Genomic DNA, 57,671 nt, shown 5'->3' with positions numbered 1-57,671 from the left:
GGTGCTCGCTTTGATATTCACGGCCTTCGTGGCCAGGGTCGTCAGCGGACGGTTACCGGAACCGGATAGCCGAGAGGTGCGATTCCACCAGAATAGCAAGTAGGAACAGCGGGCCGATGGGTGGAGCTGCAGGGGGGAGTCGAACCCCCGACCTACTGATTACGAGTCAGTTGCTCTACCGCCTGAGCTACTGCAGCAGCCATTGGCAATCTAGGGGTCGGGGAAGGCGGATTTCAAGGGGCCCGTTGCGGGCCCCCTGGCTATCGGTTTATTCGACAGTAACGCTCTTGGCCAGGTTCCGCGGCTGATCCACGTCGGTGCCCTTGAGTACCGCCACATGGTATGACAGCAACTGCAGCGGTACGGTGAAAACAATCGGTGCCGTAATCGGGTGGACCGACGGGATCTGCATGACGTGGATGCCTTCCTCGGATTTCACGTCGGCCTCGCGGTCGGCAAAAACGAACAACTCGCCGCCCCGGGCCCGGACTTCCTCCAGGTTGGACTTGAGCTTCTCCACCAGGTCATTGTTGGGCGCCACGGTGACCACCGGCATCTCGCTGTCCACCAGGGCCAGGGGGCCGTGCTTGAGCTCGCCGGCCGGATAGGCCTCGGCGTGGATGTAGGAGATTTCCTTCAGCTTCAGCGCCCCTTCCAGGGCCACCGGGAACTGGGAGCCACGGCCCAGGAACAGGCTGTGGTTCTTGTCCACGAAGGCTTCACTGAGTTCCGCGATGGAGTCGTCCAGGGCCAGTACATCGGCGACCTGGCCGGGAACCAGTTTCAGGGCCTGGACGATTTCCGCTTCTTTCTCCTCCGGCAGGCCATTGTGGCGGGCCAGGGCGAGGGTGAAGATCAGCAGCGCGGTGAGCTGGGTGGTGAAGGCCTTGGTGGAGGCGACACCGATTTCCGGTCCGGCCTGGGTCATTACCACCATGTCCGATTCCCGCACCAGCGAGCTGCCCGGTACGTTGCAGATCGCCAGGGCAGCGCGGAAGCCGGCCTTCTTGGCCTGGCGCAGCGCGGCCAGGGTGTCTGCAGTCTCGCCGGACTGGGAGATGCACAGGAACAGGGTGTCCGGCTGGATCACGTGCTTGCGGTAGCGGAACTCCGACGCCACCTCCACGGAACAGGGCACGCCGGCCAGTTCCTCGATCCAGTAACGGGCCACCATGCCGGCGTGGTAGCTGGTGCCACAGGCAATGATCTGCACATGGCGGATGTCCTTCAGGAGTTTACCCGCCTCGATGCCCAGGGCCTGCTCCAGCACCCGTCCGTCACTCAGGCGACCCTCAAGGGTAGCCTTGATCACCGCCGGCTGCTCGTGGATCTCCTTAAGCATGAAGTGACGATAGTCGCCCTTGTCGGCGGCGTCGTGGCCGTGCTCGAAGCGGGTCACTTCCCGCTCCACCGGCTCGCCGCTGCGGTCAATGATCACTACCCGATCCCGGTGTATATCCGCCAGGTCTCCTTCCTCCAGGAACATGAACCGGTCGGTGACAGGCAGCAGGGCAAGCTGGTCGGACGCGATGAAGTTTTCACCGATGCCCACGCCGACAACCAGCGGGCTGCCCTCACGGCAGACCACCAGGTGGTCCGGCTCGTCGGCATGCACCACGGCCAATGCAAAGGCACCGCGCAACTGACTGATAGCGGCCTTGACCGCCTGGAACAGATGACGTTCCTGCTGGTAATGCTTTTCGATCAGGTGGGCAATGACCTCGGTGTCGGTCTGGGAGGTGAAACTGTATCCCTCCTCCCGGAGCTGGTCCCGCAGGGCCTGGTAGTTCTCGATAATACCGTTGTGAACAATGGCCAGCCGTTCGCCGGACATGTGCGGATGGGCATTGATGCGGGAAGGTTCGCCATGGGTGGCCCAGCGGGTATGGGCAATGCCCACATGGCCGGGGGCCGGATGGGCGGCCACCGCCTCCGACAGGGCAGCCACCTTGCCCAGTTCCCGGGCCCGGTTGATCTGGCCACTGCTGTCAAGGGTCGCCAGGCCGGCGGAGTCGTAGCCCCGGTATTCCAGCCGCCTCAAACCTTCCAGCAGGATACCTTCCACGTCCCTCTGGGAAACTGCTCCAACGATGCCACACATATTGATGTCGTCCTGTTACCGGGGGTCAGTCTTTCTTTTCCGGCCGTTTCCAGCCCTTGATGTTGCGCTGGCGACCGCGGGCAACGGCCAGCTCCTTCGCATCCACATGGCTGGTAATGGTGGATCCGGCGCCGATAACGGCGTCTTCGTCCACCGTGACCGGTGCCACCAGGGCGGTATTGGAACCGACAAACACATTGTCGCCCAATACCGTCTGGAACTTGTTTACGCCATCATAATTACAGGTGATGGTCCCTGCACCTACATTCACATTACGACCCAGTATGGCGTCACCCACATAGCTCAGGTGGTTGATCTTGCTACCCTCGCCCACGTCGGCCTTCTTGGTTTCCACAAAGTTGCCCACCTTGGCGGACCGGGCCAGGCGGGTGCCCGGGCGCAGGCGCGCGAAGGGGCCTACCTGGCACTGCTCGGCAACCACGGCACCCTCGATCACCGAGTTGGCGTGCACGGTGACATTATCCGCCAGTTGGGCATCGCGGATCACGCAGTTAGGGCCGATGGAGACGTTATTGCCGAGGGTAACGTCACCTTCGAACACCACGTTCACATCAATCAGCACGTCCTGACCGATGGTCAGCTCGCCGCGCACATCGATCCGCGCCGGATCCGCCAGGGTGGCGCCTTCGGTCATCAGACGGCGGGCCTCGCACTGCTGGTACCAGCGCTCCAGCTCCGCCAGTTGCAGGCGGTTGTTCACCCCCTGCACTTCCTCCTCATGGGACGGCTGGGCTACTTCGATGGTAAGCCCTTCGTCCGCCGCCATGGCGATGATGTCGGTGAGATAGTATTCGCCCTGGGCATTGCGGTTGGAGAGCTGGGGCAACCACCGTTTGAGGTGGTCCGAGGTGACCGCCAGGATACCCGTGTTCACTTCCTGGATCGCCTTCTGCGATTCGCTGGCATCCTTCTGCTCCACGATCGCCGTCACCTGGCCCTGATCGTTTCGCAGGATACGGCCATAGCCGTCGGGATTACCCAGGTCGACGGTGAGCAGGCCCAGGCTTTGGTCATTGACCCGGGATACCAGGGCCACCAGGGTTTCCGGATTGATCAGCGGTACGTCACCGTAGAGCACCAGCACCACGGCACCATCCGGCACGCCGGGCAGGGCCTGGGCCACCGCATGGCCGGTACCCAGCTGCTGTTCCTGCAGCGCCCAGACCACGTCCTCCGCTGGTGTCACCGCCCTGACCTGTTCGGCGCCATGGCCGATCACCCCGTGGATGCCTTCGGCCCCCAGGGTCCTGGCGGTATCCATGACATGGTGCAGCATGGGCCTGCCGGCCACTTTGTGGAGCACCTTGGGCAGGGAGGATTTCATGCGTGAGCCCTGACCGGCGGCCAGGATGATGACATGCAGGGGGGCAGTCATGGCGGGTTCCTGATTCCTCTGGTTGATACGGAGGTCCCTTTGGGGGGTCTCTTCAACAAAAAAGCCGCAGCCATTGCGCTGGCGATTGTCCAGACTGAGCGTCTGTTATCGCCACCACTACGGATGCGGCCCTGGTGAGCACGTTCCACCGGAACGTCTTAGCGTACCTTGTTGCGCAGTTTCTGCAGGGTACGGAGTTGCGCCATGGCTTCTGCCAGTTCGGCAGCGGCCCTGGAGTACTCGAACTCACCGGTCTTATTTGCCAGTGCCTTCTCGGCCTCCCGCTGGGCTTCCAGCGCTGCGGCTTCATCCACGTCCTTGGCCCGGACAGCGGTGTCAGCCAGCAGGGTGACAATGGAGGGCTGAACCTCCAGGTAGCCACCAGAGACATACAGGATCTCCTCCTCACCGCCCTGCTTGAGGATCCGGACAGCACCGGGCTTCAGAGCAGTCAGCAGCGGGGCGTGGCCGGGCTGTATGCCCAGTTCGCCCTCGGACCCGGTGGCAATCAGCATTTCCACCAGACCGGAGTAGATCTTTTCTTCGGCACTTACGACGTCACAATGTACGGTCATAGCCATCTCAGTTGCCTCTCAGGTCGGTCAGCGAAGGGAGGGTGACTTACTTGTCACCCTTGGACTTCAGTTCCTTCGCTTTTTCGACCGCTTCTTCAATGGTGCCACACATATAGAAGGCCTGCTCAGGCAGGTCGTCATAGTCACCATTGAGGATACCCTTGAAGCTGCTAATGGTTTCCTTCAGGGAGACGTACTTACCGGGAGAACCGGTGAATACCTCGGCCACATGGAACGGCTGGGACAGGAAACGCTCGATCTTACGGGCGCGGGCAACGGTCAGCTTGTCATCTTCCGACAGTTCGTCCATACCCAGGATCGCGATGATGTCCTTCAGTTCCTTGTAGCGCTGCAGGTTGGTCTGTACGCCACGGGCCACTTCGTAGTGCTCTTCACCGATCACCAGCGGATCCAGCTGACGGGAGGTGGAGTCCAGCGGGTCGATCGCCGGGTAGATACCCTTTGAGGCGATGTCACGGCTCAGTACCACAGTCGCGTCCAGGTGGGAGAACGTGGTCGCGGGGGACGGGTCCGTCAGGTCGTCCGCCGGCACGTAAACCGCCTGGATGGAGGTGATGGAGCCAGTCTTTGTGGACGTGATCCGCTCCTGCAGCTCACCCATCTCCTGGGCCAGGGTCGGCTGGTAACCTACCGCGGAAGGCATACGGCCCAGCAGTGCCGATACCTCGGTACCCGCCAGGGTGTAACGGTAGATGTTGTCAACGAACAGCAGTACGTCACGGCCTTCGTCACGGAACTTCTCGGCCATGGTCAGGCCGGTCAGTGCAACCCGCAGACGGTTTCCGGGGGGCTCGTTCATCTGGCCGTAAACCATCGCTACCTTATCAAGGACGTTGGAGTCCTTCATTTCGTAGTAGAAGTCGTTACCTTCCCGGGTACGCTCACCAACACCGGCGAATACGGAGAGACCGGAGTGCTCTTTCGCGATGTTGTTGATCAGTTCCATCATGTTAACGGTCTTGCCCACGCCGGCGCCGCCGAACAGGCCAACCTTACCACCCTTGGCGAACGGGCAGATCAGGTCGATAACCTTGATGCCGGTTTCCAGCAGGTCCGCGGACGCGGCCTGGTCGGCATAGCCCGGTGCCTTGCGGTGGATACCCCAGCGCTCTTCCTCGCCGATCTCGCCCTGTTCGTCGATGGGACGACCCAGAACGTCCATGATACGGCCCAGTGTGGCGGTACCAACCGGAACGGAAATCGGTTTGCCGGTATTTTCTGCTTTCAGGCCCCGCTTGAGGCCTTCGGTGCTGCCCATGGCGATGGTTCGAACAATACCGTCACCCAGCTGCTGCTGGACTTCCAGAGTTGTTTCGCCACCTTCAAGCAGCAGTGCGTCATAAACGTTGGGTACGGATTCACGCGGAAATTCCACGTCGATAACCGCGCCAATGATCTGAACGATGTGTCCGCTACTCATGCTCGGTTCCTCGTTATCTCAATAGTCTTCAAAACCAGTTGGATCATGATCCGCATCAGACCGAAGCCGCGCCGCTCACAATCTCCGAAATTTCCTGGGTGATGGCTGCCTGACGGGCCTTGTTGTAGGCCAGCTGAAGCTCATCAATGATGTTGCCAGCGTTATCGGTAGCGCTCTTCATGGCAATCATCCGGGCAGCCTGCTCACAGGCCAGGTTTTCCACCACGCCCTGGTACACCTGGGATTCAATGTAGCGTGGCAGGAGGCCATCCAGGATGGTTGCCGCGGCCGGCTCGTAGAGATAATCCCACTGATTTCTGATCTCTTCGTCTTCGCTCGGCGGCAGGGGCAGCAACTGATCCACCTTCGGCTGCTGGGTCATGGTGTTCACAAACTCGTTGTGCACCACGTACAGCCGGTCGATGCGACCTTCCTCGAACGCGTCCAGCATCACCTTGACATTGCCGATGAGCTGTTCAGCGCTGGGGTTGTCGCCCAGGTGGGTCAGTGCCGCGACAACATTGCCGCCATAGTTGCGGAAAAACGAGGCGCCTTTCTGACCGATTGCACAGATGTCGGCTTCGACACCCTTGTTTTTCCAGTCACGCATGTCACGGACCAGTTGCCGGAACAGGTTGCTGTTCAGGCCACCACACAGTCCACGGTCAGAGGAAATCACGATGTAACCAACCCGGTTTACCTCACGCTCCAGCATGAAGCTGTGGCGGTAATCCTGATTGGCCAGCGCGATGTGCCCAATAACCTGACGCATCTTCTCCGCATACGGGCGGGTCGCCTGCATGCGTTCCTGAGCCTTACGCATCTTGCTCGCCGCCACCATTTCCATGGCGGAGGTGATCTTCTGCGTGCTCTTGATGCTTCCGATCTGGTTACGTATTTCTTTTCCGACGGCCATAAGTCACTGCCTTTTCAAGTTAGACACTCATGTGAACCAACTGGCCCGCAACTAGGGCGGGCCAGAGGAATTACCAGCTTTGAGTGGTCTTGAATTTCTCCAGAGCAGCTTTCAGGCCGGCGATGATATCGTCGTCGTACTTGCCTTCAGCGCCGATCTTGTCGAGGAGCTCCTTCTGTTCGGAGCGCATCCAGTCCAAAAGCTGCGCTTCGAACTTGACGACCTTCTCCACATCGACGTCATCCAGGTAGCCTTCGTTAGCTGCGAACAGTACGGTGCCCATTTCCGCAACGGTCATGGGGCTGTACTGGTTCTGCTTCATCAGCTCGGTGACGCGCTGACCATGCTCCAGCTGCTTACGGGTTGCTTCATCAAGGTCGGAAGCGAACTGGGCGAATGCCGCCAGTTCCCGGTACTGGGCCAGGGCCAGACGGATGTTACCGCCAAGCTTCTTCATGATCTTGGTCTGGGCGGAACCACCGACCCGGGATACCGAGATACCGGCGTTCATTGCCGGACGAATGCCGGAGTTGAACAGGTTGGTTTCCAGGAAGATCTGACCATCGGTGATGGAGATCACGTTGGTCGGTACGAAGGCGGAAACGTCACCGGCCTGGGTTTCGATGATCGGCAGCGCCGTCAGCGAACCAGTCTGGCCTTTCACTTCGCCGTTGGTCAGCTTTTCAACTTCATCGGCGTTGATCCGGGACGCACGCTCCAGCAGACGGGAGTGCAGGTAGAACACGTCACCCGGGTAGGCTTCTCGACCCGGCGGACGACGCAGCAGCAGGGAGATCTGGCGATAGGCCACCGCCTGCTTGGACAGGTCGTCGTAAATGATCAGGGCGTCTTCACCACGATCCCGGAAGTACTCACCCATGGACGTACCGGAGTACGGTGCCAGGAACTGCATGGCGGCCGGATCAGCGGCGCCGGCGGCAACCACGATGGTGTGGTCCATGGCACCGTGCTCTTCCAGCTTGCGGACCACGGCAGCAATGGAGGACTGCTTCTGGCCGACGGCTACGTAGATACACTTGATGCCGGTGTTCTTCTGGTTGATGATCGCGTCGATGGCGACAGCGGTCTTACCGATCTGACGGTCACCGATGATCAGTTCCCGCTGGCCGCGGCCGATGGGAACCATGGTATCGATGGCTTTCAGACCGGTCTGTACCGGCTCGTCAACGGACTGGCGGGCGATAACGCCGGGCGCGACCTTCTCGACCGGGGAGGTCAGGGACGTACCCAGATCGCCCTTGCCGTCGATGGCATTGCCCAGACCGTCAACCACGCGGCCCATCAGTTCCGGACCTACCGGAACTTCCAGGATACGGCCGGTGCAACGGACCTTCTGGCCTTCCGCCAGATCTTCATAGTCACCCAGCACAACCGCACCAACGGAATCACGCTCCAGGTTCAGAGCCATGCCGTAGGTGCCGTTGGCAAATTCGATCATCTCGCCGTACATAACATCGGCGAGACCGTGGATCAGCACGATGCCGTCGGAAACCGACAGGATGGTGCCTTCGTTCTTGGCTTCGGAAGAGATGTCGAGCTTCTCGATCCTCTTCTTGATGATGTCACTGATCTCGGATGGATTCAGTTGCTGCATGCCTTTGTCCTCAAACCTTGTGCTGAAATCAGGCGCCCAGTGTGTCGGCGAGTTTATTCAGCTTTCCGCGTACAGAGGCGTCGATCACCATGTCGCCGGTGCGTACAACCACACCGCCAATCAGGGCCTGATCCGCCTGGGTGGAAAGCGTTACCTGCCGTTCCAGTTTCTTCGACAGGGCCTCGGCCAGCTTCTGCTGTTGTGCGTCCGTCAGCTCGAAGGCTGCGGTCACATCGATCTCGACAGTGCGTTCCAGATCCGCACGGAACTTGCGGAACAGTTCGGAAACTTCCGGAAGCAGTGCCAGACGGCCTCTTTCAGCGAGAATGGCGAAGAAGTTGCGGACCGGTTCGGAAACCTCGGTACCGGCAAACTCCAGAATAATGTCTGCCTTGGTTGACCGGTCGACGCCGGGATGCGCGAGAAGCTGTTTCACGTCGCTGTTGGCAGCCACCTGTCCGGCCACAGTCAGCACTTCGGACCAGTGGGCCAGGGTATCCTGGCTCTGGGCGGTCTCGAAGGCTGCCCGGGCGTAGGGGCGTGCCAGCGTTGTCAATTCTGCCATGATGAACCTCGCTTAGAGTTCGGCAGCGAGCTTGTCCAGCATCTCGCTGTGCGCGTTGGCATCGACAGATTTCTCCAGGATCCTCTCGGCGCCGGCGACGGCCAGGGCAGCCACTTCGGCACGCAGGGCATCACGCGCCTTGACGCGCTCCTGCTCGATTTCGGCGTGGGCCTGGTCGATCAGTTTCTGACCCTCCTGCCGGGCTTCGCCCTTGGAGTCTTCCACGATCTGGGTGGCCCGCTTGTTGGCCTGTTCGATCAGGGCAGCGGCCTCTTCCTTCGCGGTACGCAGTTCCTGGGCGGCTTTTTCCTGTGCCAGCTCAAGGTCCAGGGAAGCGCGGTCTGCAGCAGACAGCCCATCGGCTATTTTTTTCTGGCGTGCGTTCATGGCCTCGGTAATGGGAGGCCAGACGTACTTGACGCAGAACCAGACGAAAATAGCGAAGGCTATCGATTGCCCTATCAACGTAAGGTTTATATTCACGGCGATATACCTCTAGCTATTCGTTGCGTCCTGGTGTCCGTAAAACCGGGCGCCGTTTTCGGGGCGCCCGCCCTTAACGACCGGATTAACCAGCAACAACGAAGATCAGGTACATCGCAATACCAACGCCGATCATGGGAACCGCATCCAGCAGACCGGCCATGATGAAGGTCTTGGTTTGCAGCTGGTTCGCCATTTCCGGCTGACGTGCGGTGGACTCGAGCAGCTTGCCACCCAGCAGACCAAAGCCGATGCCGGCACCCAGGGCGCCCAGACCGATGATCAGTGCAGCTGCGATAAATACCATTTCCATTGATGACTCCTCAGTTTTTCAGATGGTTAAGGGTGTTTGAGTTTCGTTATCAGTGATCTTCGTGTGCCGCGCTGAGGTAAACCACAGCCAGCGTTGTAAAGATAAAGGCCTGCAGGGTCACCACCAGGATATGGAAGATCGCCCAGGGCACGTTCAGCGTCCATTGAACCCACAGTGGTAACAGAGCGATAAGGATGAACACAACCTCGCCCGCATACATGTTGCCGAAAAGCCGCAGTGCCAGGCTGACCGGCTTGATGATCAGGGCCAGCAGCTCCAGCACCAGGTTGAAAGGTATCAGCGCCCAGTGGTTAAACGGCGTGAACGACAGCTCCTTGAGGAAGCCACCCGCTCCCTTGACCTTGAAGCTGTAGAACAGGATCAGCAGAAACACACCGATGGAGATCCCGAAGGTGCCGTTGGGATCGGTGGTGGGAACAATCTTGAAATACTCGAGGCCCATGGCATGGGCAACGGAGGGAATGTAGTCGACCGGGATCAGCTTCAGGCTGTTCATGAGGAAGATCCACACGAACATGGTCAGGGCCAGCGGCGCGATCAGCGGATTTTTGCCGTGAAAGACATCGCGGACAATGCCCTGAACAAACTCGACGGTCATCTCCACCATGTTCTGGAGACCACCGGGCTGGCCGGATGTGGCCTTCCTGGCGGCAAACCGGAACAGGCCAAGGAACAGTACGCCCATGGCAATGGACCAGCCCATGGTGTCCACGTGCACCGCCATGAAGCCCATGTCGGCGGCTTCCTGGCCGGTGCGGGCCATGGTCCAGGTGGCTTCTTCCACTACGCTGCCGTCGGCGCGCTCGTAACCTGCCGGCAACTTGCCATAGGTCAGGTTCGTCAGGTGGTGTCGTATATATTCTACTGGGGTATCAGCTGCCATACTGCGTCTCGTCCAGTCATCGCTGTGGTGTTGGCCGCATGAACCAGCGCAGGGCTGCACCCATCACAACCATCACAGCAAAAGTGAATAACAGAGCCGGTACGTGGATCGGCTCCATCAAGTTGAAAACGGCCGCAAAAAACACTGCGGTAAGGGCAATCTTTATAGATTCCGCCCTGAACAGGTTACCTACCATCCGGGACATGTGCCGAGCCCCTTCGACCTTGTAAACCTGGTAGGCAAACCAGGTGTTTGGCACCAGAAAAATAAGACCACCCACCAGGGCGGAATAACCGGCCAAACGACCCTGCGTGGCCCATAACAGGGCCATAACAACGATGGCTGTACTCTCGATAACCAGCCAGCGGAGCAGCGGCACCCGGTTGAGACGATGTCCGGACCTTGCCATCACGAAAAACCTGCCGCCATTCCAAGCGCGGGAATTATATGTGTTAACCGAAAGCTGTTCAACTCACGTACTGCGAAATTCTGGTGGTTTTTTGGTCACTTCAGGCACCAAACTGGCGCGATATACACAAGTTGTGCCTCATTCTGGATCACATCACGATATGTGGTAGATCCGATGAAATCCTGTTTCACTCGGGAAATTTAACGGAGGTTCCAGATTAGCGGATATGACCGAGGATTCCGTCCAGCTCATCCAGCGAACTGTACTCGATGACAAGCTTGCCCTTGCCCCGCTGACCATGGTCGATGGACACACGGGCACCCAGGCGTTCAGCCAGATCATCCTGCAGGGCGCGGATATTGGGGTCCACCTCACCCTGGTTCTTCTTTTTCTTCTGGGGATTCTCGTTCTGCACCCGGCGCACCAGGGCTTCCGTCTGGCGCACCGACAGGGACTTGGCCACCACCTGGCGGGCCACCTGCAGCTGCAGCTCCGGCGGCAGGGACAGCATGGCCCGGCCATGGCCCATTTCCAGGTCGCCGTGTTCCAGCATGATACGCACGTCTTCCGACAGACCGATCAGGCGCAGCAGGTTGGTAATGGTGGTGCGGGACTTGCCCACGGCCTCGGCCACCTGGGCCTGGGTCAGGCCGAATTCGTCCTGCAGGCGTTGCAGGGCAAAGGCTTCCTCGATGGGATTGAGGTTTTCCCGCTGGATGTTCTCGATCAGCGCCATGGCAATGGCGGCTTCGTCCGGCACCGCCCGGATGATGGCGGGCAGGGAGTCCAGTTCGGCCATCTGGGCGGCACGCCAGCGGCGTTCACCGGCGATCAGCTCGTAGCGACCTTCCTGGATGGGGCGCACCACCACCGGTTGCATCACGCCCTGCTGCCGGATGGAGTCGGCCAGTTCCTGCAGCGCCGCGGGGTCCATGTCACGACGGGGCTGATAACGACCACGCTGGATCAGGTCGATGGGAATGTCCCGCAGTTCACCGTCGTGGTTGCTGGGCTCCTCATCCAGGTTGACCCGGGAGTTTGCCAGCAGGGCACCCAAGCCCCGTTCACCCAATCCTCGTTTTTTTGCCGCCATGGTCGTTGTCATTTATCCACAGTGAGAAATTCGACTTGTCGTAAGGCGCCCTATGTTACACCGCCGGTGCATTACCACCAACGCGTTACACCGCCACCGTGCCCTGGGCCTTCTGGCTGCCGTGGCGACGCACCATTTCACCGGCCAGGGCCAGGTAGGCCACGGCCCCCTTGGAGGCACGGTCGTACTTCAGCGCCGGCAGGCCATAGCTGGGTGCTTCCGCCAGCCGCACGTTGCGGGGAATCACCGCCTTGTAGACCTTGTCGCCGAAATACTCGGACAACTGGCCGGAGACATCCAGGGTCAGGCTGTTGCGGGGATCGTACATGGTGCGCAGGATGCCCTCGATCTGCAGGTCGGGGTTCACCGATTCCTTGATCTGCTCGATGGTGTTCATCAGCGCCGCCAGACCTTCCAGGGCATAGTACTCACACTGCATGGGGATCAGCACGGTGTCAGCAGCGGACAGGGCGTTGACGGTGAGCAGGTTCAGGGACGGCGGACAGTCGATCAGGATGTAGTCGTAGTTCTCACGCACCGCGTTCAGGCACAACCGCAGGCGGTGCTCCCGGCCGATCTCGTTCATCAGCTCCACTTCCGCGGCAGTGAGGTCACCATTGGCCGGCAGCAGATCAAAGCCGGCGCTCTCCACCGGCATGATCACCACATCGGCGCCGGAACGCTTGGTGAGCACATCGAAGCCGGACCGCTCGACGCCGTTCTTGTCCACACCGCTGCCCATGGTGGCGTTACCCTGGGGGTCCATATCCACCAGCAGGACACGACGTTTGGTGGCCGAAAGGGATGCCGCCAGGTTGACGCAGGTGGTGGTCTTGCCCACTCCGCCTTTCTGGTTGGTCACGGCAATGACGCGAGCCATGGCTAGCCTCCTGTTGTGGAATCCTGTCGCGGAGAAACCCGGTTGATGATCAGCAGGTGTCGCTCACCGTCACAGCCGGGATAATCGAGCCGGTGGCGGGCACCGACCTGCCAGCCTGACGGCAGGCCGGACACTTCATCATCCGGGAACTGACCTTTCATGGCAAGGAACTGCCCCTCATCCGCCAGCAGGCTGCCACACCAGTCCACCAGGTTGGGCAGGGCGGTGAAGGCGCGGCTGGTGACCTGCTCGAAGGGCTGGTCTGGCCGGCAGTCCTCCGCACGGCCATGGATCACCTCAACATTGTCCAGGAGAAGTTCCAGTTTGCACTGGGTCAGGAATCGGGTTTTCTTGCTGTTGCTATCCAGCAGGGTGAAATGGATATCGGGCCGGGCAATGGCCAGGGGAATGCCCGGCAGTCCACCACCGGCCCCCGCATCCAGCACCCGGTCGGCGGTGATGTAGGGCAGCAGGGTCAGGCTGTCCAGCAGTTGCCGGGGCACCATCTGTCGGGGTTCGCGCACGGCGGTGAGGTTGTAGGCCCGGTTCCACTTGTTGAGTAGCGCCAGGAAGGCCAGCAGTTGCTCCTGCTGGTCTGTGGATAACTCGATGCCCATGGCCCCGAGCCCGTCGGACAGCTGCCGCCGCCAGAGTGATTCGCTCATTGGCTGGCCCCGTCAGGCGGATTGCTTGCGGAGCAGGTCCCGCTTCTTGAGGTGCACCAGCAACTGGGACACCGCCGCCGGGGTCACGCCCTGGATGCGGGAGGCCTGGGCAATGGTCTCCGGCCGCACCTCCTTGAGCTTCTGGCGGATCTCGTTGGACAGGCCGCCCACGGCATCAAAGTCGAAGTCATCCGGCAGGCGGGTCTCCTCGTTACGGCGCAGGCGCTCGATCTCGTCCTCCTGACGGGAGATGTAGCCCTCGTACTTGATCTCGATCTCCACCTGCTGCTCCACCTCGTCGGCACCGGCACGCTGGCCACCGATCTCGGCAATCTCGGCGTAGGAGATTTCCGGGCGGCGCAGCAGTTCCGCCAGGGTGTTGTCCCGGGCCATGGGCTGCTTGAGGTACCCATCGGCAATGGCGGACTGATCCGTCTTCGGGTGGATACGGGTTTTCTCAAGGCGCTGCCGCTCGGTGGCAATCGCCTCACGCTTGTCATTGAACCGTGCCCAACGTTCGTCGTCCACCAGACCCAGGTGATGGCCGGTTTCCGTGAGACGCAGGTCGGCATTGTCCTCCCGCAGGATCAGCCGGTACTCGGCGCGGCTGGTGAACATGCGATAGGGCTCGGAGGTACCCATGGTGATCAGGTCATCCACCAGCACACCGATGTAGGCCTCGTCCCGGCGCGGGTACCAGGGTTCCTTGTCCTGGGCCTGCAGGGAGGCGTTGAGCCCGGCCAGCAGGCCCTGGGCGCCGGCTTCCTCGTAGCCGGTGGTGCCGTTAATCTGGCCGGCAAAATAGAGCCCGCCGATGAACTTGGTTTCCAGGGTATGACGCAGGTCCTGGGGATTCAGGTAGTCATATTCGATGGCATACCCCGGCCGGGTAATGTGGGCGTTCTCAAAGCCGGGGATGGAACGGACTGCCGCCAGCTGGATATCGAACGGCAGGCTGGTGGAGATGCCGTTGGGATACAGCTCATGGGTGTTCAGGCCTTCCGGCTCCACAAAGATCTGATGGGAGTCCTTGTCCGCAAAGCGGTTTACCTTGTCCTCGATGGACGGGCAGTAGCGCGGGCCAATGCCCTCGATCTCGCCGGCGAACATGGGCGAGCGGTCGAAGCCACTGCGGATGATGTCATGGGTCTCGGCGGTGGTGCGGGTGACGTAGCAGCACACCTGCTCGGGGTGCTGGTCCCGGGAGCCCATAAAGGACATCACCGGGGTGGGGCTGTCGCCCCATTGCTCTTCCATCACGGAGAAGTCCACGGAGCGGGCATCGATCCGCGGCGGGGTGCCGGTTTTCAGGCGGCCGACATTGAACGGCAGTTCCCGTAATCGCTTGGCCAGGGCATTGGCAGGCGCATCGCCAGCGCGGCCACCAGCGTGGTTCTGCATGCCGATGTGGATAACCCCGCCCAGGAAGGTACCGGTGGTCAGCACCACGGTCTTCGCGTTGAAACGGATACCGGTGTTGGTGACCACGCCGGTGACCCGGTCGTTTTCCACAATCAGGTCATCCGCCGCCTGCTGGAACAGCATCAGGTTGGGCTGGTTTTCCAGGATCTCGCGGATGGCGGCCTTGTACAGTACCCGATCCGCCTGGGCCCGAGTGGCCCGCACCGCCGGACCCTTGCGGCTGTTGAGCACCCGGAACTGAATGCCGGCCTGATCGGTGGCCTTCGCCATGGCGCCACCGAGGGCGTCAATTTCCTTGACCAGGTGACTCTTGCCGATACCGCCAATGGCCGGGTTACAGGACATCTGGCCCAGGGTCTCGATATTGTGGGTCAGCAGCAGGGTCTGCGAGCCCATACGCGCGGCTGCCAGCGCGGCCTCGGTACCGGCATGGCCACCACCAATGACAATCACGTCGAAACGGGTCGGAAAATCCACGGAATCACCTCAAGGAAAGGAGCAGGAAAAATTGACAGGGCAGTATACCTGTCACAGCGGGGACTTTGCAGTGCCAGTGAGCAAATTTTAACCAGAGAGGAAGCGTTTGTAGAGGCTGACGCGACAGAACTAGGGAGAAATACCTAATTCTGCCGTGATTTCATAGGGTTGATAAAAACTGTTCAGATAACTTTTCAAGAAAGTTATCCACAGAACCGGAAGCGATTCCGGACCCTAAATATCCATGTAAATGATTGTTTTATATGAACCTGAAATTGCTTACCCAGAGATCATTCCCAAATTATCCCTGATGTTATCCACAGGTTTGGCGGAAAACCGAGACACGGGTCCGGTATGGGGCCGGAGGATCGTCCGGCCCCGGATTCAGTCAACCGTGCGTTCGGCACTCTGTACCGAGGCCAGGCCACCGCTGCCACCTTCCGCCAGGGCTTCCCGTTCCAGTTCCTTTTCCACGGCATTGGCGGATTTGGCGAAGCGGGCCAGCAGGTTGTAGAGCACCGGTATCAGGAACAGGGTCAGGGTCGTGGCGAACAGTAGCCCGCCCAGGATCACCATACCGATGGCGGCCCGACTCTCGGCCCCCGCACCGGTGGCGATCACCAGGGGAACGGCACCGAATACCGTGGAAATGGTGGTCATCAGTACCGGCCGGAAACGCAGGACCGCCCCCTCCAGGATGGCATCCCGTACGCTGTAGCCCTGGTCCCGGAGCTGGTTGGCGAATTCCACGATCAGGATGCCGTTCTTGGCCATCAGCCCCAATAGCATGACGATGCCGATCTGACTGTAGATATTGAGGCTGATACCCGACCACAACAGCGCCATCAGGGCACCGGTCACCGCCAGGGGCACGGTGAGCATGATGATCAGCGGGTGAATCCAGCTCTCAAACTGGGCCGCCAGCACCAGGAACACGATGACAAAGGCCAGGCCGAAGGTGATGTAGATGGCGTTGGTGGATTCCTGGAACTCCTGGCTCATGCCCTTGTAGCTGATACGGGCCTCCGGTGGCAGGTTGTCCGCCGCCAGGTTGTTCAGGTAGGTCAGCGCCGCCCCCAGGTCATAGCCATCCGCCAGCGAGGCACTGATGACCACCGCCGGCAGGCGGTCGATTCGCCGCAGGTCCGGGTTGGCGCCGATCTCTTCCAGGCTGACCAGGGCCGCCAGGGGAATCAGCTCGCCCCCCTGCCGCGGGCGCAGGAAAATCTGGCTCAGGTCCGATGGCGTGGCCCGGTCACGGTCACGGGCCTGGACGATCACGTCGTACTCCTGCCCCCGGTCCAGGTAGGTGGTGACCTGCCTGGAGGCCAGCATGGTCTGCAGGGTCAGGCCCACATCCTGAACAGTGATGTCCAGGTCCGCCGCCCGCTCCCGGTCGATGGTCACCCGCAGTTCCGGTCGGGTCAGTTCGAAGTCGGTGTCCACATTCAGCAGGTTCGGGTTGTCCTTGGCCTTCTCCACCAGCATCTCGCTCCATCGCTGGACGGTGTCGTAATCCGATCCGGCCACCACGAATTCCACCGGCTGGTCGAAGCCCCCCTGGCCCAGGCCTGGCGGGTTCACCGCAATCACCCGCACGCCGGAAATGTCCGACAGCTTGCCGCGGATCTCGCTGGTGATCTGCTGTTGCTTGACGTCCCGCTGGTCCCATTCGTTGAGCCCCAGGATCATGAAGGCGTTGTCCTCCTCATCCCGGAAACCGACGATGGACAGCATGCGGTTGGCCACCCCGTCGTCCAGGTAGGGCAACAGCTTTTCCTCCGCCTGTCTGACGTAGTGGTCGGTGAACTCCACGGTGGAGCCCCGGGGGGCGCTGGTGGGCATGATGATCACTCCCCGGTCCTCGATCGGCGCCAGTTCCTGGGGCAGTTTGGGAAAGATCACCACGGCGATCACCAGGCCGACGATACCCAGGCCAATCAGTAGCCCGGGTTGGCGCAGGGAGAAGTCGAGGGCGCGCCCGTAGCCATTGGCCATGCCATTGAGGATCTTTTCACTGGCGGCCCACAGGCGGTGACCTTCCACGGTTTCCGGACTGTGTTTCAGCCATTTGGAACACAGCATGGGAGCCAGGGTCAGCGCCACGAAGCTGGAGAAAATCACCGCCGCCGCCAGGGTGAACCCGAACTCGGCAAACAGCCGGCCGATATTACCCCCCATGAAGGAGATGGGCACGAACACCGCCACCAGGGTGAGGGTGGTGGCCACCACTGCAAAGGCCACCTGGCGGGCGCCCCGGTAGGCCGCCAGCAGGGGGGGTTCGCCGTTGTCGATGCGGCGCTGGATGTTCTCCAGCATGACGATGGCATCATCCACCACCAGACCAATGGCGAGGATGATGGCCAGCAGGGTCAGCACGTTGATGGAAAAGCCCAGGAAGCCCAGCCCGATAAACGCCCCGATCACCGCCACCGGAATGGTCACCGCCGGAATCAGCGTGGCCCGCCAGGACCTCAGGAACAGGAAGATCACCAGGATCACCAGGGATACGGCAATGGCCAGGGTGGTCACCACCTCCTTGATGGACGCCCGGATGAAGATGGACTCGTCATAGCTCTCGGCAATACTCACTTCCGGCGGCAGGGTCTTGCGGATCTCGTCCAGTTCCGCCCGTACGGCATCGGAAACCGCCACGGTATTGGCCTTGGACTGGCGGATCACGCCCATGCCGATAGCCGTCTTGCCATTGGCCCGCAGCCGGCCAACATCGGACTCCACACCCATCTGCACATTGGCCACCTCGCCCAGGCGCAGCAGGTTGTTGCCATCCCGGCGGACCACCAGGTTGCGGAACTGCTCCACATTGCTCAGCCGGCCCTCGGCACGGACGGTGAAATTGCGGGTGGAGGAGTCCACCGACCCCGCCGGCAGTTCCACGTTGTTGGAACGCAGTGCCTGCTCCACCTCCGCCACGGTGATATCCCGGGCCGCCAGCCGGTCGCGGTCCAGCCACACGCGGATGGCATAGCGGCGCTCACCGCCAATACGGACATCGGCGACGCCATCCAGCACCGAGAGGCGATCCACCAGTACCCGGTCAGCGTAATCGGTGAGTTCAGCACTGTCCCAGACATCGCTGCGCAGGGTTATCCACATCATCGGTCGGGCGTCGGAATCCGCCTTCTGCACCACCGGGGCATCCGCCTCTTCCGGTAACTGGTCTGCCACCCGCGAGACGGCGTCCCGCACATCGTTGGCGGCGATGTCCACGTCCCGGGAAATATTGAACTCGATGCTGGTGCGGGATTCCCCCTGCTCGGTGGAGGATTCAATGGAACGGATGCCCTCGATCCCGCTGATGGCCCCCTCAATCACCTGGGTGATCTGGCTGTCCACCACCTCCGCGGCAGCGCCGGTATAGTCCGTGGCAATGGAGACCTCGGGCGGGTCGATATCCGGATACTCACGAACCGGCAGGTCCAGCAGGGCCGCCAGGCCGAAGACAACGATCAGCAGGCTCAGGACCGTGGCGAAGACCGGTCGCTTGATGGAAATATCGGACAGCACCATGGTCAGGACTCCAGGGACTGTACGAAGCGGTTCTCCGGAACCGCGCCCTCGCTATCCTTCACCTCCACCCGGTCGCCGCTGCTCAGCCGGTCCTGCCCGGTGGTGATGACCTGATCGGATTCACTGACCCCGTCCACCACTTCCACCAGGCCGGGCATACGGGTGCCCAGGGTGACGGACGTGCGTTCGGCAACCCCGTCCTCCGCGATGAACACATACTTGCTGTCACCCCGGATCAGCACCGCCTGTTCGGGAATCACCAGGGCTTCCCGCTCACGCAGGGTCAGGCTGGCGGACATGAACTGGCCCGGTCGAAGGCGCCCCTCCGGGTTGTCGATCAGGGCCCGCACCGGCAGGGAACGGCTCAGTTCACTGATGCGGGTGCCCAGCTCCACCAACTCGCCGTTGAAGGTGTCGTCCGGATACGCCGGCGAGGTACCACGGACCAGTTGCCCCAGGGACACCTGGCCCAGGAAACGCTCGGGCACGGAGAAGGACAGCTCCATACGGTCAGTGGAGTCCAGGGTGGCGAGGGTGTTGCCGGGAGTCACATAGGCCCCGACGCTGATATCGGACAGGCCGACAACCCCGGAGAACGGAGCCAGGATACGATGGTTCTCCAGACGGATCCGCGCCGCCTGGCGTTGGGCGGCGGCCACATCCACCGCGGTGCGCAGTTCATCCACCTGGGCCTGGGAAACGCTGTTATTGGAGCGCAGGCGGCTGGCCCGCTCCAACTGGCGACGGGCATCGGCCAACTGGGATTCGATCACCCTCAGGTCCGCTGCGGCCTGACGGTCATCCAGGCGGACCAGGAGGTCGCCCTTTTCCACCCTTTCACCGGCATGCAGGTTCACTTCCACCACACGGCCACTGACTTCCGTGGTCAACTCCACCGCGTCCAGCGCCTTCAGGCTGCCCACGGTTGTTACCGCATCCCGCACCGTATCCAGCCGGGGGGTTACCGTGTCCACGGCACTGACGGAGGCACGCCGGCCCTCCTGCTGGGCGGATGCGGTGTCCAGGTGGCGCCACACCATGGCACCGCCCACTGCGACAACCACCAGAAGGGCCGCCGTAAGCCATTGTTTCCACATAGGAACTGCTACCTGTTTTCGCTATGATTCTGAATTCACTGGCCATCCTGCCGCTGTATCACCAGCACTACTTCACCCACCGGAATGCCCCACTTGCTCATGGCGGTCTCGTTGATCAGGGTGTCCGGCGTGACCAGGTACATCCAGTCATCCATACGCACATTGATGGTGCCGTCACCATAGGGCACCTCCAGTACGTAAGTCATGTTGATGGCGTTGCCACGCCATTCCATAAAGCCGGGCTCCACCACATCACCGGCCTCGGCGCGATACCCGCCATCCTCCGGAGCCAGGGTCCAGACCCGAGTATCCACCTCGCCATCGTCGTAGCGGAATACCTCATCCAGCGTGCCGGTGCCATCCGGCGCCCAGCGGGCTTCGATCTCGGCGTCAAAGGTGCGGATAACTTCCCCTGACCAGTCCTTGACCACGCCCCGGGCCGTCAGGGTGCCCTGGAAAAACTGTTCCGGTACCAGCGCCGGTGACCGGTCCCGGTAGTCCTCCAGGGAAGGGCTGGCGCAACCGGCCAGTAGTAGTACTGACAAAAATACCCATATCCATTGTCCGGAACCAGCATGAACCTTCGCTGAAGCAGGCGTTTGCATAACCTTTACACTCCTTTATTCCGTGAAATAAAGGATACGCCTGACACAGGTACCCGGTTCTGTCTTCACCATGGGCCTTGAAAACCGCACCGGCCGCCCCTACATCCCTCACGCCCGAGGAATTTACTCATAAATGGCTATTTTTAAAGGAAATATTTTGTCATCCAAGTAATGAGTTGAGTCATCGAGTTCTACTGGAAGGAGGTTCGAATATGGATACTCGTACTGAAGATCTTTATCCCAGTCGTCTTGAACGCCCAACCCCATCCTTTGATCGTCTGGACCCGGTTGTCCACAGCACCGGCTCCGACCGCACCGACGGTCCGCTGAGCGAGACCGACCTGGCCCGCTATGAACGGGACGGTTTCCTGGCCTTCCCGAACTTCCTTGACCAGGATACCGTAGCGCGGTTCCGTCAGGATCTGCGGGACTATGAAAACGACAGCAATATTCTCAGGGCAGAGGGCACCATCACCGAGCCTGGCAAACAGGAAATCCGGTCGGTTTTTGGTGTGCACGAGTTATCCGAACGCTTTGATCGGCTAACCCGGGACCCCAAAATCCTGGCCATGGTGCGCCAGTTGCTGGGCAGTGATGCCTATATCCACCAGTCCCGTATCAACTTCAAGCCCGGCTTCCATGGCAAGGGTTTTGACTGGCATTCGGATTTCGAGACCTGGCACGCGGAGGACGGCATGCCGCGCATGCGGGCGGTGAGCTTTTCCATTGCCCTCACCGACAACACCCCGTTCAACGGGCCACTGATGCTGATCCCCGGGTCCCACAATCGGTTCGTACCCTGTGTCGGCCGCACCCCGGAGGACAACTACCAGTCCTCCCTCAAGAAACAGGAACTGGGGGTACCCAACGACCAGGACCTCGCGGAACTGGCGGACCGGGGTGGTATACAGGCGCCCACCGGGCCTGCAGGCTCGCTGATCATCTTCGAATGCAACACGCTGCATGCGTCCAATGCCAATATGTCCCCCTGGCCCCGGAGCAACCTGTTCTTCGTGTTCAACAGCGTGGAGAACCAGTTGGTGAACCCATACTGCGGCAACAAGCCACGGCCGGATTTCCTGGGCAACCGCACCAACACGTCCGCCCTGAAGCCGCTGGAACAGGAGGACTGGCGCCGTACCGGCTGACGTCCCGGGAGCCATGGACAAGAAAGGGGAAGCCTGCCGGCTTCCCCTTTTACTTACCCGGACAATCTACACCTGATTTCCTTCCGGATCGGTGATCGGATCCGGCAAGTTTCCCTCTGATGACGCGGATGTCTGCTGACTCAGCTTGCGCAACCGCTTGTGCTCGTTGGCCACCTGCACCCGCAACTTGCGGATGGTGGTGAGCACCTGGCTGATCTCGTAGCGGGTCTTCAGGTCCAGGTCGAGGCGGCTGTCGATGGTCTTGAGCACCGGGAAGATGGAGTGCTCGAACAGTTCGGCAAAGGCGGTGACCGCATCCGCCATGGTGTCCGGGCCTTCCACGTTGACGGTGATCTCCGGTTCTACCTTCAGTTCCCGCTCCTGGCCAGCCATCTGCTCACCAAAGCCGGACAGGTTCTCGGCGATCAGTCCCAGCTGGCGTACCACCTTGATACCGGTGTCTTCGTCACCACCCGCGGCCTGACGGCGGCGGAATTCGTCCAGGATGGATTGCCAGCGCTCGCGTTCCGACGCCGACAGGGTGCCCCGCAGCTCCTTCAGCTTCAGCAGGTTTTCCTCGGCGCCCCGGGTCAGCAGCTGGGCCTCACCCACGTAATGGTCGTCGATCAGCGCTTCCAGTTCGTCATCGGTCATCACCGGCGACAGTTTCTCCGCCAGCTTGTTCATGTTGCGATAACTGCCCTGAAGCCGGAACGGCGGCTCGGTGCGGTAGGCGTCGTCCTGGGCGCTGGAAGCAATGTACTCCTGGTTCACCCGCAGCACGGTTTCCCGCACCCGGATCATCTTTTTCAGCAGGCCGACGATCTCCTCGCGCTCGGCCCGGCTGTAGTCGTGCTCGAAATCCGAGTCTGCCACCTCCTTGCCCATGGCCAGGTCGGCAAAGCGGTAGAAATCGTCCATGCCCCGGCTGCTGAGGGACGCCAGCACCGGGTTGGCGCTCATACTGTTCTCGATGTAGGACAGGGCGAACACATCCTCCATGCCGCTGAGCACGTCGCCAAGGTTATAGATGTCGGCCCGGTTGGCCAGCATGTCCGGCACCTGGAACACCTCGCCGCTCTCGGTGTAGGGGTTACCGGCCATGACCACGCAGAAGCGCTTGCCGCGCATGTCGTAGGTGCGGGTCTTGCCACGCCAGACACCCTCGATACGGCGGGTGCCGTCACACAGGGAAATGAACTTCTGCAGGAACTCCGGATGGGTATGCTGGATATCATCCAGGTACAGCATGACGTTGTTGCCCATCTCCAGGGCCAGGTTGAGCTTGATCAGCTCGGACCGTGCCGTGGAGTGGGGCGCCTGCTCCGGGTCCAGGGACACCACGTCATGGCCCAGGCTGGGGCAGTTGACCTTCATGAAGATCAGGCCCAGCCGGTTGGCCACGTATTCCATCAGGGTGGTTTTGCCGTAACCCGGGGGGGAGATCATCATCAGCAGGCCGGACTGGTCGGTGCGCCGGTCCTCGCCCACGGTGCCCATCTGCTTGGCCAGGTTGTCGCCGATGATGGGCAGGTAGCTTTCGCTGATCAGCTTGTTGCGGACAAAGGACGACAGTGGCCGGGGCCGGAATTCCTCCAGCCGCAGCTGACCCCGGTAGCGATCCAGTACCTCATGACGCACCTCCTGCAGGCGCTGCCAGGCGGGGATCACCTGTTGGTGGTGATAGCGCAGCCGTTCATCGAATTCGTCCAGCTGCAGGGGCAGCGTGCGGTTATCGATGCGCGGGTGCTGACCCAGCAGGCTGTCCACGGTAAAGGACAGTTCCACATTACGTTCCCGGGTGGGCAGTCGTTCACGCACATTCAGTATGGCAATGGCTTCCGGCAGATAGTGATCACTCACTTCGGTTTTGCTGGCGGCCATCCAGGCCCGCAGCCAGTGCTCGGTGATACGCCACCGGGCCGCGGGCTGATCGCGGACGACTGACAGCGCTTCCTGGTACTGGCCTTCATGACCGTCCCGGGCCATGGTTTCCAGGAAACCGTTGGCTAGGGTGGCGCCGTAGCGGGTCACCTCAAAGGCCTCGGTGTCTTCCGACAGCTGCCGGATCAGGTAGTCGCCGGCGCCGGCAATCTCGGTGTCCGAGAACACCAGACCGATCTGCTCCACAAACTCCGTCAGCAGGGGCGTGACCTCTTCCACCAGCGAATCCAGCAGATCCCGGGACTGCATTACCCGGCTGAGGATGCCGGCGGACAGGCAGCGGGAACGCAGGGTGCGGGCATCGTCCTCCTGCTGACGGCGGCGGGCCCAGTAGAGCATCGCCAGGGCCCGGGCCCGGGGCCCGAACCGCAGCAGGCCGGCCCCCTGCATGGCGGGCCACAGGATGCTGACCATGCGGGCCGCATCATGGTCGTGGATACCTTTTTCGTAACCCTCCCGGTAGCGGGGTGAGGCGAAGCGGCGAATGTAGTCGGTCAGTTCCTCCGGTTCCGCCACGTTGACGTCGCCGGCCCGGTCGCTGGCCAGTTCCTGCAGCACCAGCCAGGCCAGGTATTCGCCCCGGTAGACCTGATCGGTCTCCGAAGGCTGGCTGATCCCCCAGTAGGCTTTCAGTTGCTCCAGTTCCGGTTCATCCAGGGGCTCGTGGAACTGGGTCCCGGTGAGGTGCAGCATGATGCGGTCATTGCGGGGCATCAGCGTCAGGTCCAGGTCCTGCTGGTTGACGCTGAAACGGTGCTTGCCCAGGCGGATGATCTGGCCGCCATCCTCGAAGATGTCGGACCGGTCCCGCACGCTGCGCAGGGCGGTATCCTGGGACGACCGCAGCTGGCCCAGCAGGTCATCAGACTCCATGCTGGCGCCCAGCCTGCGCAGTTCCTCCGCCATGCTGCGGACCTTGGCCACCATGGCGTCGGAGGCGAAGAAGCTGTGCAGTTCCTCCTGGCTGTCGAAGCGCTCGGTGCGGCGGGTGATGTTCTTCAGGATACGCTCGGACGCGTCCTTGAGGGTGTTCACCCGGCGCTGCTGCTGGTCCTGCAACTGCTGGCGGCGGGCCTCGATGCTTTCGTGGGCGTTTTCCCGCTGCTCCAGGATCACCGGCAGGAACTCGTCGTACTCGCCGAACTGGCTTTCCAGCTCCTGCAACTGGTCCAGCATGCGAGTCATCAGGCCGTCGTAGTCCCCGGGTTCGCTGAGCGCGGTCACGCCATTGGCCAGACTCTGTTCGAACAGGCGCATGCGGGCCGCGAACTGTGCCCGGGCCTCGCTGCTGCCCTGTTCCTTCAGGCGGATTTCCGCCTCGGAACGCTGCTGGTTGATGGTGGCGTAGATGGAGGAGATGTTCTCGGAGATGCGGGTTTCCAGGGTGGCGTCCTCACCGGACATGGACGCCAGCATGGACTGGATCATGTCCAGCCCGGCAGTCAGTTCCTGGTAGCGCCCGACAATGTCCGCCAATTGCTCGCGGTTCTCCGCCTCATCCAGCGACTGTTGCAGTTCCGCCAGGGTCTTCCGGTAACCGTCCAGGGCTTCCGGAGTGGCCAGGAAGCGGAAAGTGCGTTCGGTCAGCCGTTCCTCGGCGCCGGTCAACTCCTGCTCCAGCTTATCGATGGCCCCGGTGTCGGCGTACCGCAGGTCCTTCAGCGTGCGGACGCGGCCACGGTGGTCCCGGACCTTCTTCAGGTGGGTGACGAACTGGTCGGGGGTCTTCCAACTGTCCGGCTTCAGGTCCCGCAGCAAGGCGCCCTGGCTCTCGGCCACCCGGGCAATATCCCGTTCCGTCTGGGCGCGGATGCTCTGGACTTTCTCATACTCGTCCAGTACCAGTTCCGAAGTGTCCCGTACACGGACCAGCGAGTCGGACAGGGCGTGGAAGCTGCTGTCGCTGTCGCCCCGGGCCTGGCTGACCCAGAAGAACTGGTCCAGGACCCGGTCGATGGTCCGGATCAGGCCGGTAAAGTGACGCTCGGACGCCTGGCCTGAAGAGGCCTGCCGGGCAATGGTATTGAACTCGGCAATCCCCCTCACCAGTTCCGGGTTACCGATACGCCCCAGTTCCGAGTCGTTGGTCCCCTGTTCACTGGCATGGAACCGGTCCGACATGAACGGTGTCTGCCACACCTGCAGCGGGTGCACCAGTGCCGGCTCATTGTCGGCGTTGAAGATCACCAGGTGACCGTTCTCGAACAGGGCATAGCCGTGCCCCACCATGGGGGTGTCGGTCTGCTTGTTGATGAGGTTGTAACGGTAGAGGACGACGGTGCCGGACGCCCGCTCGTAGAAGACATACAACACATCTTCCCCGTTCGGCGAGCGCAGGGTCCGCTTCAGGCGCAGGTCACCGGCGGGCACCTGGAAGGTTTTCAGCTCCCCGGTGCTCAGGTAGTAGCCAGTGGGGAAGATCAGGCCATGATTGTCCGGCAGCGACGCCACCGATCCACCCAGGGCATCCACCCGGTCCACCTTGCGGGTGGCTCGGTTGTAAAGGTAGTAGCGCCAGGTCTTCTCGTTGAAGGGCAGGATACGCACCAGCAGGATCTCGCCCAGGTCCGCGTATTCGAAGGTGGCATCGTCCAGGGACTGGGAGTCCGAGTCCACCGGATCGGAATGGATACCCTCGCCGGAGCTGGTGTTGTTCTCGACCTTGAAGGTGATATCGCCCCGAAGGTTATCCACAAACACGGTGTCAGCGATGTTGATGTGGGGTGAGCGCCCCTGCACCTGACTGTCCCGACCCGCCGTGATCCAGGGGAAATCGAAACGGTCCGGGAAGGTCAGGTCCCGCTCACCCCGGTTATCCACATAACGCTTCACCTCACCGGTGGGCTCCAGCTCCCAGCGGAACACCCGTTGGTCGTCCAGCTTTTCACCGATGCGGAAGGCCATCAGCAGCATGCCGTTGAGCACGGTTAGCTGGGACAGGGTCGCGGTACTGTAGTACTGCTGCAGCTCCCGGAAGTCGGTGGCAAAGCGCTCATCCGTCAGGAAACTGGCCTCAATGGTGGTTTCGCTGACCTGGAAGCCGTCGTCGGAGTCCTCCAGATGGTAGAGGCTGAACACATCACCAATGGCCAGGGTCTTGCGCAGCCCCAGTTGCAGGTTGAAACCGAACAGCAACTGATCGCCGATACGCACCACATCCCGGGCCACGGCGTTGTTCTCCGTGCGTACCCGGGCTCGGCCCAGCACCGTCATGGCGGCGCTGCCGAAAACCTCGGCACGGGCCTCGTTGAGTTGGCCCACGGCGGTTTGCAGTTCGCCGGCGTGGTCCTTCAGCCGGCGCTGGATGGTGTCGAAGGCGTTACCTTCCGTGACGATACTTTCGAGTTCGCTGCGATCCGTCGTCATGGCAATGGTCCTGGAAAGCGGTATCAGGGAAAAGGAAAAACTACGGGCAGGCCAGACCCACCGGCACTATGGCCGGCGGGTCGGACCGGGTCGTCAGGCGTTTTCCGCCGGCTTCGAGGACGTGTCCCCCGACAGGCGGTTGGACAGGCCGGCCAGGGCCGCCTGCAGCGCCGGTGACTTGTCCAGAACGCCCTCCACGCTCTTGCCGTAACCCAGTCCCTGGGCAAACTTCTCGAAGATGCCGCCATCGCCGCCAATCATCTCGAACTTGGCGTCCTTCAGGGCGGCGGACATGACCTTGCCATTCTCCAGCATGCCAATACGCTGGGCTTCGATGCGGGCCATGGTTTCCTTCTCGTGCACTTCCAGGTTCATGCGGAACTCTTCGAAGTGGCGGGCATCCTCGGACATGTTGTCGTAGGCCTTGAGCTTCTCCACCAGGCCGTTGGCTTCCGCCTTGGCCATTTCCTCGCGGGCGCGGGCACGGGCCAGGCCCATTTTCTCCTCGCCTTCCGCGTCGGCTTCCAGGCGCTGCTCCAGCACCCGTACCTCGGCCATGCCGGCTTCCTCGTCCGCCTTCGCAGTGGCACTCTTGACCTCGGCCTGGGCCATGCCCTCAGCGCGCAGGGCGTTGGCCTGGGCTTCCTGTACCTGGGCCAGTGCCAGGCCATCTGCGGCGGCCATAGCCTGGTTGCCCCGGGCCTTCTTCTCGTCCGCCACCGCTTGCTTCTCGGCCGCATCCAGATCCGCCTGGGCGCGAACGCGCACTTCTTCGGATTCCAGCTTGGAGCGCTCGAAGGCCGCTTCGGCGGACTTCACTTCCATCAGCTTGGCTTCCTCGGCCTCGGCTTCCGCTGCTACCACGCGGGTAACCTTGGCACGATCGGCCTCGGAACGGTTGCGAACGTCCTTGATGTTCTCTTCCTCTTCCGCCACGTTGCGCTCGACGGCGATACGCTGGCTGGTGATATCGGCGATTTCCTTGCGCTCTTCTTCCAGCGCCTTCTCCATGCCGATACGTTCGATTTCCACCGCCCGTTCACGGTTCACATCCTCAAGCTCACGGGCCTGCTGGATACGTACGTCCTCGATCTGGACCGCCCGTTCCCGGGCCTTGGTGGCCATCTCGATCTGCCGCTGCTTGTTCTCCTCGGCAATGGCCACTTCCTCATCGGTCTTGATGCGGGCGGCCTCAGCCTTGGCACGCTCCTGGTCCCGCACCTGGCTGGTTTCCGAGGTCTCGCGGGCCTGCAGGGTTTCGATCTCACGCTTCTGGCGGGCCTCGGCATCGGCCTGGGTGCGTTCAAGCTCCAGCGCCGCTTCCCGGGCGGAGACGTTCTTGCGCTGGATTTCCAGCTCCTGGTCCCGCTCCAGGCGGTTGGTTTCCACGTTGTGGAGGGCGGTGATCTCGGTGATCCGCTTGATACCCTCGGAGTCGAGGATATTGTTGGGATCCAGGGAGCTCTTCGGGGTCTGCTCCAGGTAGTCGATGGCCACATCTTCCAGGATATAGCCGTTCAGGTCCTCACCGATGGTCTCCACGATGGAGTCCCGGAACCGCTGGCGCTCCTCGAACAGCTGCATGAAGTCCAGCTTCTTGCCCACGGTCTTGAGGGCTTCACTGAACTTGGCGTTGAACAGCTCGTTGACCGCATCCCGGTCCGACGCCCGGCCCACGCCCACGGACTTGGCCACCCGCAGGACATCTTCCGGGGTCTCGTTGACCCGCAGGTAAAAGGCCACGGTAATGTCCGCCCGCAGGTTGTCCTTACAGATCAACCCTTCCTTGCCGGTGCGGTTCAGTTCCAGGGTAATGACCGAGATCTTCATGGTCTCGTGACGGTGGATAACCGGCAATACCATGGCCCCGGTGAAGTACACCTTGGGCGTGGCGGACATATCGTTGACGATCAGGGCCTGGCCCTGGTCGACCTTGCGATAGAACGCCTTGAACAGGGCCAGCAGGCCAAGAATGCTGATGACCAGTACGCCAATAATGACGAGTACCGGCATGATCCAGGACAAATCCATGTAATTACTCTCCTGCGTCAGTGGGGGAACGAACCGGTTGTATCACCGGCGTGGAAATCTGCCTCCGGGATCACCCAGTAGGCCTTCTGGTCGGACAGGTATTCCACCAGAACCGCCCGGTCCCGGTGGGAAAAGGGACGATCGCCGCGCACCTGGAGGATCAGGTGGGCGCCATCAAGCATGGCTTCGGCACGCCCTCTGTTGCCATCCACCGATGTGGACACAATGACGCAGGGCGTGCCGATGATCCGTTTCTGCAGCGGCTGGTGAAATGCCCGGCGGAACAACGGGCGCAGCGGCCGGATCAGGAAGGAGGTCAGGAACAGGGTAAATACCAGGGCCAGCGCAATCACCACCACCGTAAACAGCAGGTACATCACACCACCCAGGTGGCGGCCCAGCAGCAGGTCGGCAAAGTACGAAAACGACCACGCCCCCAGGAACAACAGGGTCAGTACCAGCGGCAACGGAACCCCGTGGAGTCCCAGGGTAACCATCAGCCCACCGAAATCGGTCGAGCTGTCGAGATCGCCGTCGATCAGGTCACCATCGCCAACATCCGCATCACCGGCGATACCCAGCAGGGAAATCAGCCAGTAGATCACCGCAACGGCGAGCAGGACGGTGAAGATAACCGTGGGGAAAGAGAAGGTGATTGCGAGAAAGGTTTCCATACCAAGTTGTATCCTCATCCCTGAACAATGACAGAAGCTGTCATACTGCCGGCAAGTTATACCCCATCCAAACTATTTGTTGCAAATAATTTAGGAACGCGTATAGACTCGGATCATTGACATAAACTGTCAATTACTGAGGATACCAAAACGTGACGCCCATCTCCCCTGTCACGACTGGAACACGCCACAAAAGGAGCTTGATGTGGACATTCAATCTCTCACCCTGTCCCTGGGTGACAGCACCCACGCCGGTCGGCGATTCGATGTCATGCCTGTTACCGGGGAAGAACCGGTCCTGCAGGTGGTGGTCTCTGGCGCCGAGGAAACACCGGTCTATGTTACCGTAACCGACACACAGGTTTTGTGCCTTGTGTACCTTTTCGACGAACGGGAAATCCGCCCCGACTCCATGGCCGAACTCCACGAGAGCATGCTGCGCATCAGCGTTCCCATGCCCCTGAGTGCCCTTGGCAAGGTGGGTGAACACTACGTGGTCTACGGCGCCCTGTCGCCCACCTCGAGCGAGACCGAGGTCCGGCAGGAACTGGTCACCCTGGCCGATAATGCCATCGACTTGTTGCAAACCTTTGAAGATTTTCTGGCCTGAGACCGGAGGGAACCGTCATGAAAAGCGTACTGAAGAAACTGCTGACCGCCATGCGTGGCAGCGCCAATGAGCTGGGGGAAGCGGTTGTGGATACACAGGGCAACCGCATCCTGGAACAGGAGCTGCGGGATTCCGAGCAGGAACTCAAGCAGGCGAAACAGGAACTGGCCGGGCTGATGGCGGAAGTGGCCTCCCTGTCCCGCCAGATCAAGACCGAAGAAAACGAGGTCGCCAAAAGGGAAGACGATGCCACCAAGGCCCTCGGCGCCGGTCAGGAAGATCTGGCCCGGGAAGTGGCCGAACGCATCGTCGGCCACCAGCGCCGTGCGGCGGAACTGACCGAGGCCCGTAGCCGCCTGCAGGAGCGCGTCGTCCAGCTCAAGGAACGGATGCTCACGGCGGAGAAAAAGCTTGAGGAGTACCGTCGCGAACTGCAGGTGGTAAAGACCAACGAGCGGGTGCTGCGCACCACCGCCCAGATCGACACCAATATCAACAGCAACCAGTCGTCCCTGAGCACCGCCAAGGAGACCCTGGAGCGCATCCGCGACCGCCAGGCCCGGGAAGAGGACCGCCAGAACGCCAGTGCCGACCTGGAAAAGGAACTGTCCGGTGCCGGCCTCGACGAGAAGCTCAAGGCCGCCGGTATCGACGGCGACCAGGATGCGGTCAACGACGTGCTTTCCCGCCTCAAGGCCAGGAACCGCGAGCAGTAATCGCGCCCCCGCAAAGGCCCGGTGTTAACCGCCGGGCCTCTGTCGTTACCGGAGATAGCCACGTGAGCAAACGCCAGGATTGGTCCAGCGAGGAACGCGCCGTCCAGGCCGTGCAACTCGCCTTTGACCTGTCGAACGATATCCAGCGCACCTTCCGGGTGGCCGCCGCCATGCAGGACATGGGCACCTCGGACATGGTCCGCAAGGTGCTACACCTGCCGTATCGCAAGAAGCGGCTTCGTCCGCGACTGACGCTCACCCTGAAGGACACCGACTTCGAGATACTGGCGGAACGCTATGGCCTGGATCCATCGGACCGGGTGGCCATCCGCCAGAGGGTATCCGAGGAGCTAAGAGCCTTTTCCGAGACCTACCTGACGGAAACCTAGTCCAGGGACAACGCCTGGCGTACGCTCACCAGACGTCGACAACCTATTCCGAGGTCTGAAACCGCTGGATAAAGGCGTCAGATTCGGCAATGGAGTTCTCCATCTGCCGGATCAGGGAGTCCACATCCTGGCGGATCCGGCCCAGTTCGCTTTCCAGGGAGGCGAGGGCACCGGACCACTGGCAATCCTGGTTCTTCAACTGGCAAGTTCCTGCGGGTCAACCACGACCGGGCTATCCACCTCATGGCGCACGCCGGCCCGGAGCGAGAACACAGGACTGAGCGCCTCACTGGCGGTCACACTGGCACCACTGTTGTCGGTCAGGGTAAACCGGCCCTGGAGATGGTCCAGCACCGCGATATCGGCCAGACGACCCACCGTCAGGCTGCCCGCCTCGTCGTCAATACCCAGCATGGCCGCAGCGTTGCTGGTAACGGTCGCCACCACATCGGTCAAAGGCATTCCCAGCGCCAGCAGCTCGGTCATGGCGTGGCTGAGGCAGAACCGGGTCTTGCCATAGAAGGGATTCTGCTCCCGGTCACTCGCCGTCACCTGACCGGCATTGGTGTTGTAGCCATGCATGTCGGCACCGAGGGTATTGGGGAAGATTCCCGCCTCGATTACCTTGACGGCCATCTCGAAGCTGAAGTGGGAGCCGTGCCCCACGTCCACCCTCAGTCCCCGATCAAGCCCCTCCCGGATAATGGGGTGTAGCTCGCCGGTTTTGCTGGAGATAAAACCGCCGGGGTGGCGGGTGAATGGATGGGCGAGAATATCCCCTTCCTTCATCAGGGGTACCAGTTCCTCAATCACAGTGTCGGGGTCATCAATACCCTTGCCCTGTTCCGGCCAGAGCTGCCCCAGATGGATATAAAGCGGTACACCAACGCCCCGCGCGATATCCCGGGCCTTCTTGATGACCTCCATACCCCAGCGGGACTTGCCACCCACCTCCGCATGGGCCTTGATGCCCTTCACCAGGTCGCGATTGGCCAGACCCACTTCGATGGTCCGCTTTACGTCGACGTCCTCCGGGCTGTAGAGCTGCGGATAATGGTGTCCTTCCAGACCTCCCACCAGGTAGGCGGACAGGAAGCAGAGCACCCGCGAATGGGCGGGATCCGAGATGTAGTGACGGAATGCCGGCAGGGTCATCAGACTGGGTCCGCCCTGGTCCACCAGGGTAGAGACGCCGGCCCTCACTCCGCAGCTGTCCGGGTTCAGCCCGAAACGCCCGGTCACATGTTCGAAGATATGGGCGTGTGTATCGATGAGACCCGGCAGTACCAGTTTCCCGGTCACATCCGTGGTCCGCTCGGACAATTGCGGGTCGATCGCCTTTTCCACAGCGGCAATGCGACCGTTACTCACCGCCACATCGCTTATCCGGTCACTTCGGTTGGCAGGATCCAGAACCCTGCCTCCCTTCAGAATCAGGTCATAAGGTCTTGCACCCATCTGAATATTCCTCCGTCGTCGTTTGGCAGATCAGGCATGGTGTCTGCAAGGAATTACCAGGCCGATCACCAAAATAATGTGCAGTACACTGATTAATAGTATACAGTCGGATCATGTAAATACACAGTGTACTGATTAATATTTTTAGAGTTTGCAGTCACTACCATGGTTTATTGAAATTTTTCTCCGGAATAAACACCGGGGCGGAGGTTCAAGGCGTGCAAAATACTGAAGTTGGATCCGGCCTGAAGACCCGTGGCGTGGGCGCGCGAACGGTGCGCAAGGAAGATGATCGCTACATGAGAGGGCGCGGCCAGTACATCGGCGACCTGACGTTTGCGGGCATGATGGATGTGGCATTCCTGAGAAGCCCCATTGCCCATGGCCGTATCCGCGAGATCAGCAAACCCGAAGGCCTGCATCACCGGGTTTATACCGCCGACGACCTGGGCGATGTCCGGGGCATCCTGGCCGACTCGGCACTGCCCGGTTTCAAGTCCTCCGTGCAACCGATACTGGCCCACGACAAGGTCCGTTACGTGGGCGAGCTGGTTGCCGCCTGCGTCGCCGGCAGTCGTGCCACGGCGGAAGATCTGGTGGATGCAACCCGGGCCGATTTCGAGGAATTACCGGTGATCGCCGACATGCTGGAGGCACTGGGCCCGGACACGGCTCTGGTGCACGATGAATGGGGCGACAACCGGTTCCAGCAAACCCGGGTGGATGACGATATTGAAGCGGTGAAAGCCATTGCCGCGGTCAAAGTGGAGCGTGAGTACCGCACCTCCAGGCAATGCATGTCCCCCATGGAAGGCCGGGGGGTGGTCGCCCACTGGGACAGCCGTCTAGAACAGCTCCAGCTGTATACCTCAACGCAGATGCCCCACATCGTGCGGACCGGACTGTGCGAGTGCCTCAACCTGCAACATGAACAGGTCCGGGTGATTACGCCGGATGTCGGGGGCGGCTTCGGCTACAAGGGCATCCTGTTGCCGGAAGAGGTCTGTGTCGCCTGGCTCGCCATCAGACTCGGCAAGCCCGTGCGCTGGCTGGAGGACCGCCGCGAGCAGCTCACCGCCAACGCCAACTGCCGGGAGCACCATTACCGGGTAACAGCGTATGGCGACAGCGAGGGACGTCTGCTGGCACTGGACACCACCGCGGTCGTGGACGCCGGAGCCTATTCCGCCTATCCGTTTTCCGCCTGCCTGGAATCCGCCCAGGTGGCCAGCATTCTTCCCGGACCCTACGACTTCCGCGCCTACCGCTGTGATGCGACTGCGGTAGCGACCAACAAACCCCCGATCCTGCCTTACCGGGGCGTGGCGCGGACCGGGGTCTGCTTCGCCATGGAACTGACCATGGACGCACTGGCCCGGGCGGTGGGCCGGGAACCGTCCGACCTGCGCCTGGACTGCCTGATACGCCCGGAGGACATGCCCTTCGACAATATTACCCATAAACACTTCGACAGCGGCGACTACCCCCAGTGCCTGCGCCGGGCGGTCAAGGCCATCAGACTGGACAAAGTGAGGCAGCGCCAGAAGACACCGGAACCGGACGGACGCCTGATCGGAGTCGGCATGTCCATCTTCTGTGAACAATCCGCCCACGGTACGTCGGTTTACGCCGGCTGGGGGATTCCCATGGTGCCCGGTCACGAGCAGGCCGTGGTACGACTGACGCCGGACGGTGCCCTGGAAGTCAGGGTGGGCATCCACTCCCACGGCCAGGGCCTGGAGACCACCCTGGCGCAGGTTGCCGAGGAAGTGCTGGGCATCGATACCGCGCGGGTCCGGGTCATTCATGGCGACACGGCACTGACGCCCTATTCCACTGGCACCTGGGGGTCCCGCTGTATGGTTATGGCCGGCGGGGCCGTCGCCAGCGCCTGTCGCGAACTGTCCGGTCGGGTAGCCAGCATCGGCGCCGGCCTGCTGGGACTGCGCCGTGACCAGGTGACCGTCGCCAACGGCCGCGTCACCGGCCCGGAGGGACAGGAGGTATCACTCACCCGGGTCTGCGAGACCTGGTACCTGAGACCCCAGGACCTGCCCGACGACGTGGATTCCGGCGGCCTGGAAGCCACTACCGGTTACAAGCCCCTGCGTGACAGCGGAACCTTCAGCTATGCCGCTCACGCGGTCGTAGTAGCAATCGACCCGGACCTGGGCACCACCGAGATCCTGGACTACGTGGTAGTCGAGGACGGCGGCGTACTGGTCAATCCAATGATCGTGGACGGCCAGGTTTACGGTGGTGTCGCCCAGGGTATCGGTACAGCGCTCTACGAGGAAATGCCCTTCGACCGTAATGGCCAGCCCCTGGCCTCGACCCTGGCGGACTACCTGTTGCCGGGAGCCACCGAGGTGCCGGATATCCACATCGACCATATGGAGACCCCTTCCCCCTATACCGAATTCGGGCAGAAGGGCATCGGCGAGAGTGGTGCCATTGGCCCACCCGCCGCCATTGTCAATGCCATCAACGACGCCCTCCGCCCCCTCGGCGCGGAAGTCTGCCAGGTGCCGGTCACCCCGCACCGGCTGCTGGCCGCGATTGCCGGAGCCCGATCGACACAGCCGGAACAGGAGAAGGCGTCATGAAGCCCCATGCCTTTGCCTACGAACGGGGCGATGACCTGCACCAGGTCGGAACCCGCCTGGAGAATCCAGACATTCGGGTAATCGCCGGCGGCCAGTCCCTCGGCCCCATGCTGAACCTGCGCCTGGCACAGCCCGAATCCTTGCTGGACATTGCCTCGTTACCGGAACTGAAGGGCTACCAGCAGTTGGAGGACGGCCTGATGATCGGCGCCGCTACCACCCACGCCGAGATCGAAGACGGCCTGCTGCCGGACACCTGTAACGGTATTTTGCCCCGGATAGCCCGGGGCATCGCCTACCGCGCGGTTCGCAGCCGCGGCACCATTGGCGGCAGCCTGGCCCATGCGGACCCGGCGGCGGACTGGGCGACCAGCCTGTGTGCCCTGGAAGCACAGGTGATCCTGCAACAGCACCAGGGCGGCCGCGCCCAACTGCGACGCCTTTACCTGCGGGATTTCCTGCGGGGGGCCTTCCAGACCATGCTGGCACCCGGGGAACTGATACTGGCGGTATTCGTGCCAACCGTGCCGCCCAGTGCACGGTTCGGGTACTTTAAGATGTGCCGCAAGACCGGGGAGCTGGCCCATGCCATCGGTGCGGTCTACTCCGTGCCCGCCACGGCCACCAAACGGGTTGTATTCGGGGCCCTTGCCGGTGCCCCCCTGACCCTGGAGGGCGACGATGCCCTGGTGCCGGAACGCTGGCGCCAGGCGTTGGCCCAACGGGCCCCGGACACGGAGCCGGCTGACCTCGAGATACGCATCCACGTCATGCAACGGGCCCTGGACCGGAGTAACCAGCAATGAGAATACCTGTAGCCACCATTAACGACGAGTCCGTGGACATCGCCGTGGAACCCCGGCGTAACCTGGCGGATTTTCTCCGGGAAGACCTGCACCTGACCGGCACCCATATCGGTTGTGAGCAGGGCATCTGTGGTGCCTGTACGGTAGTCCGGGACGGGCGGCCGGTGCGGTCGTGCCTGACCTGGGCAGTGGGTTGCGACCAGAGTCGCATTGAGACGATCGAGGCGTTTGACGACGACCCGTTGATGGCCCGGTTGCGAACGGCCTTCTCCGCCGAGCACGCGCTCCAGTGTGGCTTCTGTACCCCCGGCATGCTGGTGACCGCCCGTGATATCGTACTCCGGTTTGCCGGCCAGGCCGTGGACGATACCCGCATTCGCCTGGAGTTGAGCGGCAACCTGTGCCGCTGTACTGGTTATACCGGCATTGTCCGGGCCATCCAGCGGGTGTTGCGGGACGTCACCGATCCGGGCACCACAACCCCGGCGCCAGTACCGGCCACCCTTGCCCTCCCGCCACTGGCGGATATACCCCTGTCGGATCCGGCCACCAGCCACCCCCAACAGGCGACCACCCGCAGCCAGCAGGAGGGCAATGGTCGCCGGGTGGAGTCCACCTTCGCCCTGCCTCACCCGGCCGCCGAGGTCTGGCAGCGCCTGAGCACCGACCTGACAACCGTAGTCGCCTGCCTGCCCGGCGCGGAACTGACCGAGCTGCGGGAGGACGGCTCCCTTGAGGGTGTGTTCAACGTTCGTCTGGGCCCGGTCTCCGCCCGCATCGCCGGCGAGGGTAAAGCGGACTTTGATGACGCCAGCTGGCAGGGGCAGGTGGAGGGCCGGGGCAAGGACAGTCGGTCCAACTCCTCGGCCAGGGGTAGCCTTTCCTTTACCCTGGAAGTGCTGGACGATACCCGGTGCCGGCTGACCCTGGCGCTGACGTTCGAGATGACCGGTACCCTGGCCCAGTTCAGCCGTGGCAGCCTGGTGGATGAGATCGTCGGTGTACTGATCGAGCAGTTCCAGGACAACTTCAGCGCCCTGCTGTCCGGTGAGGAGGCACCCCGCAAACAGTCACTGGGCCTTTTCCGCCTGCTGTCCATGGCTTTACGGCGCTGGATCCGGCAACTGTTTTCACGTCGGTAGCCGGTAACGGATTGGCCTTGGTGGCGGCTTCTGGGTAACAATGGCCCCCTGATTCCAACTCCGACCGGCCCAGGAAAACCAGGACATCATTAATGCCCAGCTCGACACCAGCCAGGAAATCCGCAACCACCAAAGACGCCTTCTCCGAACTGCAGGGTGCCCTGGCTGAACGGCCAGGCTTCCTGATCCGGCGCCTGCACCAGATCCATGTGGCCCTGTTCCATGATGAATGCGGACGCTTCAATATCACGCCGGTGCAATACAGTGTACTGACCGCCCTGCGGGACGATGAGCTGGACCAGAAACATCTGGGCCACAGCGTCGGCATCGACCGGGCCACCACCACCGAGGTGCTACGCAGACTGGAAAAGACCGGCTGGCTGGAGCGGCGGAAATGCACCGAAGACAACCGCCGGCAACTGGCCAGCCTGACGGAAGCCGGCCGCCGGTTGCTTGATGAGGTGGATGCCAGCGCCCAGGCCGCCCATGACCGTACGGTCGAGCCGTTGACCAGAGCGGAACGGGCGCGTTTTATCCGTTACATGATCAAGATCGTCAGTGCCAGCAACGACCATGGCCGGGCCTCGCTGAAGCTGCCCTGAACCATGGTTGGCAGGGACCGGAGGACAGGCCTGCCCTCCGGCGGTTTCAGGCCGCCCCCAGATAGATCCTGCGGATTTCCGGGTTGGCCATCATCTCGCTGGCGGTGCCGCTCAGCTTTACCTGGCCGGTATTCAGCAGGTAGGAACGGTCGCACAGCTCCAGGGCGGCATAGGCATTCTGTTCCACCATCAGCACGGTGGTCCCGCCGGCGCAGATCTCGGAAACCAGACTGAACACCTGTTCCACAAAGTTCGGTGCCAGGCCCAGCGATGGCTCGTCAAACATCACCAGCCTTGGCCGGGACATCAGCGCGCGGGCGATCGCCAGCATCTGCTGCTCGCCACCGGAGAGGGTGCCGGCAGGTTGTTTCAGGCGTTCCTTCAAGCGCGGAAACCGGGTCAGCTGATGGTCGATATCACGACGTATGCCCTGTTTGTCGAACCGGCGATAGGCCCCCATTTCCAGGTTCTCCCGCACGGTCAGCTGGGGAAACACGCGCCGCCCCTCGGGGCAATGGGCGATGCCCCGGGACAGGATCTCCTGGGACCGGCATTTGTGGATCGGATCCCCGTCGAACAGGATCCGCCCGGACCGCACCGGTTCCAGACCACTGATGGCCCGCAACGTGGTGGACTTGCCGGCACCGTTGGAGCCGATCAGGGTAACGAACTCGCCTTCCTTTACCTCCATCGAGACCTGGTCCACCGCCACTGTCGGACCATAGCAGACCGTCACATCCTCAAGCTTCAGCACGTTTTACCCCCTTGCCCAGGTAGGCCTCAATCACCTTCGGGTTCTGCTGTATCTCTTCCGGAAGACCCTGGGCAATCATCTGGCCCTGGTTGAGGACCACGATATAGTCCGAGATGGACATCACCATGTGCATGTCATGTTCCACCAGCAGCACCGTAATGCCACTGCCGCCGATGCGCCGGACGATGGCCTTGAAGTCATCGGTTTCCGCCGGGTTCATGCCAGCCGCCGGTTCATCCAGCAACAGCACCTTCGGCCGGGCCGCGAGGGCAATCCCCACACCCAACAGGCGCTGTTCACCGAACGACAGCGTAGTGGCAATCTCATCGGCGCGGTGTCTCAGGCCAACAAAATCCAGTAGTTCCCAGACCCGCTTATCAAGGGCCGATTCATCCCGGCGAAACGATGGCAGCCGCAAAAGGGACTGCAGCAGTGAACTGGAGCCCTGCAGATGCAGCGCGGTAAGCACATTGTCGTATACCGTCCTTGCACCGAACACACTGGTACGTTGGAAACTGCGTACCAGTCCCCGGGATGCGATGGAATGGGGCGTGACACCGGTAATGTTGGCACCAAAGAGTTCGACGTGACCCGACGTTGGCTGCATGTATCCCGAGATCACGTTGAACGCGGTGGTCTTGCCCGCCCCATTAGGTCCGATCAGGCTGACAATCTGGCCGGCCGGGATATCGAATGTCACGTCATTAAGCGCCACCAGACCGGCGATGCGCATGGTGATCCCCTTCAGGGACAGCACCGTTTCCGGAGGGCTGACTTCCATTGCGGGAGCCGTCATGATTTCGCTCCTTCCACTAGCCGGGATTTGCCTTTCGGTCTCGCCATGCCGTTCTTCAGCCAGGACACGAAGTCCGACAGCGCCGGTACCAGCCCCTTGGGCATGAACATCAGAATAAGCACCATCACCGCGCCATAGATGATCCACTGGACTTCGGGACGTACCACTCCACGCAGCAATTCCGGCATCAGGCCAAAGATCAGGCCTCCGATCACCGGTCCCGCCAGGGTGCCCTTGCCACCGGCAATCACCATGATCACCATGGTGACGGTGTAGATAAACAGGAACACATCCGGATCGATAATACGCACTGTGTGGGAGTAGAGTCCGCCCGCCGCGCCGGCGATTGCTGCCGACACCACCGCTGCAATGGTCAGGTAGTAAGTCACCGGTATGCCGACCGACGTGGCCAGGGTTTCGTTCTCCCGCAGGGCAATCATCGCCCGTCCGGCTCTGGAGTGGACCAGGCTGGCGACCAGCAGGTACGCCACAATGCCGACCACCAGCACCAGCCAGTAGGTGGCTGCCTTGGACGTCAGCGCAATCACGCCTTCACCGGGTAACCAAAGCGTCAGGGGCGGGATCGAGATCATCCCCATGGGCCCCTCGGTCAGGTCCACCCAGTTCAGGGCAATCAAGCGCATGACCTGGGCGAAACTGATGGTGATCACCACGAAATAGGCGCCCCGTACACGGAACGCCAGTTTGCCGATCAGCCAGCCAGAAATGCCGGTCACCACGATCGCGGTAAGGAACGCCAGCCATACTGGCTTCGGGTCCACTACCAGCTCAATGCCGAAGCCCAGCCGGACGTCGAAACCCAGCGACATCAACGCACTGGTATAGGCGCCAATGCCGAAGAAAGCCGCATGTCCCAGACTCAGCTGGCCGGTAAAGCCCAGCAACAGATTCAGACTGATGGCCGCAATGATCATGATGCCAGCGGCGCCGGTGACCGACAGAACATAGGGATCGGGCCAAAGCACCGGAAGCATCGCCATTATCGTCACAACGATAAAAAAACCCTTGTGCTTCATATCAACCCACCCTCTCCTTGGCTGAGAACAGCCCCTGGGGACGGAACAGCATCACCAGGATGATCACAATAAAGCCGAAGGCATCCCGATAGGCGCTGGAAATATAGCCGGCCCCGAACTCCTCGATGAAAGCCAGAAGGAACCCTCCCAGGGCGGCACCTCCCAGATTCCCGAGACCGCCCAGAATGACGATCGCGAATGCCTTGAGGCTGGCGAGATCGCCCATCATCGGGGTTGCAACAAATATCGGCGCCAGCAAAGCGCCTGCCACGGCCGCCATTGCCGATCCGAGGGCAAAAGTCAGGGTGTAGATCCGGGACACATTGACCCCGACGATTCGTGCCGCGTCCTGGTCCTGGAACGTCGCACGAATGGCGAGGCCAAAGCGGGTCCTCTCAATACCCACGTAGAACAGGACAAGAAGCACCACAGCCGTCAGGAAGACAAACAGACGGGTAGGGCTCAGAGAGACCACACCGAAGTCGATTGCGCCTTGGGAGAAGGGGGAGGGCACGATCTTGGCTACCCCACCCCAGACCAGCAGTTCCAGGTTCTGCATCACGATCATGATGCCAATCATGATCAGCATGACCTCATCAATATTGTTCAGATCCTTCTTGCGAAGAAAAACATACTCAATGACCGCCCCAACGAGCAGGCCTATCGTCGCGGCGATGAGGATGGAGGTGAAGAAATCAACCTCCAGGAGGGCCACCAGGCCATAGGCGGCATAGGCCCCCAGGGTATAGAGTTCACCGTGGGCAAAATTCACCACACGCATGATGCCGAAAATGATCGTCAGGCCTATACCCAGCAGCGCGTAGGTGGCGCCCAATACCATGGCGTTGACCAGATGCTGAAGAATCTCGTCCACAGTCGGACTCCCGAATCTTTTACAGACAGGTTTGATCGGGGGACCTGGGGCCCCCCGCTGGCGTTACTGGGCCGTCACTTCACCGTCCTGAAGGTGGACGATGTAGACATTCGGCATACTCTGGCCACTTTCGCGGCCTTCCGGGCCATCCTTTTTGAAAGCAATATCACCATTGACACCGGCTACCTCAACCTCCCACAGGGCGTCACGAATGGCCTCGGGTTCAGAGCTGCCGGCATCTTCGATTGCCTGGACAATCGTCATGATGCCGTCATACCCACGAAAACCTTCGCTCAGACCAGGAAAGGAATGTCCCTCTACCTTCCAGGCTTCCACGAACCCGGTAGCAATCTCCGGATGGACCGCGCTTTCCGGTGTCCAGGGGGAAAAGAACAGCAGATGGGTACTGACATAATCCGCACCCACCGGTGACTCGAGCAATGGCTCCGGGAACGAACCGCCGGTGGTGACGATTCGATGAGGAAGTCGTTGCTCCGAAGCCTGCCGGATACCGAGGGTAATCTGCTCCACGCCGGAGGTCATGATCAACGTGTCGCTGCCGGAATCCTTCAGGGAGGAGAGCTGGGCCGAAAGGTCCACATCGCCCGGGGAAATGGTTTCCTTGCGCCCGATTTCGATGCCGTGTTCCTTGAACATGGCCTCGAATTCCTGCGCAGCACCCAGACCCCAGTCGTTGTTCACCGACAGAAAATCCACTTTCTCGATGGGCGGGTCAAAACTGTCCAGCTTCTCGCTGAAAGCAATGGCCTCCATCTTTGAGGTGGGGCTGATCCGGAATACCCAGGGGTTGCCGGCCGTGGTGATCTTGCTGGATGAAGAAGTCTCCACCACCATGGGTACGCCGTATTCCTCCAACTTGGGCATGGTCGCCAGGGTGAAGGTCGAGCCCCAGGCGCCCATCATCACCGGCACCTTGTCACGGAGAATCAGTTTCTCAGCAGCGTTTACCGCTTCCCGGGGATTGGACTTGTTGTCCTCAATCACCAGTTCAATGGACTTGCCCAGAACACCGCCTTCGCTGTTGATCTTGTCGGCAGCCAGCCGGGCACCATTGGCAACGTAGGTTCCTGACGCAGCCACAGAACCGGTCAATGGTTGGGAGACACCTATTTTGATGGTGTCCTCGGCGGCAACCGGACCGGCCACCAGGGCTCCCAGTAACAGTGACGCAACGAAATGTTTTTTATGTCCCATAGTGAAACTCCATTCGGAGGTTGCAATGACAACGGGCCCGCGGACGATGCTCAGCCACGGGTCTGCTGGTGTTTGAGGGCTGTGAACAGCCCCGGGTCTGGCTGGTAGAAACCGCGTCCAAGGATGCCAGCCTCTGGTCCGGCACCCACCATGGCCAAATGGACCAGAGGCATCAGACCGGTGTCGGCGATCCGACGGGCACTGACAACCCCGGTGGAGGCATCCACCAGCGCATCGCGACGATTCCGCCAGTTCGTCGGTAACTGGCTTTTCCATAGCATTACCAGCTCCGGTGAGGCATCCAGGGACTGCCCTCCAAGACCACAGAAATCGATGACAGCACTGTCACCAATAGCTCCGAGAACCGGTTCATTGTGCTTGCCAGAAAACCTTGGCCCCACGGGCGGATCCGCCTGGCAGGTCAACCACCGGGAGCTGCCCCTCAGGCGGATACCGAATTCATGCCCGTTGCCACCAACCGCCTCAATGTCCCCGGGCCCCTGATGCAGACGCCAAGAACTGGCCGCCATTAGGATTGGAAGAACGTAGCCCTGATTGGCGTTCAGTTGCTGGCGGGTATCATCCGGGATGCCACTGATCATCGATAGTAGCGCCCTATTGGCCGCCTCTGTCAGCGAGTGGCACTCCTGCTGATGGTAAAGGGCGTGGGCGATAATGCTTTCCATGGCAACGGAGCTACTGGCAAGTGCCGGCGCCAGCTCTTCCAGGGCCAGCGATGTCTGTTCGGTAAACTGCTGCAGGCAAATGCTGTCCGATGATCCGAAACGGAGCGCGGGAGGTGGAGATTCCGCAATGGGGGCATATGCCTGATAGCTGTCATCGCCCACAATGAACACGGGCATCGATGGCGATACCACCTGGGCCAGGGGGGTCACCACGCCGTATTCCTGGGCCGGAGCCAGTCTGATAACTCCCCGAAGCAGGAGCTGCTTAGCTTCATCGAAATGGGCAGCGAGCTTTTCAAACATCACCGCATGAGCTGCAGCATTCAGGACGGCCGGGGGTATCGGATAGGAGCCATACGGTGGACCGGCATGCAGAAAGGTAGCGCCATCAGGGGCCGCCACAAGATCGCTAACGCGGGCGATACCCTTAAGACGCGCCCCTGAAAAACGACCGGCTCTTGTATTCACCTCTGTACTATCCATTGACTTCCCATGGTCCACTGATTTTTTTGATAAATGCCCCGCTATCCGATGAGCAAGCAGAACACGTGCCACAGTATTGATCTATAGTAAATAAATTTTGTAAACAACTGTTTTTAAACATTTAAACTGGAAATAAATATCACATAAGGAACTCCTTGAACGCTCCTCCCAAAAGCGAATCATGCCCCTATATTTATCAGTACACTGACTAATGCACCAAAGATAAGCGATGCGGTTTCAGCTTGAGCCGGGTGATGGAAAAGGGCGAATACAGCTGGATTGCGCCGACAGGAAAGTCAGCCTGGAGGGTCAGAAGGGATCATTTACCGATACAGAAACTGCTGAAAATCTTGCCCAGCAGGTCATCGGAGGTCATCGCCCCGGTGATCTCACCCAGGGCGTCCTGGGCTGCCCTCAGGTCTTCGGCCAGCAGTTCACCGGCGCCATAGCCCTGGAGCTGGTCCTGGCCCTGGTGGAGGGAGTCCAGGGCCAGGTTGAGGGCATCCAGGTGGCGGCGGCGGGCCAGGAAGCCGCCCTCGGTGGTGGCGGCAAAGCCCATGCATTCCTTCAGGTGATCCCGGAGCACTTCCAGGCCGTCGGCGGACTTGGCCGCCAGACGGATCACCGGCGCCGCCTGGTGGCGCTCGGCGGTGATGCCAACGGTTTCACCGGACAGGTCCACCTTATTGCGGACCACGGTGACCGGGGCCTTTTCCGGCAACTGGTCGATGAAATCCGGCCAGATGGCGTGGGGTTCAGTTTCCGGGGTGGTGGTGGCATCCACCATCAGCAGGATGCGGTCGGCCTGACGGATTTCGTCCCAGGCCCGGGCGATACCGATCTGTTCCACTTCATCCGGGCTGTCCCGCAGACCGGCGGTATCGATGATGTGCAGGGGCATGCCATCGATGTGGATATGTTCCCGCAGTACGTCCCGGGTGGTGCCTTCGATGGCGGTGACGATCGCGGCCTCACGACCGGCCAGGGCGTTGAGCAGGCTGGATTTGCCGGCATTGGGGCGGCCGGCGATCACGACCTTCATGCCATCCCGCAGCAGGCTGCCCTGATGGGCTTCCACAAGGATCCGATCCAGGTCGGTGACAATGCGATCAAGATCCTCCGCAACCTTGCCATCCGCCAGGAAGTCGATTTCCTCCTCGGGAAAGTCGATAGCGGCCTCCACATAGATCCGCAGGTGGGTCACCGATTCCACCAGTTCGTTGATCCGTTTCGAGAATACCCCCTGCAGGGACTGAACCGCGGAGCGGGCGGCCTGCTCGGAACTGCTTTCGATAAGGTCGGCAATGGCCTCGGCCTGGGTCAGGTCGAGCTTGTCGTTGAGGAAGGCCCGTTCGGAGAACTCCCCCGGCCGGGCCAGTCTGGCCCCCAACTCGCAGACCCGACGCAGCAGCAGGTCCAGGATCACGGTACCGCCATGGCCCTGTAGTTCGAGCACATCCTCGCCGGTGAAGGAGTGGGGGTTGGGGAAGAACAGCCCGATACCTTCATCGATCAGGCTGCCGTCGCCCTCCAGGAAAGGGCCGAAGTGGGCATATCGGGGTCTGGGTTTAAAACCCAGCACCGAGCTGGCAATAGCGGCAGCGGAGGGGCCGGACACCCGCACGATACCCACACCCGCCTGTCCTGGTGCGGTGGCGATAGCGGCAATGGTATCGGTGGTCGGCTGCATCTGGTACTCCGGTGTGGATGCGAAGGTTGTATCCCGGAAACGAAAAAGGGCCTCATGACGAGGCCCCTGACACTCTGTGGATAACGGAGTAGCGCTATCCTTTCCTGGTGGCCATTTCCTGCTCGATCTTGCGGGTAATGTACCACTGCTGGGCGATGGACAGAATGTTGTTGGTCAGCCAGTACAGTACCAGACCGGCCGGGAACCACAGGAAGAAGACAGTAAAGATGATGGGCATCAGCTTCATGATCTTGGCCTGCATGGGATCCGGCGGCGTCGGGTTCAGGTGCATCTGCAGCATCATGCTGGCACCCATCAGGATCGGCAGGATGAAGTACGGGTCCATCTGGGAAAGATCCTGGATCCACAGCATGAACGGCGCATGGCGCAACTGCACACTCTCGAACAGGACCCAGTACAGGGCGATGAACACCGGCATCTGCACCAGGATGGGCAGACACCCCCCCAGCGGGTTGATTTTCTCTTTCTTGTACAGCGCCATCATCTCCTGGGACATGCGCTGGCGATCATCACCGTAGAGTTCCTTCAGCCGGGTAAGCTGCGGTGCCACCGCCCGCATGCGGGCCATGGAACGGTAACTGGTGGCCGACAGCTTGAAGAACACGGCCTTCACAACCACCGTCAGCAGGATGATGGACACACCCCAGTTGCCGACCAGGCCATGGATCCAGTCCATGAACAGGAACAGCGGCAGTGAGATGAAGAACAGGAAGCCGAAGTCAACGGTGCGGTCCAGGTTGGGGGCCACGGTCTCCAGGCGTTCGATGATCTTGGGGCCAACGTAGACGCGGGCTCCGGTCTCGACGGACTGACCCGGTTCCACCACGGTGGCGGGGCTGACAAAGCCCATCACATTGAGGTTGCCCCGGGTCGTGGTCTGATACTGATGGGCCTGATCCTGCGGTGGGATCCAGGCGGAGATGAAGTAGTGCTGGAGGAAAGCCAGCCAGCCATTGGTCACCGACCGGCTGACGTTGTTGTCCTCCAGGTCAGAGAAATCGAACTTCTCGTAGGGGTCGTCCGGAGAACTGATCACCAGTCCCAGGAAGGCCCGGATACCCATACTGTTCTGGGCCGTGGGATCGGGGGCCTCGTCACGGATAATCTTGCCGGTGAAGTTGCCCTGCCAGGTGTTGTCGGACTGATTGTCGATCAGGTAACGGACATCAATCTCGTAGCTGTTCCTTTCCAGGGCATAGCGTTTGGTGACGGTAACCCCCTGGCTGGACTGAAAGATCAGGTCCACCTGCAGGCTATCCTCACCCTCGGTCAGGGTCACTTCCGGATCCGCCACCTGGTACACCGGGGTTTCACCGTTCTTGCGACTGTCAAAACCGTCACGACCGATCATCCCGCTTTCCAGGAAATAGGTGCGGTTTTCGGTGGTCTGGAGCAGACGCAGGGGCTCTTCGCCATCCAGGGTCCGATCGTAATCCAGCAGCGAGGCTTCCACCAGGTTGCCGCCCACCCGGTCAATCTTCAGTTCCAGGACGTCGGTGCGGACAGTCACCAGTCGATCCGCCGAGGACAGATCGGTATTGCCGCGGGCGGTCTGTCCACCCGGTGCGTTCAGGTCGCCGGAGGATTCGGAGGCCTGTTCCCCGCTGTCAGGCAGAGACAGTTCATCGTCGCTGGAGGGTGCCTCAAAATCTGCAGACTGTTCCTGGACTGTGGGGGTTTCCACAGGCTGGTTATAGTCCTCGTTCCAGGCCAGGACCATCAGGTAACTGACTATGGCAAGACCGGCAAATAATACGATGCGCTGAATGTCCATAAACTTAGTCTGCAGTTGGGTTGGCGTTTGCTCGGGTATCTGACCGGTCAGTACCGGGCACCGGATCGTATCCGTGAGTTCCCCAGGGGTGACAGCGGGACAGGCGTCGTGCCGCAAGCCATGATCCCCGGATGGCACCATGGGTTTCGATGGCTTCCAGGGCGTAGGCGGAGCAACTGGGAGTATGACGGCAGTGGCTGGCCATCATTGGACTGATGGCGTAACGATAGATTTGGATGGGAACTACCAGGAGAGATCGCATGGTGCCTATCCAGAAGGGCCGCTACGGGTATCGGATTCAAGGGACTTCCTGACCAGTTTCTGCCAGATCGAGTCCAGGGCCCGGTGCAGTGCCTGGTTATCCTGCGTGGCGAGGTTCTGCCGGCCAAGGACAACAATATCCAGTGACCCCAGGTCATTGCGGTGGCGGAAACTTTCCCGAACCAGCCGTTTCACGCGGTTGCGCTGGACAGCGTGTTTAAGGTTGCGTTTTGAGAAAATCAGGCCAAGCCGGGGCTGCCCAAGGGTATTGGGCGCTGCCAGGATCAGGAAGTGCCGGTGGGGAACCCGTACCCGCACGTTGTTGAAAACGCCCGAATAGTCGGCAGGGCGCAACAAGCGTGACGATTTGGGAAACGAGTGATCCCCCACACTGCAATCCGGATCAGGCGGACAGACGTGCGCGACCCTTGGCGCGACGACGCGCGATGACCTTGCGACCGTTGGCCGTTGCCATGCGGGCACGGAAACCGTGGGCGCGCTTACGCTTCAGTACGCTTGGTTGAAACGTTCTTTTCATGATTACGCTCTCATTGATCGTGAGGGTGGTTTGCAGCGCCTTGATTGGCTGCAAAATGAACAGTCAAAACAGGAGCGGCATTCTAAGCAAATCGGGGGGTGATTTCAATGGTTTCTGTGAGGGTGGGGAGAGTGCCGGGGCAGGGATTACCGAGGGATGTCCGAAGACGACCGGGCAGGGTCACCATAACAGTATCAATAGGTTTTTCTGATTCTTTTAAATCTTTTCTATTATTACTGTTATTAGGTTGCAGCATTTCTGTGGAAAAGCGATCTATGGTCAATGAAAACAGACTATTGGCCTTGGGGTAAGGTTGTTGTGAAGTGCGGGTGAGCCCTGTGGAAAGGTACGGTAGGAAATGGGGAGAAGTCGGTAATTTTCGAAACAGGGTAGTTATCCCGGATCCGTCAAGGTTTCATGAACAGGCTTGCTGACAGATTGTCGACAGGGTCCTGTGGATAAGTTTTTGAGAATGATTTTCTGTACACAACCATGTGTGTAAAATTGTAAAATTTTGATAAAAAAGAAAAAATATTTCCACAGGCTGTTCACGGTGTCGCTTTTCAGGCTTTTTCTCAAGGCCAACGGGGGGTACAATTTCCGGTCTTGTGGTCTGCCGTCCGGCAGGCCGGGGTTAACCGAACGGGTTACGAATTTCATCAGCATCGGAGGCAAGCGGACGTGCCGCAGCAGATCTGGCATCAGTGTCTAGAAGTACTCCGGGATGAGTTTCCGGCGCAGCAGTTCAACACCTGGCTACGGCCCCTTCAGCCTGAACTGGATGATGGCTACCTGGTGCTGTTCGCGCCCAACCGGTTCGTTATGGACTGGGTCAACCAGAAATACCTGCGCCGGATCGAGGAAGTGATCAAGGACCTGGAGGGGGGGCAGGCCCCACGGGTCAATATGAAAGTGGGCACGGCGTCACGACCGAAGGCGGACGGCCAGCAGCAAACGCAGCCCTCCCCGGATCAATCCTCATCACGAAGGGTGAATGGTCATGGCTCGGCCGCTTCGGAGCGCGGCAGGGGAGCGACGCGGGCACCGTTATCCGACGATTCAGGCCACGTCACCGAGGAAGAGAAAGGAGTGGCGGCATCGGTGCCCTCCGGGGGATCCAAGCGTTCCTCGGTACAGGTAGAAGGGGATATCAAGCACCAGTCGTTCCTCAATGAAGGTTTCACCTTCGATACCTTTGTTGAGGGCAAGTCCAACCAGCTGGCCCGGGCGGCATCCATGCAGGTGGCGGAAAACCCCGGCGGGTCCTATAACCCCTTGTTCCTCTACGGGGGTGTGGGTCTGGGTAAAACCCACCTGATGCACGCGATCGGTAATGAAATCGTGGCGCGAAATCCCAACGCCAAGGTGGCCTACCTGCGGTCAGAACGGTTCGTGGCGGATATGGTCAAGGCCCTGCAGCTTAACGCCATCAACGAGTTCAAGCGCTACTATCGCTCGGTGGACGCATTGCTGATCGACGATATCCAGTTCTTCGCCCGCAAGGAACGATCCCAGGAGGAGTTTTTCCACACCTTCAACGCCTTGTTGGAGGGGGGGCAGCAGGTTATTGTTACCTGTGACCGCTTTCCGAAGGAAATCACCGATATGGAGGAGCGGCTGAAGTCCCGCTTCGGCTGGGGTCTGACGGTGATGGTGGAGCCTCCCGAACTCGAGACCCGGGTGGCCATCCTGATGAAAAAAGCGGATCAGGCGGGTGTCCGGCTGAGCAGCGAGGCAGCGTTCTTCATTGCCCAGAAAATCCGCTCCAATGTGCGGGAACTGGAAGGCGCCCTGCGGCTGGTGATTGCCAATGCCCACTTTACCGGGTCGGAGATCACGCCGCCGTTTATCCGTGAAAGCCTGAAGGACCTGCTGGCGCTGCATGAAAAGCAGGTGAGTATCGACAATATCCAGCGCACGGTGGCGGAGTACTACAAGATCAAGGTGGCGGACCTGCTGTCGAAACGCCGCACCCGCACGGTGACGCGGCCCCGGCAGATGGCCATGGCTCTGTCCAAGGAGCTGACCAATCACAGCCTGCCGGAGATTGGCGACGCCTTTGGCGGACGGGACCACACCACCGTACTGCATGCCTGCAAGAAGATCGTCGAATTGCAGGAGAGCGACCCGGGGATCCGGGAGGACTACCAGAATTTCATGCGTCTGCTGACGAGCTGACGTTGAGAAGCCGATAAGAACACATCCACAGGAACGTCGAGTGACATGAAACTGACTATCAGCCGAGAATCACTGCTTACGCCGCTACAGTCCATTGCCGGTGTGGTGGAGCGGAAGCAGACCATGCCTGTCCTGTCCAACGTGCTGTTGGTGGCGGAAGATAACCACCTGACGCTGACCGGTACCAATATGGAAGTGGAACTGGTGGCGCGGGTGTCGCCGGTTCATGTGGATCAGCCCGGAGAAATTACGGTACCGGCCCGCAAGCTGGCGGATATCTGCCGGGCCCTCGGGGATGAAGCTCCCATTGAGGTGGGCCTGGAGGGGGATCGCCTGCACCTGCGCTGCGGTGCCAGTCATTTCACCCTGTCTACACTGCCAGCCCAGCATTTCCCCAATGTGGAGGACGAGGAGGCCAGTATCCGGCTGGAAGTCCCGCAGAAGGAAATGGGCCGCATGCTGGAAGCGACGGCTTTCGCCATGGCCCAGCAGGATGTGCGTTATTACCTTAACGGGCTGCTGCTGGAAGTAGCGCCGGATTACCTGCGCACCGTGGCGACGGATGGTCACCGGCTGGCCATGGCCCACTTCGACATGGCTACCGGCGTGGAGGACGTTCGCCAGGTGATCGTGCCCCGCAAGGGGGTGCTGGAGCTGTCGCGGCTGCTGGATGATGTGGAGAACCCGGCGACGCTGGTGATCGGCGACAATCATCTGCGGGTAACGGTCGGTTCCTACACGTTCACTTCCAAACTTATCGAGGGTAAGTTCCCGGATTATAACCGGGTTATCCCCCGTGGCGGTGACAAGGTGGTGATGGCCGATCGGTCAACACTGAAGAATACCCTGCAGCGGGCCGGTATCCTGTCCCACGAGAACATCCGCGGTGTCCGTCTGCACCTGTCCTCCGGCAAGCTGGAGGTGTTCGCCAATAACCCGGACCAGGAACAGGCGGAAGATGCCCTGTCGGTGGACTACCAGGGCGAGGCACTGCAGATCGGTTTCAACGTGGGCTATCTTGTGGATGTCATGAATGCGCTGGATGATGACCAGGTCAGGATGACCCTGTCCAATCCCAACAGCAGCGCCCTGATCGAATCGGAAACTGAAAGCCGCAGTCTCTATGTGGTGATGCCCATGAGGCTGTAACCGGAGGTTGATCCTTCCCGGATACCTCCGGGAGGAATAGCGGACTCTGAAAGGAGAAACACGATGGCACGGGTAACGGTAAGCCAGGGTTTGAAAGGCGCCCTGCGTATTGGTCAGACCATGACGGTACTCGGCCGCACCGGCCTGGGCTGGGTGCGGGGTCATCGTCCGCCGGCACCCCGAATGCTGCGGGAAACCTTCGAGTCCCTCGGGGCCACCTACATCAAGCTGGGTCAGTTCATCGCCAGTTCCCCTACCTTCTTTCCCCGGGAGTACGTGGATGAGTTCCAGGGATGCCTGGACCGAACGCCCAGCATTCCCTATACCTCGATCCGCCGTATCCTGCGGGAGGAACTGGGGCGTCCGCTGGAAGAGGTGTATAGCGAGATCGATCCGGTGGCCCTGGCCTCCGCCTCTATTGCCCAGGTCCATGCCGCCAGGCTGGTGACCGGCGAGGAGGTGGTGATCAAGGTGCAGAAGCCCGGTGTGGAAACCGTGTTGCTGACGGACCTGAACTTCCTCTACCTGTCATCCAGGCTGGTGGAGACCCTGGCACCGAAACTGTCGTGGACCTCACTGTCGGGTATTGTCGAGGAAATCCAGCAGACCATGATGGAGGAATGCGACTTTATCCAGGAAGCCCGGAACCTGGATACCTTTCGCCGTTTCCTGCAGGACACCCACAATGAGGAGGTGGCGGTGCCCAAGGTGTACCACCAGTGCAGCACCCGTAAGGTGCTGACCATGGAACGCTTCCATGGTGTCTCCCTGACAGACCTGGAGACCATCTGCCGGGTGACCAAGGATCCGGAACGGACACTGATTACCGCCATGAACACCTGGTTTGCCAGTTTGACCCAGTGTGAGTTCTTCCATGCGGATGTCCATGCCGGCAACCTGATGGTGCTGGATGACGGACGCATCGGGTTTATCGACTTCGGTATTGTTGGTCGCATCCGTCCCCAGACTTGGCAGGCGGTGTCGGACTTTATCGGGGCGGTCATGGCTGGCAATTTCGACGGCATGGCAGATGCCATGGTGCGCATCGGTATCACCCGCGAATCGGTGGAGGTGACCGCCCTCGCCCGGGACCTGCGTAACCTCTACCAGAGTATGGATCGCATGGTACCGGATGATTCCGCCAGTGAGTGGCAGGGAGCGGATACCGACGACGAGGTGAACAATATCCTTATGGAAGTGGTCCGAATCGGTGAAGACCATGGCCTGCACTTCCCCCGGGAGTTTGCACTGCTGCTGAAACAGTTCCTGTACTTTGATCGTTACGTCCACATTCTGGCGCCGGAGATGGATGTGTTCATGGATGATCGCCTGACCATGTTGCACTGATGGCGCTGCTATCCCTTCAAACCGAAAAGTTCAGAAATCTTTCCCCTTCCCGGCTTGAGTTCTCTCCATCGGTCAACCTGATCTATGGTCAGAATGGCAGTGGTAAGACCAGCCTGCTGGAGGCCATCGGCTACCTGGGACTTGGTCGCTCCTTTCGTCAACATCGGCATAAAGTGGTTTGTCACCAGGGTGACCAGCAGTTCGTGATCTTTGGTCAGGTGAAATCCGCCAACCTTAAGGAGGATCGCGGCGGTATCGCCAGGCTGGGGTTTTCCCGGGATGTGCAGACTCAGGAAACCCGGCTTCGGGTCGACGGCGAGAATGTCTATAGCCTGTCGGTACTGGCATCGCTATTTCCGGTATCGGTGATTGATCCCGGGGTTTTCGACATCGTTGCAGGTGGCCCAGGCAAGCGAAGGCAGTTTCTGGACTGGCTGGTGTTCCACGTGGAACCTTCCTTTGGATCCCTTTGGCAACAGTGTCAGCGAAGCATCTCCCAGCGGAATCGTATCCTCAGAAGTGGTACAATAGATGATCACCTGCTGCAGGTCTGGGACCGGCAGTTTGTCGAGCTATCGGAGCAGGTCGACCGGCTTCGAGAATCGGTATTCCGGACATTCCAGGAAGAATTCAGGGTCACACTCGCCCACAGTCACAGCGAATGGTCCGAAGCCCTGAAGGTGGATTACTACCCCGGTTGGGACCGGAAAAAGGGACTGCATAAAACCCTGCTGGAACACCGAGAACAGGAAAGGAAGGTTGGGCATACCTTGTATGGCCCCAATCGTGCCGATGTCAGGCTCCGCTTTCAGAACCGGGCCGTCGCTGAAATCTTTTCCCGTGGACAACAGAAGACACTGGTCATCCTGATGAAGCTGACGCAGGGAAAGGTACTCGCTGACCGGGGAAAACAGGTCACATTCCTGCTCGACGATATCAATGCTGAACTGGATCAGGGCCATCGGAGACTGTTGGCCGAACGACTGATCCGATTGGGTAGCCAGGTGTTTTTAACGGCGATTGAACGACCCGACCCCACCCAATTGTGGGAGAGTCCGCTGCCGGAATACAAAATGTTCCACGTGGAACATGGGCAGCTAATGGAAGAACAAACCAGCGCTTCAGGAGCGTCCGAATGAGCGAACAGAGTTATAACTCCTCCAGTATCAAGGTTCTTAAAGGCCTGGATGCCGTGCGTAAACGCCCTGGCATGTACATCGGTGATACCGACGATGGCACCGGTCTTCATCACATGGTGTTTGAACTGGTGGACAACTCGATTGACGAGGCGTTGGCCGGATTCTGTTCCGAGATTGGTGTGGTGATTCATGCCGATGAATCGGTCACGGTCAGGGACAATGGGCGGGGCATTCCGGTGGATATCCACGAGGAGGAAGGGGTATCTGCCGCCGAGGTTATCATGACGGTGCTTCACGCCGGTGGTAAGTTCGACGACAACTCCTACAAGGTCTCCGGTGGTCTGCACGGTGTCGGGGTGTCGGTGGTAAACGCCCTGTCTTCCACGCTCAAGCTGACCATCCGTCGGGATAACAAGGTCTACGAGCAAACCTACACCCACGGCGTGCCCAATGGTCCTCTCGGGGTTGTCGGCGACACGGATCGTAGTGGCACCGATGTCACTTTCATCCCCTCCCCGGATACCTTCACCAGCATTGAATTCCATTACGACATCCTGGCCAAGCGCCTTCGGGAGCTGGCATTCCTGAATTCCGGAGTTCGTATCCGACTGCAGGACGAGCGCAGTGGCAAGGAAGAAGTCTTCGAGTATGAAGGTGGTCTGAGGGCGTTCGTTGAGCACCTGAACACCAACAAAACGCCCCTGAACCGCGTCTTCCATTTCACCCGGGAGCGGGAAGACGGCATTGTGGTGGAAGTGGCAATGCAGTGGAACGACGCCTTCCAGGAGAATATCTACACCTTCACCAACAACATTCCCCAGCGTGATGGTGGTACCCACCTGGCGGGCTTCCGTGCCGCCCTGACCCGGTCACTGAACAACTACATCGAGCAGGAAGGCCTGGGTAAGAAGACCAAGGTAAACACGTCTGGTGACGATGCCCGGGAAGGTCTGACTGCCATCATCAGCGTGAAGGTACCGGATCCGAAGTTTTCCTCCCAGACCAAGGACAAACTGGTGTCTTCGGAAGTGAAGACGGCTGTGGAACAGGAGCTCTACCAGTCCTTCTCCGACTACCTGCAGGAGCAGCCCGGCGAAGCCAAGGCCATCGTCAATAAGATGATTGACGCGGCCCGCGCCCGGGAAGCGGCTCGCAAAGCCCGGGACATGACCCGCCGCAAGGGGGCACTTGATATCGCCGGCCTGCCCGGCAAGCTGGCGGACTGCCAGGAAAAGGATCCTGCTCTGTCAGAACTGTTCATTGTGGAGGGTGACTCTGCCGGTGGTTCCGCCAAGCAGGGTCGCGAACGTCGCACCCAGGCCATCCTGCCGCTGAAGGGCAAGATCCTGAACGTGGAGAAGGCCCGGTTCGACAAGATGCTGTCCTCTGCAGAAGTGGGCACACTGATCACCGCCCTGGGCTGTGGTATCGGCCGGGAGGAGTTCGATCCTGACAAGCTGCGTTACCACTCCATCATCATCATGACCGATGCCGATGTGGATGGCTCCCACATCCGTACCCTGCTGCTCACCTTCCTGTTCCGGCAGATGAAGGAGATTATTGAGCGTGGTCATGTATTTATCGCTATGCCACCGCTGTACAAGGTCAAGCGCGGCAAGCAGGAGCAATACCTGAAGGATGAACGGGCCAAGGAAGCCTACCTGACGCAGACCGCTCTGGAGAACGCCCAACTGTTCGTTAATCCGGACGCGCCAGCCATCAAAGACACGGCCCTGGAAACCATGGTGAAGGATTACCAGGCGGTCATGGCCATGATCGACCGGTTGTCCCGGGCCTATCCGGAACTGGTACTCAAGCAGATGGTCTACAACAGCACACTGGCGCCGGACGACCTCCCCTCCGAGGAAGCCGTGACCCGTTGGGTGGGCCGACTGGGTGAAGGGCTTGACCTGGATACCCGCACCGGTACCAAGTACACCTTCTCCGTGGAGCGGGATACAGAGCGCAACCTGTTCCTGCCAAAGGTCACTACCTACGTCCATGGCATTCCCTACACCCATGTTTTCAGCCATGATTTCTTTGAATCATCGTCCTACAAGGCCATTGCCCGTCTGGGCGAAACCCTGGACGGGTTGATCGAGGACGGCGCCTACATCCAGCGGGGTGAGCGCAAGCAGCCGGTACTGAGCTTCGAAGGAGCTCTGGAGTGGTTGATGAAGGAAGCCCAGCGGGGGCTGAACATCTCCCGCTACAAGGGGCTTGGTGAAATGAACCCGGAGCAGCTGTGGGAAACCACCATGGACCCGGAAACCCGCCGCATGATGAAGGTGACCATCGAGGACGCGATTGCCGCGGATCAGATTTTCACCACGCTGATGGGGGACGATGTCGAACCCCGCCGGGACTTTATACAGACCAACGCGCTGTCTGTAACCAACCTGGATGTGTAGGTAGGTTCCCGATAAAGAAGAAAAAAGCCCCGGTGGCGATGATGCCAGCGGGGCTTTTTTGTGCCCGGTCAGTTAGCTCAGGAGGCGGTGGTTGCGGTGCGGCCAACATTGATACCGGCCCCGGACTCTGACGCGGGCAGCAGGTAGGTCTTCAGAAGATCGTTCAGCTGGTTGGCATAGTCCTCCACCGAGACGCCCTGATCGCGATACTTACGTCGTTTCAGATACCAGTCCTGCATCATTGCCTTGATCAGCGAAGACAGCAGCCTGGCGTTGATCTCCCGGAATACCCCCTGCTCTATGCCTTCCGAAATGACATTGCAGAAGATGGTCTCTATCTCCCGCTCAGTGGCGATAGCATTCTGCTTCTCCACCGCTGGCAGGCTCTTGGCTTCCATGAAGGAAAAGTAGAACCAGGGGCGGATCAGCTCGCTCAGGAATACATGGGCCCTGATCGCCTGGGATAGTTTGCTCACCGGGTCGTCAATACCATTGATATAGTGGAGGACGGTACGACGGGTCAGCTTGAAGCCGTGGCTCTGGATCAGGTGAATCAGGTCATCTTTGTTGCGGATGTAGGCGTAAAGCCCGCCCATACTGAGGCCGGAGTCCGCGCACAGGTCCCTCAAGGTCATGGCGTGGAAACCCTTGGAATTCGCCAGCCTGAGAGTGGAGTCGATAATCCGGGCAAGGTTCCGGGTTGCCGTGCCTTCCTTTTTTATGCGAATCCGGTCAGTATTTTCCTGGTAGAGTTCCCTGCAGATTTCTTCCTTGGATAACGCCAGTTCCGCTTTGAATGTCTCGTAATCCTGAATCATAGTTTACTTGCCTGCTTGCGAAGTGAGCAGTATACGCCATGTCCTATTGCCATGCCGAGGCCGGCTTCGCAGGTTGTAGGGGTTGAACTTGCCCCGATCCAAGGACCGGAACATGACCAATATCAGGCCACCGACAGGTAGCGATCCTGGGTCTCCGGATCGTTACGCAGGGCCTCGCTGCTGGCTTCGTGAACCACCTTGCCCTTCTCCAGTATGAAAGCCCGCTGGGCATGCCTGAGGGCAAAATGCACGCTCTGATCAGTAAACACGATCGTGGTGTTCCGGCCCAACTCATCTATCAGACGACCAATTTGCTGCACGATGACCGGGGCCAGGCCTTCGTTCGGCTCGTCCAGCAACAACAGCCTTGGCTGGATCATCAGGGACCTGGCCACGGTCAGCATCTGCTGCTGGCCACCGGACAGGGTGGCGCCATCCTGATCGGCCAGTTCCGCCAGCATGGAGTACTCGTCAAAGATCCTTTCTATGGTCCAGGCCTGGGGTTCCCCGGGACGCCGGT

50 protein-coding genes and 1 tRNA gene (2 of these 51 running past the window's edge) are annotated in these 57,671 nt (G+C 60.6%); 14 read left to right on the top strand and 37 right to left on the bottom strand.

Annotated elements, in window-relative coordinates; genetic code table 11:
- A protein-coding gene (locus ACJO3T_RS17340; protein ID WP_406979267.1) for a metal ABC transporter permease crosses the window boundary here: on the top strand, nt 1–103 show its 3' portion. It extends 689 nt beyond the left edge of the window; 103 of the gene's 792 nt are visible here — the last part of the coding sequence; the start codon falls outside the window, past its left edge; the stop codon is at nt 101–103.
- 18 nt (nt 104–121) lie between these two features.
- On the opposite strand, the gene ACJO3T_RS17335 is transcribed toward ACJO3T_RS17340, so the two are convergent.
- The 19 genes from ACJO3T_RS17335 to ACJO3T_RS17245 form a co-directional block, all read right to left on the bottom strand.
- Nucleotides 122–197: transfer RNA gene (locus ACJO3T_RS17335), tRNA-Thr, on the bottom strand.
- Between the two features lie 71 nt (nt 198–268).
- A complete protein-coding gene (gene glmS / locus ACJO3T_RS17330; RefSeq protein ID WP_406979266.1) occupies nt 269–2,101 on the bottom strand; it encodes a glutamine--fructose-6-phosphate transaminase (isomerizing) in 1,833 nt (610 codons plus the stop codon).
- 25 nt (nt 2,102–2,126) lie between these two features.
- On the bottom strand, nt 2,127–3,497 hold the full coding sequence (glmU, locus tag ACJO3T_RS17325) for a bifunctional UDP-N-acetylglucosamine diphosphorylase/glucosamine-1-phosphate N-acetyltransferase GlmU (RefSeq protein ID WP_406979265.1): 1,371 nt from the start codon (nt 3,495–3,497) through the stop codon (nt 2,127–2,129).
- 158 nt (nt 3,498–3,655) lie between these two features.
- Nucleotides 3,656–4,078 carry a F0F1 ATP synthase subunit epsilon gene (locus tag ACJO3T_RS17320; RefSeq protein WP_406964918.1) on the bottom strand — a complete coding sequence of 141 codons (423 nt, stop codon included), beginning with the start codon at nt 4,076–4,078 and terminating at the stop codon, nt 3,656–3,658.
- Between the two features lie 40 nt (nt 4,079–4,118).
- The gene (gene atpD, locus ACJO3T_RS17315) at nt 4,119–5,513 is read right to left on the bottom strand and encodes a F0F1 ATP synthase subunit beta (RefSeq protein ID WP_406964917.1); all 1,395 of its coding nucleotides are present in this window, start codon (nt 5,511–5,513) and stop codon (nt 4,119–4,121) included.
- 55 nt (nt 5,514–5,568) lie between these two features.
- Nucleotides 5,569–6,429, bottom strand: coding sequence for a F0F1 ATP synthase subunit gamma (gene atpG / locus ACJO3T_RS17310; protein ID WP_406964915.1), 861 nt, complete (start codon nt 6,427–6,429; stop codon nt 5,569–5,571).
- A gap of 70 nt (nt 6,430–6,499) precedes the next feature.
- A complete protein-coding gene (atpA, locus tag ACJO3T_RS17305; protein ID WP_406964914.1) occupies nt 6,500–8,044 on the bottom strand; it encodes a F0F1 ATP synthase subunit alpha in 1,545 nt (514 codons plus the stop codon).
- A gap of 28 nt (nt 8,045–8,072) precedes the next feature.
- Nucleotides 8,073–8,609: a F0F1 ATP synthase subunit delta gene (locus ACJO3T_RS17300; RefSeq protein ID WP_406964913.1), complete on the bottom strand. Its 537-nt coding sequence runs from the start codon at nt 8,607–8,609 to the stop codon at nt 8,073–8,075.
- Nucleotides 8,610–8,621: 12 nt separating this feature from the next.
- Nucleotides 8,622–9,092: a F0F1 ATP synthase subunit B gene (locus ACJO3T_RS17295; RefSeq protein ID WP_406964911.1), complete on the bottom strand. Its 471-nt coding sequence runs from the start codon at nt 9,090–9,092 to the stop codon at nt 8,622–8,624.
- 85 nt (nt 9,093–9,177) lie between these two features.
- Nucleotides 9,178–9,405, bottom strand: coding sequence for a F0F1 ATP synthase subunit C (gene atpE, locus ACJO3T_RS17290; RefSeq protein WP_091850834.1), 228 nt, complete (start codon nt 9,403–9,405; stop codon nt 9,178–9,180).
- A 49-nt stretch (nt 9,406–9,454) separates the two neighbouring features.
- Nucleotides 9,455–10,309, bottom strand: a complete 855-nt coding sequence (gene atpB, locus ACJO3T_RS17285) for a F0F1 ATP synthase subunit A (RefSeq protein WP_406964908.1) — start codon at nt 10,307–10,309, stop codon at nt 9,455–9,457.
- Nucleotides 10,310–10,325: 16 nt separating this feature from the next.
- Nucleotides 10,326–10,718: an ATP synthase subunit I gene (locus tag ACJO3T_RS17280; protein WP_406964906.1), complete on the bottom strand. Its 393-nt coding sequence runs from the start codon at nt 10,716–10,718 to the stop codon at nt 10,326–10,328.
- A gap of 217 nt (nt 10,719–10,935) precedes the next feature.
- A complete protein-coding gene (locus tag ACJO3T_RS17275; RefSeq protein WP_406964905.1) occupies nt 10,936–11,811 on the bottom strand; it encodes a ParB/RepB/Spo0J family partition protein in 876 nt (291 codons plus the stop codon).
- An 85-nt stretch (nt 11,812–11,896) separates the two neighbouring features.
- Nucleotides 11,897–12,691: a ParA family protein gene (locus ACJO3T_RS17270; protein WP_328190213.1), complete on the bottom strand. Its 795-nt coding sequence runs from the start codon at nt 12,689–12,691 to the stop codon at nt 11,897–11,899.
- Between the two features lie 2 nt (nt 12,692–12,693).
- A complete protein-coding gene (gene rsmG / locus ACJO3T_RS17265) occupies nt 12,694–13,356 on the bottom strand; it encodes a 16S rRNA (guanine(527)-N(7))-methyltransferase RsmG (RefSeq protein WP_406979263.1) in 663 nt (220 codons plus the stop codon).
- A 12-nt stretch (nt 13,357–13,368) separates the two neighbouring features.
- Nucleotides 13,369–15,255: a tRNA uridine-5-carboxymethylaminomethyl(34) synthesis enzyme MnmG gene (mnmG, locus tag ACJO3T_RS17260; RefSeq protein WP_406979262.1), complete on the bottom strand. Its 1,887-nt coding sequence runs from the start codon at nt 15,253–15,255 to the stop codon at nt 13,369–13,371.
- 384 nt (nt 15,256–15,639) lie between these two features.
- On the bottom strand, nt 15,640–18,786 hold the full coding sequence (locus ACJO3T_RS17255; RefSeq protein ID WP_406979260.1) for an efflux RND transporter permease subunit: 3,147 nt from the start codon (nt 18,784–18,786) through the stop codon (nt 15,640–15,642).
- A 2-nt stretch (nt 18,787–18,788) separates the two neighbouring features.
- Nucleotides 18,789–19,883 (bottom strand): efflux RND transporter periplasmic adaptor subunit, encoded by a 1,095-nt coding sequence (locus ACJO3T_RS17250; RefSeq protein WP_406964901.1) that lies wholly within the window; start codon nt 19,881–19,883, stop codon nt 18,789–18,791.
- Between the two features lie 35 nt (nt 19,884–19,918).
- Entirely contained in the window at nt 19,919–20,428 is a 510-nt protein-coding gene (locus tag ACJO3T_RS17245; RefSeq protein WP_406964899.1) for a DUF3833 domain-containing protein, read from the bottom strand.
- A gap of 272 nt (nt 20,429–20,700) precedes the next feature.
- Here ACJO3T_RS17245 and thpD point away from each other — a divergent pair, with 272 nt between their 5' ends.
- The gene (gene thpD, locus ACJO3T_RS17240) at nt 20,701–21,636 is read left to right on the top strand and encodes an ectoine hydroxylase (RefSeq protein WP_406979259.1); all 936 of its coding nucleotides are present in this window, start codon (nt 20,701–20,703) and stop codon (nt 21,634–21,636) included.
- 66 nt (nt 21,637–21,702) lie between these two features.
- Here thpD and ACJO3T_RS17235 read toward each other — a convergent pair whose 3' ends face one another.
- From ACJO3T_RS17235 to ACJO3T_RS17225, 3 genes are all read right to left on the bottom strand, one after another.
- Nucleotides 21,703–26,946, bottom strand: a complete 5,244-nt coding sequence (locus ACJO3T_RS17235) for a DNA repair ATPase (RefSeq protein WP_406979258.1) — start codon at nt 26,944–26,946, stop codon at nt 21,703–21,705.
- A gap of 93 nt (nt 26,947–27,039) precedes the next feature.
- The gene (locus ACJO3T_RS17230) at nt 27,040–28,977 is read right to left on the bottom strand and encodes a flotillin family protein (RefSeq protein ID WP_406979257.1); all 1,938 of its coding nucleotides are present in this window, start codon (nt 28,975–28,977) and stop codon (nt 27,040–27,042) included.
- Nucleotides 28,978–28,994: 17 nt separating this feature from the next.
- Nucleotides 28,995–29,651, bottom strand: coding sequence for a hypothetical protein (locus ACJO3T_RS17225; protein ID WP_406964893.1), 657 nt, complete (start codon nt 29,649–29,651; stop codon nt 28,995–28,997).
- 205 nt (nt 29,652–29,856) lie between these two features.
- Here ACJO3T_RS17225 and ACJO3T_RS17220 point away from each other — a divergent pair, with 205 nt between their 5' ends.
- The 3 genes from ACJO3T_RS17220 to ACJO3T_RS17210 all read left to right on the top strand — a co-directional run bounded on the left by ACJO3T_RS17220 (nt 29,857) and on the right by ACJO3T_RS17210 (nt 31,366).
- Nucleotides 29,857–30,261 (top strand): YjfI family protein, encoded by a 405-nt coding sequence (locus ACJO3T_RS17220; RefSeq protein ID WP_406964891.1) that lies wholly within the window; start codon nt 29,857–29,859, stop codon nt 30,259–30,261.
- Nucleotides 30,262–30,278: 17 nt separating this feature from the next.
- A complete protein-coding gene (locus tag ACJO3T_RS17215; RefSeq protein ID WP_406964890.1) occupies nt 30,279–30,977 on the top strand; it encodes a PspA/IM30 family protein in 699 nt (232 codons plus the stop codon).
- Between the two features lie 62 nt (nt 30,978–31,039).
- On the top strand, nt 31,040–31,366 hold the full coding sequence (locus tag ACJO3T_RS17210) for a hypothetical protein (RefSeq protein WP_406964889.1): 327 nt from the start codon (nt 31,040–31,042) through the stop codon (nt 31,364–31,366).
- 43 nt (nt 31,367–31,409) lie between these two features.
- Here the strand turns inward: ACJO3T_RS17210 and ACJO3T_RS17205 are convergent, their stop codons facing one another.
- Complete coding sequence (locus ACJO3T_RS17205; RefSeq protein ID WP_406964888.1) at nt 31,410–31,565, bottom strand: DUF2959 family protein; 156 nt, start codon at nt 31,563–31,565, stop codon at nt 31,410–31,412.
- A complete protein-coding gene (locus tag ACJO3T_RS17200; protein WP_406979256.1) occupies nt 31,562–32,824 on the bottom strand; it encodes an amidohydrolase/deacetylase family metallohydrolase in 1,263 nt (420 codons plus the stop codon). The genes ACJO3T_RS17205 and ACJO3T_RS17200 overlap by 4 nt, the downstream gene beginning before the upstream one ends.
- A 218-nt stretch (nt 32,825–33,042) precedes the next feature.
- Between ACJO3T_RS17200 and ACJO3T_RS17195 the strand changes: the two genes are divergently transcribed.
- From ACJO3T_RS17195 to ACJO3T_RS17180, 4 genes are all read left to right on the top strand, one after another.
- Nucleotides 33,043–35,430: a xanthine dehydrogenase family protein molybdopterin-binding subunit gene (locus ACJO3T_RS17195; protein WP_406964885.1), complete on the top strand. Its 2,388-nt coding sequence runs from the start codon at nt 33,043–33,045 to the stop codon at nt 35,428–35,430.
- Nucleotides 35,427–36,236: an FAD binding domain-containing protein gene (locus ACJO3T_RS17190; RefSeq protein WP_406964883.1), complete on the top strand. Its 810-nt coding sequence runs from the start codon at nt 35,427–35,429 to the stop codon at nt 36,234–36,236. The genes ACJO3T_RS17195 and ACJO3T_RS17190 overlap by 4 nt, the downstream gene beginning before the upstream one ends.
- Nucleotides 36,233–37,378: a xanthine dehydrogenase family Fe-S subunit gene (locus ACJO3T_RS17185; protein WP_406964882.1), complete on the top strand. Its 1,146-nt coding sequence runs from the start codon at nt 36,233–36,235 to the stop codon at nt 37,376–37,378. Before ACJO3T_RS17190 ends, ACJO3T_RS17185 begins: the two co-directional genes overlap by 4 nt.
- A 92-nt stretch (nt 37,379–37,470) precedes the next feature.
- Nucleotides 37,471–37,980, top strand: coding sequence for a MarR family winged helix-turn-helix transcriptional regulator (locus ACJO3T_RS17180; protein ID WP_406964880.1), 510 nt, complete (start codon nt 37,471–37,473; stop codon nt 37,978–37,980).
- Nucleotides 37,981–38,026: 46 nt separating this feature from the next.
- Here the strand turns inward: ACJO3T_RS17180 and ACJO3T_RS17175 are convergent, their stop codons facing one another.
- From ACJO3T_RS17175 to rpmH, 11 genes are all read right to left on the bottom strand, one after another.
- Complete coding sequence (locus ACJO3T_RS17175) at nt 38,027–38,734, bottom strand: ABC transporter ATP-binding protein (protein ID WP_406964878.1); 708 nt, start codon at nt 38,732–38,734, stop codon at nt 38,027–38,029.
- The gene (locus tag ACJO3T_RS17170; RefSeq protein ID WP_406964876.1) at nt 38,721–39,530 is read right to left on the bottom strand and encodes an ABC transporter ATP-binding protein; all 810 of its coding nucleotides are present in this window, start codon (nt 39,528–39,530) and stop codon (nt 38,721–38,723) included. The genes ACJO3T_RS17175 and ACJO3T_RS17170 overlap by 14 nt, the downstream gene beginning before the upstream one ends.
- Nucleotides 39,527–40,567 (bottom strand): branched-chain amino acid ABC transporter permease, encoded by a 1,041-nt coding sequence (locus ACJO3T_RS17165; RefSeq protein ID WP_406964874.1) that lies wholly within the window; start codon nt 40,565–40,567, stop codon nt 39,527–39,529. The genes ACJO3T_RS17170 and ACJO3T_RS17165 overlap by 4 nt, the downstream gene beginning before the upstream one ends.
- Before the next feature lies 1 nt (nt 40,568).
- Nucleotides 40,569–41,441, bottom strand: coding sequence for a branched-chain amino acid ABC transporter permease (locus tag ACJO3T_RS17160; protein WP_406979255.1), 873 nt, complete (start codon nt 41,439–41,441; stop codon nt 40,569–40,571).
- A 63-nt stretch (nt 41,442–41,504) separates the two neighbouring features.
- Complete coding sequence (locus ACJO3T_RS17155; protein ID WP_406964871.1) at nt 41,505–42,656, bottom strand: ABC transporter substrate-binding protein; 1,152 nt, start codon at nt 42,654–42,656, stop codon at nt 41,505–41,507.
- 50 nt (nt 42,657–42,706) lie between these two features.
- Entirely contained in the window at nt 42,707–43,645 is a 939-nt protein-coding gene (locus ACJO3T_RS17150) for an oxamate carbamoyltransferase subunit AllG family protein (protein WP_406979254.1), read from the bottom strand.
- Between the two features lie 499 nt (nt 43,646–44,144).
- On the bottom strand, nt 44,145–45,515 hold the full coding sequence (gene mnmE, locus ACJO3T_RS17145; RefSeq protein ID WP_406979253.1) for a tRNA uridine-5-carboxymethylaminomethyl(34) synthesis GTPase MnmE: 1,371 nt from the start codon (nt 45,513–45,515) through the stop codon (nt 44,145–44,147).
- Between the two features lie 94 nt (nt 45,516–45,609).
- Nucleotides 45,610–47,310: a membrane protein insertase YidC gene (yidC, locus tag ACJO3T_RS17140; protein WP_406964868.1), complete on the bottom strand. Its 1,701-nt coding sequence runs from the start codon at nt 47,308–47,310 to the stop codon at nt 45,610–45,612.
- 4 nt (nt 47,311–47,314) lie between these two features.
- Nucleotides 47,315–47,572 carry a membrane protein insertion efficiency factor YidD gene (gene yidD, locus ACJO3T_RS17135; protein WP_406964867.1) on the bottom strand — a complete coding sequence of 86 codons (258 nt, stop codon included), beginning with the start codon at nt 47,570–47,572 and terminating at the stop codon, nt 47,315–47,317.
- Between the two features lie 5 nt (nt 47,573–47,577).
- Nucleotides 47,578–47,961, bottom strand: coding sequence for a ribonuclease P protein component (rnpA, locus tag ACJO3T_RS17130; RefSeq protein WP_406964866.1), 384 nt, complete (start codon nt 47,959–47,961; stop codon nt 47,578–47,580).
- Between the two features lie 13 nt (nt 47,962–47,974).
- Nucleotides 47,975–48,109 (bottom strand): 50S ribosomal protein L34, encoded by a 135-nt coding sequence (gene rpmH / locus ACJO3T_RS17125; RefSeq protein WP_406964865.1) that lies wholly within the window; start codon nt 48,107–48,109, stop codon nt 47,975–47,977.
- Nucleotides 48,110–48,790: 681 nt separating this feature from the next.
- Here rpmH and dnaA point away from each other — a divergent pair.
- From dnaA to gyrB, 5 genes are all read left to right on the top strand, one after another.
- Nucleotides 48,791–50,287 (top strand): chromosomal replication initiator protein DnaA, encoded by a 1,497-nt coding sequence (gene dnaA / locus ACJO3T_RS17120; RefSeq protein ID WP_406964864.1) that lies wholly within the window; start codon nt 48,791–48,793, stop codon nt 50,285–50,287.
- A gap of 45 nt (nt 50,288–50,332) precedes the next feature.
- Nucleotides 50,333–51,436, top strand: a complete 1,104-nt coding sequence (gene dnaN / locus ACJO3T_RS17115; RefSeq protein WP_406964863.1) for a DNA polymerase III subunit beta — start codon at nt 50,333–50,335, stop codon at nt 51,434–51,436.
- A gap of 63 nt (nt 51,437–51,499) precedes the next feature.
- Nucleotides 51,500–52,783: an ABC1 kinase family protein gene (locus ACJO3T_RS17110; RefSeq protein WP_406979252.1), complete on the top strand. Its 1,284-nt coding sequence runs from the start codon at nt 51,500–51,502 to the stop codon at nt 52,781–52,783.
- Nucleotides 52,783–53,922, top strand: a complete 1,140-nt coding sequence (gene recF / locus ACJO3T_RS17105; protein WP_406979251.1) for a DNA replication/repair protein RecF — start codon at nt 52,783–52,785, stop codon at nt 53,920–53,922. Before ACJO3T_RS17110 ends, recF begins: the two co-directional genes overlap by 1 nt.
- Nucleotides 53,919–56,333 carry a DNA topoisomerase (ATP-hydrolyzing) subunit B gene (gyrB, locus tag ACJO3T_RS17100; RefSeq protein WP_406964859.1) on the top strand — a complete coding sequence of 805 codons (2,415 nt, stop codon included), beginning with the start codon at nt 53,919–53,921 and terminating at the stop codon, nt 56,331–56,333. Before recF ends, gyrB begins: the two co-directional genes overlap by 4 nt.
- 77 nt (nt 56,334–56,410) lie before the next feature.
- On the opposite strand, the gene ACJO3T_RS17095 is transcribed toward gyrB, so the two are convergent.
- Both ACJO3T_RS17095 and ACJO3T_RS17090 read right to left on the bottom strand, forming a co-directional pair.
- The gene (locus ACJO3T_RS17095) at nt 56,411–57,151 is read right to left on the bottom strand and encodes a TetR/AcrR family transcriptional regulator (RefSeq protein ID WP_406964858.1); all 741 of its coding nucleotides are present in this window, start codon (nt 57,149–57,151) and stop codon (nt 56,411–56,413) included.
- A 122-nt stretch (nt 57,152–57,273) separates the two neighbouring features.
- A protein-coding gene (locus ACJO3T_RS17090; protein ID WP_406964856.1) for an ABC transporter ATP-binding protein crosses the window boundary here: on the bottom strand, nt 57,274–57,671 show its 3' portion. The gene runs 307 nt beyond the window's last position; 398 of the gene's 705 nt are visible here — the last part of the coding sequence; the start codon falls outside the window, past its right edge — the gene reads right to left on this strand; it ends in the stop codon at nt 57,274–57,276.

Source organism: Marinobacter shunpengi, from assembly GCF_045449715.1.
In the GTDB taxonomy this organism is placed as follows: Bacteria; Pseudomonadota; Gammaproteobacteria; order Pseudomonadales; family Oleiphilaceae; genus Marinobacter.
This window is presented reverse-complemented; position numbering and strand designations above follow the sequence as displayed.

What these genes read in the sequence shown, in the direction of transcription:
- glmS (WP_406979266.1), bottom strand. Translation starts at nt 2,101, where the DNA reads ATGTGTGGCATCGTTGGAGCAGTTTCCCAGAGGGACGTGGAAGGTATC.
- glmU (WP_406979265.1), bottom strand. Translation starts at nt 3,497, where the DNA reads ATGACTGCCCCCCTGCATGTCATCATCCTGGCCGCCGGTCAGGGCTCA.
- ACJO3T_RS17320 (WP_406964918.1), bottom strand. Translation starts at nt 4,078, where the DNA reads ATGGCTATGACCGTACATTGTGACGTCGTAAGTGCCGAAGAAAAGATC.
- atpD (WP_406964917.1), bottom strand. Translation starts at nt 5,513, where the DNA reads ATGAGTAGCGGACACATCGTTCAGATCATTGGCGCGGTTATCGACGTG.
- atpG (WP_406964915.1), bottom strand. Translation starts at nt 6,429, where the DNA reads ATGGCCGTCGGAAAAGAAATACGTAACCAGATCGGAAGCATCAAGAGC.
- atpA (WP_406964914.1), bottom strand. Translation starts at nt 8,044, where the DNA reads ATGCAGCAACTGAATCCATCCGAGATCAGTGACATCATCAAGAAGAGG.
- ACJO3T_RS17300 (WP_406964913.1), bottom strand. Translation starts at nt 8,609, where the DNA reads ATGGCAGAATTGACAACGCTGGCACGCCCCTACGCCCGGGCAGCCTTC.
- atpE (WP_091850834.1), bottom strand. Translation starts at nt 9,405, where the DNA reads ATGGAAATGGTATTTATCGCAGCTGCACTGATCATCGGTCTGGGCGCC.
- atpB (WP_406964908.1), bottom strand. Translation starts at nt 10,309, where the DNA reads ATGGCAGCTGATACCCCAGTAGAATATATACGACACCACCTGACGAAC.
- ACJO3T_RS17280 (WP_406964906.1), bottom strand. Translation starts at nt 10,718, where the DNA reads ATGGCAAGGTCCGGACATCGTCTCAACCGGGTGCCGCTGCTCCGCTGG.
- ACJO3T_RS17275 (WP_406964905.1), bottom strand. Translation starts at nt 11,811, where the DNA reads ATGGCGGCAAAAAAACGAGGATTGGGTGAACGGGGCTTGGGTGCCCTG.
- ACJO3T_RS17270 (WP_328190213.1), bottom strand. Translation starts at nt 12,691, where the DNA reads ATGGCTCGCGTCATTGCCGTGACCAACCAGAAAGGCGGAGTGGGCAAG.
- rsmG (WP_406979263.1), bottom strand. Translation starts at nt 13,356, where the DNA reads ATGAGCGAATCACTCTGGCGGCGGCAGCTGTCCGACGGGCTCGGGGCC.
- ACJO3T_RS17255 (WP_406979260.1), bottom strand. Translation starts at nt 18,786, where the DNA reads ATGGTGCTGTCCGATATTTCCATCAAGCGACCGGTCTTCGCCACGGTC.
- ACJO3T_RS17250 (WP_406964901.1), bottom strand. Translation starts at nt 19,883, where the DNA reads ATGTGGAAACAATGGCTTACGGCGGCCCTTCTGGTGGTTGTCGCAGTG.
- thpD (WP_406979259.1), top strand. Translation starts at nt 20,701, where the DNA reads ATGGATACTCGTACTGAAGATCTTTATCCCAGTCGTCTTGAACGCCCA.
- ACJO3T_RS17235 (WP_406979258.1), bottom strand. Translation starts at nt 26,946, where the DNA reads ATGACGACGGATCGCAGCGAACTCGAAAGTATCGTCACGGAAGGTAAC.
- ACJO3T_RS17230 (WP_406979257.1), bottom strand. Translation starts at nt 28,977, where the DNA reads ATGGATTTGTCCTGGATCATGCCGGTACTCGTCATTATTGGCGTACTG.
- ACJO3T_RS17225 (WP_406964893.1), bottom strand. Translation starts at nt 29,651, where the DNA reads ATGGAAACCTTTCTCGCAATCACCTTCTCTTTCCCCACGGTTATCTTC.
- ACJO3T_RS17215 (WP_406964890.1), top strand. Translation starts at nt 30,279, where the DNA reads ATGAAAAGCGTACTGAAGAAACTGCTGACCGCCATGCGTGGCAGCGCC.
- ACJO3T_RS17200 (WP_406979256.1), bottom strand. Translation starts at nt 32,824, where the DNA reads ATGGGTGCAAGACCTTATGACCTGATTCTGAAGGGAGGCAGGGTTCTG.
- ACJO3T_RS17190 (WP_406964883.1), top strand. Translation starts at nt 35,427, where the DNA reads ATGAAGCCCCATGCCTTTGCCTACGAACGGGGCGATGACCTGCACCAG.
- ACJO3T_RS17185 (WP_406964882.1), top strand. Translation starts at nt 36,233, where the DNA reads ATGAGAATACCTGTAGCCACCATTAACGACGAGTCCGTGGACATCGCC.
- ACJO3T_RS17180 (WP_406964880.1), top strand. Translation starts at nt 37,471, where the DNA reads ATGCCCAGCTCGACACCAGCCAGGAAATCCGCAACCACCAAAGACGCC.
- ACJO3T_RS17170 (WP_406964876.1), bottom strand. Translation starts at nt 39,530, where the DNA reads ATGACGGCTCCCGCAATGGAAGTCAGCCCTCCGGAAACGGTGCTGTCC.
- ACJO3T_RS17165 (WP_406964874.1), bottom strand. Translation starts at nt 40,567, where the DNA reads ATGAAGCACAAGGGTTTTTTTATCGTTGTGACGATAATGGCGATGCTT.
- ACJO3T_RS17155 (WP_406964871.1), bottom strand. Translation starts at nt 42,656, where the DNA reads ATGGGACATAAAAAACATTTCGTTGCGTCACTGTTACTGGGAGCCCTG.
- ACJO3T_RS17150 (WP_406979254.1), bottom strand. Translation starts at nt 43,645, where the DNA reads ATGTTTGAAAAGCTCGCTGCCCATTTCGATGAAGCTAAGCAGCTCCTG.
- mnmE (WP_406979253.1), bottom strand. Translation starts at nt 45,515, where the DNA reads ATGCAGCCGACCACCGATACCATTGCCGCTATCGCCACCGCACCAGGA.
- yidC (WP_406964868.1), bottom strand. Translation starts at nt 47,310, where the DNA reads ATGGACATTCAGCGCATCGTATTATTTGCCGGTCTTGCCATAGTCAGT.
- yidD (WP_406964867.1), bottom strand. Translation starts at nt 47,572, where the DNA reads ATGCGATCTCTCCTGGTAGTTCCCATCCAAATCTATCGTTACGCCATC.
- rpmH (WP_406964865.1), bottom strand. Translation starts at nt 48,109, where the DNA reads ATGAAAAGAACGTTTCAACCAAGCGTACTGAAGCGTAAGCGCGCCCAC.
- dnaN (WP_406964863.1), top strand. Translation starts at nt 50,333, where the DNA reads ATGAAACTGACTATCAGCCGAGAATCACTGCTTACGCCGCTACAGTCC.
- ACJO3T_RS17110 (WP_406979252.1), top strand. Translation starts at nt 51,500, where the DNA reads ATGGCACGGGTAACGGTAAGCCAGGGTTTGAAAGGCGCCCTGCGTATT.
- recF (WP_406979251.1), top strand. Translation starts at nt 52,783, where the DNA reads ATGGCGCTGCTATCCCTTCAAACCGAAAAGTTCAGAAATCTTTCCCCT.
- gyrB (WP_406964859.1), top strand. Translation starts at nt 53,919, where the DNA reads ATGAGCGAACAGAGTTATAACTCCTCCAGTATCAAGGTTCTTAAAGGC.
- ACJO3T_RS17095 (WP_406964858.1), bottom strand. Translation starts at nt 57,151, where the DNA reads ATGATTCAGGATTACGAGACATTCAAAGCGGAACTGGCGTTATCCAAG.